Annotated in this window: 46 protein-coding genes (2 of these 46 running past the window's edge); 22 read left to right on the forward strand and 24 right to left on the reverse strand. The window is 71.9% G+C overall.

What is annotated here, in order from left to right:
• Nucleotides 1-1559, reverse strand: the 5' portion of a protein-coding gene (locus A3CQ_RS0113710; protein WP_020511511.1) for a GH116 family glycosyl hydrolase. Its footprint begins 793 nt before the window's first position; the window shows 1559 of its 2352 coding nt (coding positions 1-1559); the start codon lies at nt 1557-1559; the stop codon falls past the left edge of the window.
• Between the two features lie 83 nt (nt 1560-1642).
• Here A3CQ_RS0113710 and A3CQ_RS0113715 point away from each other — a divergent pair, with 83 nt between their 5' ends.
• The 10 genes from A3CQ_RS0113715 to A3CQ_RS63630 all read left to right on the forward strand — a co-directional run bounded on the left by A3CQ_RS0113715 (nt 1643) and on the right by A3CQ_RS63630 (nt 14186).
• On the forward strand, nt 1643-2605 hold the full coding sequence (locus A3CQ_RS0113715) for a LacI family DNA-binding transcriptional regulator (protein WP_020511512.1): 963 nt from the start codon (nt 1643-1645) through the stop codon (nt 2603-2605).
• A gap of 159 nt (nt 2606-2764) precedes the next feature.
• Nucleotides 2765-4084 (forward strand): ABC transporter substrate-binding protein, encoded by a 1320-nt coding sequence (locus tag A3CQ_RS0113720; protein WP_020511513.1) that lies wholly within the window; start codon nt 2765-2767, stop codon nt 4082-4084.
• A 13-nt stretch (nt 4085-4097) separates the two neighbouring features.
• Nucleotides 4098-5021 carry a carbohydrate ABC transporter permease gene (locus tag A3CQ_RS0113725; RefSeq protein ID WP_026205674.1) on the forward strand — a complete coding sequence of 308 codons (924 nt, stop codon included), beginning with the start codon at nt 4098-4100 and terminating at the stop codon, nt 5019-5021.
• Nucleotides 5018-5845, forward strand: coding sequence for a carbohydrate ABC transporter permease (locus tag A3CQ_RS0113730; RefSeq protein ID WP_020511515.1), 828 nt, complete (start codon nt 5018-5020; stop codon nt 5843-5845). Before A3CQ_RS0113725 ends, A3CQ_RS0113730 begins: the two co-directional genes overlap by 4 nt.
• A gap of 8 nt (nt 5846-5853) precedes the next feature.
• Nucleotides 5854-6603 carry a hypothetical protein gene (locus A3CQ_RS0113735; RefSeq protein ID WP_020511516.1) on the forward strand — a complete coding sequence of 250 codons (750 nt, stop codon included), beginning with the start codon at nt 5854-5856 and terminating at the stop codon, nt 6601-6603.
• Nucleotides 6600-7469 (forward strand): alpha/beta hydrolase fold domain-containing protein, encoded by an 870-nt coding sequence (locus tag A3CQ_RS0113740; RefSeq protein WP_020511517.1) that lies wholly within the window; start codon nt 6600-6602, stop codon nt 7467-7469. The genes A3CQ_RS0113735 and A3CQ_RS0113740 overlap by 4 nt, the downstream gene beginning before the upstream one ends.
• Nucleotides 7463-8434 (forward strand): LacI family DNA-binding transcriptional regulator, encoded by a 972-nt coding sequence (locus tag A3CQ_RS0113745; RefSeq protein ID WP_020511518.1) that lies wholly within the window; start codon nt 7463-7465, stop codon nt 8432-8434. Before A3CQ_RS0113740 ends, A3CQ_RS0113745 begins: the two co-directional genes overlap by 7 nt.
• Complete coding sequence (locus tag A3CQ_RS0113750; protein WP_020511519.1) at nt 8431-9882, forward strand: FGGY-family carbohydrate kinase; 1452 nt, start codon at nt 8431-8433, stop codon at nt 9880-9882. Before A3CQ_RS0113745 ends, A3CQ_RS0113750 begins: the two co-directional genes overlap by 4 nt.
• Complete coding sequence (locus A3CQ_RS0113755) at nt 9879-11516, forward strand: fucose isomerase (protein ID WP_020511520.1); 1638 nt, start codon at nt 9879-9881, stop codon at nt 11514-11516. Before A3CQ_RS0113750 ends, A3CQ_RS0113755 begins: the two co-directional genes overlap by 4 nt.
• Nucleotides 11517-11663: 147 nt before the next feature.
• Nucleotides 11664-14186, forward strand: a complete 2523-nt coding sequence (locus A3CQ_RS63630) for a caspase family protein (RefSeq protein ID WP_020511521.1) — start codon at nt 11664-11666, stop codon at nt 14184-14186.
• Here A3CQ_RS63630 and A3CQ_RS0113770 read toward each other — a convergent pair.
• Nucleotides 14183-14989 (reverse strand): Fpg/Nei family DNA glycosylase, encoded by an 807-nt coding sequence (locus A3CQ_RS0113770; protein ID WP_026205676.1) that lies wholly within the window; start codon nt 14987-14989, stop codon nt 14183-14185. The two genes, A3CQ_RS63630 and A3CQ_RS0113770, sit on opposite strands and share 4 nt — an antisense overlap.
• A 117-nt stretch (nt 14990-15106) precedes the next feature.
• Here A3CQ_RS0113770 and A3CQ_RS52715 point away from each other — a divergent pair, with 117 nt between their 5' ends.
• Together A3CQ_RS52715 and A3CQ_RS0113780 are read left to right on the forward strand one after the other, a co-directional pair.
• Complete coding sequence (locus A3CQ_RS52715; protein ID WP_157295822.1) at nt 15107-16861, forward strand: tannase/feruloyl esterase family alpha/beta hydrolase; 1755 nt, start codon at nt 15107-15109, stop codon at nt 16859-16861.
• A 104-nt stretch (nt 16862-16965) separates the two neighbouring features.
• Nucleotides 16966-18282, forward strand: a complete 1317-nt coding sequence (locus tag A3CQ_RS0113780) for an aminomethyltransferase family protein (RefSeq protein WP_020511525.1) — start codon at nt 16966-16968, stop codon at nt 18280-18282.
• 23 nt (nt 18283-18305) lie between these two features.
• Here A3CQ_RS0113780 and A3CQ_RS62070 read toward each other — a convergent pair whose 3' ends face one another.
• From A3CQ_RS62070 to A3CQ_RS0113815, 7 genes are read right to left on the reverse strand one after another with little or no spacing between them, the layout of a single operon-like run.
• Nucleotides 18306-18971: a DUF2510 domain-containing protein gene (locus tag A3CQ_RS62070; RefSeq protein ID WP_211216574.1), complete on the reverse strand. Its 666-nt coding sequence runs from the start codon at nt 18969-18971 to the stop codon at nt 18306-18308.
• 15 nt (nt 18972-18986) lie between these two features.
• The gene (locus A3CQ_RS0113790; protein ID WP_026205678.1) at nt 18987-19754 is read right to left on the reverse strand and encodes a hypothetical protein; all 768 of its coding nucleotides are present in this window, start codon (nt 19752-19754) and stop codon (nt 18987-18989) included.
• A 3-nt stretch (nt 19755-19757) separates the two neighbouring features.
• Complete coding sequence (locus A3CQ_RS0113795; protein ID WP_020511526.1) at nt 19758-21326, reverse strand: AAA family ATPase; 1569 nt, start codon at nt 21324-21326, stop codon at nt 19758-19760.
• A gap of 12 nt (nt 21327-21338) precedes the next feature.
• Nucleotides 21339-21884, reverse strand: coding sequence for a hypothetical protein (locus A3CQ_RS0113800; RefSeq protein ID WP_020511527.1), 546 nt, complete (start codon nt 21882-21884; stop codon nt 21339-21341).
• A 3-nt stretch (nt 21885-21887) separates the two neighbouring features.
• Entirely contained in the window at nt 21888-22151 is a 264-nt protein-coding gene (locus tag A3CQ_RS0113805) for a hypothetical protein (protein WP_020511528.1), read from the reverse strand.
• Between the two features lies 1 nt (nt 22152).
• Nucleotides 22153-23925, reverse strand: a complete 1773-nt coding sequence (locus A3CQ_RS0113810) for a hypothetical protein (RefSeq protein ID WP_020511529.1) — start codon at nt 23923-23925, stop codon at nt 22153-22155.
• A gap of 15 nt (nt 23926-23940) precedes the next feature.
• Complete coding sequence (locus tag A3CQ_RS0113815) at nt 23941-24345, reverse strand: hypothetical protein (protein WP_020511530.1); 405 nt, start codon at nt 24343-24345, stop codon at nt 23941-23943.
• Nucleotides 24346-24682: 337 nt separating this feature from the next.
• Between A3CQ_RS0113815 and A3CQ_RS52720 the strand changes: the two genes are divergently transcribed.
• On the forward strand, nt 24683-26560 hold the full coding sequence (locus A3CQ_RS52720; RefSeq protein WP_020511531.1) for a caspase family protein: 1878 nt from the start codon (nt 24683-24685) through the stop codon (nt 26558-26560).
• Nucleotides 26557-29733 carry a CHAT domain-containing protein gene (locus A3CQ_RS57335; protein ID WP_020511532.1) on the forward strand — a complete coding sequence of 1059 codons (3177 nt, stop codon included), beginning with the start codon at nt 26557-26559 and terminating at the stop codon, nt 29731-29733. The genes A3CQ_RS52720 and A3CQ_RS57335 overlap by 4 nt, the downstream gene beginning before the upstream one ends.
• A gap of 2 nt (nt 29734-29735) precedes the next feature.
• On the opposite strand, the gene A3CQ_RS57340 is transcribed toward A3CQ_RS57335, so the two are convergent.
• From A3CQ_RS57340 to A3CQ_RS57350, 3 genes are read right to left on the reverse strand one after another with little or no spacing between them, the layout of a single operon-like run.
• Nucleotides 29736-32387 (reverse strand): CHAT domain-containing protein, encoded by a 2652-nt coding sequence (locus A3CQ_RS57340; RefSeq protein ID WP_020511533.1) that lies wholly within the window; start codon nt 32385-32387, stop codon nt 29736-29738.
• Complete coding sequence (locus tag A3CQ_RS62075) at nt 32381-33487, reverse strand: hypothetical protein (protein WP_026205679.1); 1107 nt, start codon at nt 33485-33487, stop codon at nt 32381-32383. Before A3CQ_RS62075 ends, A3CQ_RS57340 begins: the two co-directional genes overlap by 7 nt.
• A gap of 7 nt (nt 33488-33494) precedes the next feature.
• Complete coding sequence (locus tag A3CQ_RS57350) at nt 33495-34346, reverse strand: hypothetical protein (RefSeq protein ID WP_020511534.1); 852 nt, start codon at nt 34344-34346, stop codon at nt 33495-33497.
• 213 nt (nt 34347-34559) lie between these two features.
• Here A3CQ_RS57350 and A3CQ_RS0113845 point away from each other — a divergent pair, with 213 nt between their 5' ends.
• Nucleotides 34560-36080, forward strand: a complete 1521-nt coding sequence (locus tag A3CQ_RS0113845; protein WP_020511535.1) for a SpoIIE family protein phosphatase — start codon at nt 34560-34562, stop codon at nt 36078-36080.
• 2 nt (nt 36081-36082) lie between these two features.
• Here A3CQ_RS0113845 and A3CQ_RS0113850 read toward each other — a convergent pair whose 3' ends face one another.
• From A3CQ_RS0113850 to A3CQ_RS0113875, 6 genes are all read right to left on the reverse strand, one after another.
• Nucleotides 36083-36466: a response regulator gene (locus A3CQ_RS0113850; protein WP_020511536.1), complete on the reverse strand. Its 384-nt coding sequence runs from the start codon at nt 36464-36466 to the stop codon at nt 36083-36085.
• Complete coding sequence (locus A3CQ_RS0113855; protein ID WP_020511537.1) at nt 36463-38364, reverse strand: ATP-binding protein; 1902 nt, start codon at nt 38362-38364, stop codon at nt 36463-36465. Before A3CQ_RS0113855 ends, A3CQ_RS0113850 begins: the two co-directional genes overlap by 4 nt.
• Before the next feature lie 11 nt (nt 38365-38375).
• On the reverse strand, nt 38376-38939 hold the full coding sequence (locus A3CQ_RS62080; RefSeq protein ID WP_211216575.1) for a PAS domain S-box protein: 564 nt from the start codon (nt 38937-38939) through the stop codon (nt 38376-38378).
• Between the two features lie 140 nt (nt 38940-39079).
• On the reverse strand, nt 39080-40168 hold the full coding sequence (locus tag A3CQ_RS57355) for an alpha/beta hydrolase family protein (protein WP_020511539.1): 1089 nt from the start codon (nt 40166-40168) through the stop codon (nt 39080-39082).
• 11 nt (nt 40169-40179) lie between these two features.
• Complete coding sequence (locus A3CQ_RS0113870) at nt 40180-41463, reverse strand: dihydrolipoamide acetyltransferase family protein (protein ID WP_026205680.1); 1284 nt, start codon at nt 41461-41463, stop codon at nt 40180-40182.
• A 1-nt stretch (nt 41464) separates the two neighbouring features.
• The gene (locus A3CQ_RS0113875; protein WP_020511541.1) at nt 41465-43633 is read right to left on the reverse strand and encodes an alpha-ketoacid dehydrogenase subunit alpha/beta; all 2169 of its coding nucleotides are present in this window, start codon (nt 43631-43633) and stop codon (nt 41465-41467) included.
• 122 nt (nt 43634-43755) lie between these two features.
• Between A3CQ_RS0113875 and A3CQ_RS0113880 the strand changes: the two genes are divergently transcribed.
• From A3CQ_RS0113880 to A3CQ_RS0113895, 4 genes are read left to right on the forward strand one after another with little or no spacing between them, the layout of a single operon-like run.
• Complete coding sequence (locus tag A3CQ_RS0113880; protein WP_020511542.1) at nt 43756-44250, forward strand: VOC family protein; 495 nt, start codon at nt 43756-43758, stop codon at nt 44248-44250.
• Entirely contained in the window at nt 44247-44891 is a 645-nt protein-coding gene (locus tag A3CQ_RS0113885) for a GntR family transcriptional regulator (RefSeq protein ID WP_020511543.1), read from the forward strand. The genes A3CQ_RS0113880 and A3CQ_RS0113885 overlap by 4 nt, the downstream gene beginning before the upstream one ends.
• Entirely contained in the window at nt 44891-45337 is a 447-nt protein-coding gene (locus A3CQ_RS0113890) for a (2Fe-2S)-binding protein (protein ID WP_020511544.1), read from the forward strand. Before A3CQ_RS0113885 ends, A3CQ_RS0113890 begins: the two co-directional genes overlap by 1 nt.
• Nucleotides 45330-47423, forward strand: coding sequence for a xanthine dehydrogenase family protein molybdopterin-binding subunit (locus tag A3CQ_RS0113895; RefSeq protein ID WP_020511545.1), 2094 nt, complete (start codon nt 45330-45332; stop codon nt 47421-47423). Before A3CQ_RS0113890 ends, A3CQ_RS0113895 begins: the two co-directional genes overlap by 8 nt.
• A 111-nt stretch (nt 47424-47534) precedes the next feature.
• On the opposite strand, the gene A3CQ_RS0113900 is transcribed toward A3CQ_RS0113895, so the two are convergent.
• Genes A3CQ_RS0113900 through A3CQ_RS0113925 form a run of 6 tightly spaced genes read right to left on the reverse strand, consistent with a single transcriptional unit; the run spans nt 47535 to nt 54311 of the window.
• Nucleotides 47535-48776 (reverse strand): M24 family metallopeptidase, encoded by a 1242-nt coding sequence (locus A3CQ_RS0113900; protein WP_020511546.1) that lies wholly within the window; start codon nt 48774-48776, stop codon nt 47535-47537.
• The gene (locus A3CQ_RS0113905; RefSeq protein ID WP_211216576.1) at nt 48773-49696 is read right to left on the reverse strand and encodes an NAD(P)-dependent oxidoreductase; all 924 of its coding nucleotides are present in this window, start codon (nt 49694-49696) and stop codon (nt 48773-48775) included. The genes A3CQ_RS0113900 and A3CQ_RS0113905 overlap by 4 nt, the downstream gene beginning before the upstream one ends.
• The gene (locus A3CQ_RS0113910) at nt 49689-50423 is read right to left on the reverse strand and encodes an ABC transporter ATP-binding protein (RefSeq protein WP_020511548.1); all 735 of its coding nucleotides are present in this window, start codon (nt 50421-50423) and stop codon (nt 49689-49691) included. The genes A3CQ_RS0113905 and A3CQ_RS0113910 overlap by 8 nt, the downstream gene beginning before the upstream one ends.
• Entirely contained in the window at nt 50410-52194 is a 1785-nt protein-coding gene (locus A3CQ_RS0113915; RefSeq protein ID WP_157295826.1) for a branched-chain amino acid ABC transporter ATP-binding protein/permease, read from the reverse strand. The genes A3CQ_RS0113910 and A3CQ_RS0113915 overlap by 14 nt, the downstream gene beginning before the upstream one ends.
• Complete coding sequence (locus A3CQ_RS0113920; RefSeq protein WP_020511550.1) at nt 52191-53069, reverse strand: branched-chain amino acid ABC transporter permease; 879 nt, start codon at nt 53067-53069, stop codon at nt 52191-52193. The genes A3CQ_RS0113915 and A3CQ_RS0113920 overlap by 4 nt, the downstream gene beginning before the upstream one ends.
• 6 nt (nt 53070-53075) lie before the next feature.
• Nucleotides 53076-54311, reverse strand: coding sequence for an amino acid ABC transporter substrate-binding protein (locus tag A3CQ_RS0113925; protein ID WP_020511551.1), 1236 nt, complete (start codon nt 54309-54311; stop codon nt 53076-53078).
• Between the two features lie 109 nt (nt 54312-54420).
• Here A3CQ_RS0113925 and A3CQ_RS0113930 point away from each other — a divergent pair, with 109 nt between their 5' ends.
• The 3 genes in view from A3CQ_RS0113930 to A3CQ_RS0113940 are tightly spaced (at most 10 nt apart) and all read left to right on the forward strand, a layout consistent with a single transcriptional unit that may run on beyond the window.
• A complete protein-coding gene (locus A3CQ_RS0113930) occupies nt 54421-55188 on the forward strand; it encodes a substrate-binding domain-containing protein (protein WP_020511552.1) in 768 nt (255 codons plus the stop codon).
• Nucleotides 55185-56351, forward strand: coding sequence for an MFS transporter (locus A3CQ_RS0113935; RefSeq protein ID WP_020511553.1), 1167 nt, complete (start codon nt 55185-55187; stop codon nt 56349-56351). The genes A3CQ_RS0113930 and A3CQ_RS0113935 overlap by 4 nt, the downstream gene beginning before the upstream one ends.
• A gap of 10 nt (nt 56352-56361) precedes the next feature.
• On the forward strand, nt 56362-57301 hold the 5' portion of the coding sequence (locus tag A3CQ_RS0113940; RefSeq protein WP_020511554.1) for a LacI family DNA-binding transcriptional regulator. It continues 80 nt past the right edge of the window; the window shows 940 of its 1020 coding nt (coding positions 1-940); its start codon is at nt 56362-56364; its stop codon lies beyond the right edge, outside the window.

A 57301-nucleotide genomic window follows, 5' to 3' on the forward strand; every position in this document is an offset into this window, starting at 1 on the left:
CATTGCACGCGTAGCCAGTCGAGCCCGGCGTCGCCGAGAACCGAGCGGTACGTCTTCAGTACCGCCCCGAGCATCCCGTCGAGGGCCGGCCGCTCCGGACCGCCGATCGGCACGCCGTTCAGCTGCGGCAGGTAAAGCGGCAGGACCACCCGGTGCGGAATCGAGCCGTCCGCGGCCTGGATGCGGAACTCGGTCTCGCGCATGTCCCGGCCGATCGACGGGAAGAGCCGCGACAGCGCCTGCTCGTAGTTGAGCACATGGTTGCAGTTGAGCGGGCAGGAGCCGCCGGCGTCGCCGTTCCAGTTGCGGGTCGAGGCGCCGAGCGAGCCCTCGAAGGCGAAGGTGTGCCCGTCCGCGGTCCGAAAAACACTTGGCGACCGTACGAGGGCGGGCTGCGCCGCGATCGTGTCGCGGATCGGTTCCGGCAGGTCGCCGGCGGACACCGCCTCGGCCCACGCCCGGGACTCGCGGTCGAGCCGGTCCCGGTCGCCGAGATAGGCGTCGAGCACGTCCAGGGCGCCGCCGAACCGCGTCGCGTAGTGGTTGCCGACCCAGAAGCGGGTCGGGCCGTAGTGGTGCTGAGGGCCGAAGCGGTCGAAGTCGGCGTACCGGTTCGGGAACCACCACGCGTGCACGATGTCGATGGTGGTCGACTCCCCCGGCGCCAGCGCGAAGGCGGCGGCGACGGCGGCGTCCCAGGTGTGCCCGGCCGGGCTCGGCCCGCTCGGCGCCCGCATCGGCGAGGCGCTCTCGCGGAGCACGGCGCGCAGGGCGGCCTCGGAGAAGTCGCCGAGCTGGGTCGGGGCCGCCAGCCGGAGGGTCTCGGCGAAGCGCAGCACGGCGTCGGCGTCGTGGGCCCGGGGCAGCACCGCGGCCGGCGCGTCGGTCCAGAGCAGCATCTCGCCGGCGGCCGGGTCGTCCTCGGCCAGGCCGGGGTGGTCCATCAGCACGCCGCTCTGGCCCGGCCGGCGCAGGAGCCGGTTCACGTTGCCGCCGTACCCGGCGCCGCGGGTGCCGTGGATCGGCGTCACGCCGTCCCAGCCGGCCGCGTTCTGCAGCGAGCCGAGCAGGAAGCCGAAGCGGAACAGGTCGCCGTCGTTGCGGATGGTGAACCGGTAGCGGACCAGCGGCAGCGCGCTCGCGTCCGCGTCGAGCGGCACGAACGGCGTGTGCGCCTCAAGCTCGACCGCGACCGGCAGCGCGGCGTCGTGGTAGCCGACCCGGGCGAACGGGTACGCCGCCTCGAAGGTCGTGTCGTCGACGAACGGCCACCGCCATCGGTCGTCGCGGTCGGGCACGTCGGCGTCGGAGACGTTCGCGGCCGGCCGCGGGTGCGGCGGCAGCGGCGCGGCCCGCAGCAGCCGTACGACGTCGTCCGGCGGCTCGAGCGAGGTGGCCCGCAGCGCGAAGAAGCTGTCCGGCAGCAGCCCGCCGTGGTTGGGCGTCCCGAGCAGTTGCCACTGCCGCAGCGCACCGTCGCCGCACAGCGCCACGTGCCCGGTGCCGAGCCCGCCGAGCGGGAACGCCACCGCGCGCCGCGCGTCTCCGGTGAACCGCATATTTTCCGCCTCCATGTGAAATCGATTTCACGGAACGTAGATCGAGACCCAGCAACTGTCAAGTAGCCCTAGAGTGTGGCGTCATGGCCACGATCTACGAGGTAGCGGCGCTCGCCGGCGTCTCTCCCGCGACCGTCTCGCGCGTCTTCAACGGCAACACGGTGTCGCCGGAGAAGGCGCGGGCCGTGCGCGAGGCCGCCGCCCGGCTGGCCTTCACGCCCAACAAGACGGCCCGCCGGCTGCGCAAGCAGAGCTCCGAGGTCGTCGCCCTGCTCATCCCGGACATCGAGAACCCGTTCTTCACGGCCCTGGCCCGCGGGGTCGAGGACAAGGCCCAGGAGAAGGGCTTCTCGGTCGTGCTCTGCAACACCGACGACGACCCGGGCAAGGAGCTGCGCTACCTGGAGATCGCGGCGTCGGAGCAGATGGCGGGGGTGATCCTGGCGCCCGCCTCGGACGAGGCCGACCTGGGCGCGATCGCCTCGCTGGGCCGCCCGGTCGTGGCCGTGGACCGCACCACGCCGTACCCGGTCGACGCGGTCAAGGTGGACAACCGGGCCGCCGGCATCGCGGCCACCACCGCGCTCTTCGACGCCGGGCACCGCAAGATCGCCTGCATCGCGGGGCCGGTCGGCATCGAGGCGACCGAGGACCGGTTCCTGGGCTGGCGGCAGGTGATGACCGCCCGGCGGGCGGCCGGACCGGAGAACTACCTGCAGCACGCGAACTTCCGCGCGGACGGCGGGCACGCGGCGATGCGGCGGCTGCTGGCCCTGCCCGAGCCGCCGGACGCGGTGGTGACCACGAACAACCTGATGGGCGTGGGCGCCCTGCAGGCGATCGTCGAGGCCGGCGTGGACCCGGCCAAGTTCGGCCTGGCCGTGGTGGGCGAGCTGCCGTTCATGTTCCTGACCCCGCCGGCCGTGGTGCAGGTGCGGCTGCCGGCCCGCCACCTGGGCACGACCGCCGCGACGATGCTGCTGGAGCGCATCGGCGGCGACGCCCAGCCGCCCCGCACGATCGTCCTGCGCGCCGAGTTGGCGTAACCGGTCCCGGCTGCTGCAATCGATACCGACTGAAAGTTTCCTGATCAGGCCTAGCCTGATCGATCTCTTAACGAGTTCTTGACGAAATCGATTTCTTGGACTTCACTGTGCGCACCGCACCGCCTCCCCACCGTTCTCAGTCGAGAGGGACGCAGGCTCATGAACTTCCCGATACGAAAAATCGCGCTGGCGTGCGCGGCCGCCGTGCTCACGGTGGTGCCCACGGCCGCCTGCTCGGACAACAAATCGGACGCTTCCTCGTCGGGCGACAAGTCGCTCGAGATCGCCTACTGGAACTACGGGCCGGCCGCCGAGACCGGCAACAAGGCCACGGCCGACGCCTTCATGGCCGCCAACCCCGGCACCAAGGTGACGCTGACCCCCGTCACCGGCGAGAACTGGGGCACGTACTACGCCAACGTCGCCACCCTGATCGCCTCGGGCAAGCACCCCGACCTGATGCTGATCTCCGGCGAGGGCGCCCAGTTCGTGCACGCCAACAACCTGGTGCTCCCGGTCAACAAGTACCTGGACAAGGACGCCGACGCGAAGGCGCTCACCGGTGACATCGCCAAGGGCCTGATCGACGGCTTCACGGTCAAGGGCGACGTGGTGACGCTGACCAACGCCTGGAACGACATGGTCGTGTACTACAACACCGCGCTGTTCAAGAAGGCCGGCATCGACCCGCCCAAGGCCGACTGGACCTGGGCCGACTTCGAGGCCACCGCCAAGAAGCTCACCAAGGACACCAACGGCGACGGCAAGAACGACCAGTACGGCTTCACCTGGGCCAGCAACGAGATCTTCCCCGGCATCATGCCCTGGGTGGCCAATGCCGGCGGCAACCTGACCAGCGACGACGTCTGCTCGGCCACCGCCGACACCCCGCAGGTCAACAAGGCCGTCTCGTTCCTGGAGAACCTCATCAAGGAGGGCGTCTCCCCGGCCCCGATGCCGATGAGCGACGTGTTCACCCGGTTCCAGAACGGCCAGATCGCGATGTTCGGCGCCGGGCGCTGGCCGATCGCGACGCTCCTGCCCAAGTTCAAGGACTTCGACATCCAGCTGTACCCGAAGGGCGACACGTACAAGACCGTCTTCGGCGGTTCCGGGTACCCGATCCTGAAGTCGTCGAAGAACCCGGACCTGGCCTGGGAGTACCAGAAGTTCACGGTCAGCGAGGAGATCGAGAAGCAGTACGTCGGCACGCCCGACAAGCCCGGCGACTCGATCCCGTCGCGGCGCTCGATCTCGCAGACCATCTCCAAGGTCGGCGTGCCGCCGGCGAACTCCGACCTCTTCTACAACAGCATCGACAACTACCCGACGCTCGTGCCGTACCCGGCGCCGGCCAAGTACAGCGCCTTCGAGTCGACCGTCCTGCGCCACCTGCAGCTGATCTTTGCCGGTGAGAAGAGTGTCTCCGACGGTCTCAAGGATATGCAGGCTGAACTGAGCACCATCGTCACCTGCTGAAATGACTACTCTCATGACCGAAGAAGTGGTCCCCCCGGCCGTGCGCCGGGGGGCACCCCCCAAGAAGCGCAAGGACGGGCTCGCCGCGCTGGGGTTCCTCTCCCCCGCGATCGTCACGTTCCTCGTCTTCGTGCTCGCTCCCACGCTGGGCGTGCTGTACCTGAGCTTCTACGACTGGAACCTGCTCAGCGACGGCACCTTCGTGGGGCTGGACAACTTCGACCGGCTCGTCCATGACGACCGACTGCTTCACGTGTACGGCTCCACGGCGTACATGGCATTGGTGATCTTGGCAGTCAATGTTGTTGCCGGCCTGTTGCTCGCGGTGCTTCTGGAAACGCGAATGTCCCGCTGGCTGCGCGGCTTCTTCCGCCTGTCGTTCCTGTTCCCGTTCGTGGTCTCGGCCTCGGCGGTCGCGCTGATCTGGCGCTTCCTGCTCAACAAGGACCTCGGCCTGGTCAACTACGTGCTCGGCCTGGCCGGGCTCGACCGGATCGACTGGCTCGGCTCCTCGGCCTGGGCGCCGGTCTCGGTGATCGTCGTGAACTCGTGGAAGACCATCGGGTTCTCGATCCTCGTCTACATCGCGGGGCTGCAGGCCATTCCGGCGGTGCTCAAGGAGGCCGCGATCGTCGACGGGGCCAACGCCTGGACCCGGTTCTGGCGCATCACGTTCCCGATGCTGTCGCCGACCATCTTCTTCCTGGTCGTCATCAACACCATCAACTCGTTCCAGATCTTCGCCGAGCCGCGGGTGCTCACCCAGGGCGGACCGGGCGACGCCAGCCGCACGATCGTGGAATACCTCTACGACCGGGCCTTCGGCGATTTCGACCTCGGGTACGCCTCGGCGATCGGCATCACGTTCATGCTGGTGCTGATCGTGCTCACCGCGATCCAGTTCCGGCTCTCCCGCAGATGGACGTTCTACGAATGAGCCGCATACTCGCCCGGATCGCCACGTTCGCGATCCTCGTGGTGGCCGCCCTCGCCATCGCCGCGCCGTTCCTGTGGATCTTCCGAGGGGCGTTCAGTGCCTCGGACGCGGAGTTGTACAAGCTGCCGCCGACCTTCAGCCCCGGCAACCTGACCGCCGGCAACTTCGGCAAGGTCACCGACCAGGTGCCGTACTTCCGGTTCTTCGTCAACTCGCTGATCGTCTCGACCACCATCACGGCGGCCCAGATCATCACCTGCGCCACCGCGGCGTACGCCTTCGCCCGGTTGAAGTTCCGCGGCAAGAACGTGCTGTTCGCGGTGGTCATCGGCTCTCTGATGATCCCGATCCAGGTGACGATCGTGCCGCTGTTCCTGGTCATGTCCAAACTGGAGCTGACCAACACGCTGTGGGCGCTGATCCTGCCCGGCATCTTCAGCGGGTTCGGCATCTTCCTGCTGCGGCAGCACTTCCTGGCGCTGCCGGCCGAGCTGGAGGAGGCGGCGCGGATCGACGGCGCGGGGCACCTGCGCACGTTCGTCCGGGTCATCCTGCCGCTCTCCGGCCCGTCGATCGCGACGCTCGGCATCCTGTGCTTCACCTACTGGTGGAACGACCTGCTGCTGCCGCTGGTCATGATCAGCGACACCGACCGGCAGACCCTCCCGGTGGGCCTCGTGCTGCTGGCCGGCCGGTTCTCCACCGGCTCGCTCGGCACCATCGCGGCCGGCATCGCGATGGCGATCGTCCCGGTCCTCATCGTCTTCATCGCGGCCCAGCGCTACATCGTGCAATCGATCGCCTCAAGCGGTCTGAAGCTTTAGGGAAAGCCATGGAAAACACCACCGACGCGTCTGCGTGGCGCGGGGCGGCACTGCCCGCGCTCACCTGGTCCGGCGTCGCCGCGTTCTGGCACGACCTCCCGCGCACGCTCGCCGCGGGCGGGGTCACCCTCCTGGCGGCGACGCCCCTGACCGCGGCGCTGGTCGCCGGGGCGCCGCGCGGGCTGGCGGCGGCCGCGGTCCTGCCGGTGCTGCTGGCGCTGACCGGCGTGGCGTCGCTCGCCGCGCAGGTCGCCCGCGGCGACGGGCCGTCCCTCGCGGCGCTGCGGCGGGTGGATCCGGCGCTCGCCCTGCTGTTGTCGGTCGCCGGCCTGGCGCTGCTCGCCCCCTGGGGCGTCGTGCCGGCCGCGGCCGTCCTGATCGTCGGGCCGTATGCGCTGGCTTACGGTGCGGTGCGGGGCAAGCGCGGCCCGGCGGCGTTGCGCGGCGGGGTCATCCTCGCCGCGTACCGCCCCGCCTGGGCGCTCACCCTGACCGGGCTCACCGTCATCGCGGCCTTCGCGGCGGCGGCCTCGGCCGGGGTGCTCGCGCTGGTGGCGGCGCCGCTGCTGCTGACCATCGCCTGCCGCCAGACCGCGGCCCTGCTGGGCGAGATCGACGCGCTCCAGGCCAGCGGGCTGCAGGCCGGCGCGCCGCGGGCCGGCGTGCCGCAGGCCGGCATGGCGCGGGCCGACGTGCCGCAGGCCGGCGCGCGGATTTCTGCCGGGCGGACCACGGCGCTGCCGGGCGGTGCCCGGTGACCGTCGAACCGCTGACCGCGCATTTGCCCGCCGGGCCGCTCGACGTGGCGACCGTGCGCGCCGTCGACGACCGGCTGCGGGCGCTCAACCCGCCCCCGGCCCCGTCGATGCCGCCCGCGGTCGCTCACACCGGCGACGGCGTCGAGCTGCGGATCCATGGCACCGGTGACGCGTGCGTCCTCTGGATCCACGGTGGCGGCATGCACCTGGGCGCGGCCCGATACGACGATGCATTCTGCAGTGACCTGGCCGCGGCGCTGGACGCCGCCGTGGTCGCCGTGGACTACCGCCTCGCGCCCGAACACCCGCATCCCACCCCGCTGCACGACTGCCGCGCCGGCCTCGCCTGGTGCGCCGAGCGCCACGACCGGGTCGTCGTGGCCGGCGCGAGCGCGGGCGGCGGCCTGGCCGCGGCCCTCTGCCTGCTGACCCGGGACGAACAAGGCCCTTCCCCCCAGGCGGCGCACCTCTACTACCCGATGCTCGACGACCGCCGGGAGACCGTCAGCTCCCGCGAGAACGCCGACGCACCGATGTGGAACGGGCGTCTCGCCGACGTGGCGTGGGCGGCATACCTCGGTGGTCGTCCCGCCGACGCGTATGCCGCCCCCGCCCGCGCCGCCGACCTCACCGGCCTGCCACCCACCTACGTGGACACCGGCGAGCGCGACATGTTCCGCGACGAGGACGCCGACTACGCCCGGCGGCTGGCCGAGGCCGGAGTCCCCACGCTGTTCACGCTCGTCCCCGGCGCCGTGCACGCGTTCGAGCTGCTCGACCCGGACGCCGGGATCAGCCGGGCCACCCGCGCCCGGCGGCTCGGCGCGCTCCGCCGGTCCCTGCGCGAGGACTTTCGCGCGTGGTGACCATCTACGACGTGGCCGCCCGGGCCGGTGTCTCCGCCACCACCGTGAGCCGCGTCCTCAACGGCGCCAAGGTCTCCCCCGAGTCGGAACGGCTCGTCCGGGCGGCCGCCGCCGAGCTCGCCTTCACCCCGAACCGCACCGCGCGCCGGCTGCGCGGCCAGCACTCGGCGGTGATCGGCCTGATCATCCCGGACATCGAGAACCCGTTCTTCACCGCGCTCGCCCGCGGGGTGGAGAACCGGGCGCGGGCGGCCGGCTACTCGGTCGTGCTGTGCAACACCGACGAGGATCCCGAGCGGGAGGCGACGTACATCGACATCGCGCTGGCCGAGCACATGGCCGGCGTGATCCTGGCGCCAGCCGACGACGCGAGCGACGTGAGCCGGCTCGTGGCGCAGCGGCGACCGGTCGTGGCCGTGGACCGCAGCCTCGCGCACGCCGAGGTCGACGCGGTGACCGTGGACAACCGGGCCGGTGGGCACTCCGCGGCCGAGTCGCTGTTCGCGGCCGGTTTCACCCGGGTCGCCTGCATCACCGGGCCCAGCTCTGTCGAGACCGCGCAGCTGCGGATGGCCGGCTGGCGGCAGGCCGCGGCCCGGCACACCGGCGACGGCCATCTGGAGGATCTGCTGCGGTACGCCGACTACCGGGTCGACGGCGGCCGGCAGGCGATGGCCGAGCTGCTCGCGCTGCCCGAGCCGCCGGACGCCGCGGTGGTGGCCAACAACCTGATGGCGGCCGGTGCGCTCGACGCGCTGCACGACGCCGGGCTCGCGCCGCCCGGGTTCGGCCTGGCGGTCTTCGGCGACCTGCCGTTCGCCTCGTTCGGGCGGCGCGGGATCCGGGTCGTCGACGTGCCGGCGCGGGAGCTGGGCGAGGCCGCGGCGACGCTGCTGCTCGAGCGGATCGGCGGCGACGCGGGCCCGGCGAAGACCGTCGTGCTGCGGACGAGGGAGCAGCGGTGAGCCTCTTCCTCGGTGTCGACATCGGCACCTCCAGCAGCAAGGGCGTCGTCGTCGACGCGTACGGGAAAGTGATTGGTTCTGCCGTCCGGGAACACGGCGTCGACCGGCCGCGTCCCGGGCACGCCGAGATGGACGGCGAGATCTGGTGGGACGAGTTCGTCTCGCTCGCCACCGAGCTCACCGAGGGGATCACGGTCGACGCGGTCGGGGTGAGCGGCATGGGGCCGTGCGTGCTGCTGACCGATGCCTTCGGCACCCCACTTCGCAAGGCCATCCTGTACGGGGTGGACACGCGCGCGACCGCACAGATCGCCGCTCTGACCGCCGAGCTGGGCGGCGCAGACGCGATCCGCGAACGCTGCGGATCGGCCCTGTCCTCGCAGGCGGTCGGGCCGAAGCTGGCCTGGGTCACGGAACACGAGCCGGCGGTGGCCGCCCGGGCCCGGCGGCTGTTCATGCCGGCGTCATGGCTGGCCTACCGGCTGACCGGCGCCTACGTCCTCGACTACCACTCGGCCAGCCAGTGCACGCCGCTCTTCGACACGCACGCGCTGGACTGGTATTCGCCGTGGGCGTCGCGCATCGCGCCGGACCTGGAGCTGCCGCCGCTCGCCTGGCCGGGCGACGTGGCCGGAACCACGACCCGGGCCCTCGCCGGCATCCCGGCCGGCACCCCGGTCATCACCGGCACCATCGACGCCTGGACCGAAGCGGTCAGTGTCGGGGCGCAGAACCCCGGCGACCTCATGCTGATGTACGGCACCACGATGTTCCTCGTCGCGACCGTCGACCGGCCGGTCACCAGCCCGTCGATGTGGGGCACGGTCGGCGCCTTCCCGGGCACGCGCAACCTGGCCGGCGGGATGGCCACCTCGGGCGCGGTGACAGGATGGCTGCGCGACCTGACCGACGGCTCCTTTGTGGACCTCCTGGCCGAGGCCGAGGCATCCGGACCCGGCGCACGAGGGCTGCTCATGCTGCCGTACTTCGCCGGGGAGCGCACGCCGGTCATGGATCCCGACGCCCGCGGTGTCGTGGCCGGGCTGACGCTCTCCCACACGCGAGGCGACCTGTACCGGGCCGCGCTGGAGGCGACCGCGCTCGGGGTCCGGCACAACCTGGAATTCCTGCCGGACGTCCGCCGGGTGGTCGCCGTCGGCGGTGGCACCCGCGGCGGGCTGTGGACCCGCATCGTCTCCGACGTCACCGGCCGGGCGCAGGAGGTGCCGCGGGTGACGATCGGCGCGGCCTTCGGCGCCGCGTACCTCGCCGCGCTCACCCGCGGGCCGGCGGACATCGCCGCCTGGAACCCGATCGCCGAGACCGTCGAGCCGGATCCGTCCACGAAGGACGGATACGACGAGCTCTACGCGCTTTACCGAGACCTCTACCCGGCCACGCGCGCCATCGCGCACTCGCTCGCCAACCGCCAACGGAGGACCCCATGAGCACCTACACCCTCCCCTTGACCCCGTCTCGTCCGGCCGCCGAGCCGAAGACGGCGTACCTCATCGCCAGCGGCGACCTGCGGCCCGCCGCGAACCGCGCCGGCTGGCCCACCCAGGTGGCGATGGAGGCCGCCGTGACCGCGGCGTTCGCCGAGCTCGGATGGACCGTGCGGCGTGCGCACGAGTTCGACGCCGAGGCCGGGCACGGGTTCATCTCCAGCCAGCGGATGGGACTCGAGGTCTTCAAGTCGATCCCGCCGGACGCGCCGCTCATCGTGGCCGAGGCGGTGTGGCAGTACAGCCACCACGTGCTCGCCGGACTGCGTACACACCGAGGCCCGATCCTCACCGTGGCCAACTTCGCCGGGGACTGGCCCGGGCTCGTCGGCCTGCTCGGTGTGAACGCGGGGATGGCGAAGATGGGCGTCGGCTACTCGACGATCTGGTCGGTCGACTTCACGGACGACTGGTTCCGGGACGGCCTGCGCAGCTGGGTCTCCACCGGCACCATCGCCCACGACGCCTCCCACGTCTCGGATCTGGGAATTCTCGGGGAAAGTGCCGAAACCGAGCTCGGCCGGGCCCTGGCCGCCGAGCTGCTCGCCGACAAGGCGATCATCGGCGTCTTCGACGAGGGCTGCATGGGCATGTACAACGCCATCATCGACGACGAGCTGCTCAACCCGATCGGCATCTACAAGGAGCGGCTGTCGCAGAGCGCGCTGTGGGCGGAGATGCAGCGCGTCAGCGACGCCGAGGCCGACGCGGTCGGGGCCTGGCTGCTCGCGAAGGGCATGACGTTCCGGCTCGGCACCGACGAGGCGACCGAGCTGACCTCGTCGCAGCTGCGGTGGCAGTACAAGATGTACGTGGCCGCCCTGCGGATCAGCGACGACTTCGGCCTCGACGCCGTCGGCATCCAGTACCAGCAGGGGCTCAAGGACATCTGCCCCGCCTCCGACCTGGCCGAGGGCCTGCTCAACAACGCCGACCGCCCGCCGGTCACTTCCCGCGACGGCGCCCGCGTGCTGTGGGAGGGCCGGCCGCTGCCGCACTTCAACGAGGCCGACGAGGGTGTCGCCGTCGACGCCCTGCTCACCAACCGCCTCTGGACGGCGATGGGCCTCGACCCGGCGACCACCCTGCACGATGTGCGCTGGGGCGAGGAGTACGACGGCCAGTTCGTCTGGGTGTGGGAGATCTCCGGCTCGGTGCCCGCCTCACACTTCGCGACCGGTTACGCCGAGGCCGAGGGCTGGCGGCAGGATCCGGTCTACTTCCCGCTCGGCGGCTCGACGATCAAGGGCATCTGCAAGCCGGGCGAGGTGGTCTGGAGCCGCGTCTTCGTCCAGGGTGGCGCGCTGCACGCCGACCTGGGCCGGGCGAGCGCCGTCTCGCTGCCGGCGGAGGAGTCGGAACGCCGCTCGAAGGCCACCACTCCCGCCTGGCCGATCATGCACGCCGTCCTGCACGGCGTCACGCGGGATCAATTCATGGCCCGCCACAAGGCCAACCACCTCAATGTCGCGTACGCCCCGGACGCCGCCACCGCCGACAAGGCGATGTTGGCCAAGGCGGCGCTGCTCTCCGCGCTGGGCGTCCGGGTCCACCTCTGCGGCGAGGTGAAGATCTAAGGCGTGGGCGTGGCGCCGGGCGCGGGCGGACAGCGGAAACTGTCGGAATTCAGCAGCGGCCGTACAACGGTCACGGGCCGACCATACGCTCGGTCGGGCGCCGCTCCGCGTTGCCTTCGCGCCCGACCGTCTCCAGGCGAGGTCCGCATGACTGCCTCCCGCGTTTCCGAGTTCTCGATGGTCGTGTCCACCGAGGACGGTGCGGGCCCGGACGGCGTCGACGAGCTGGCCGGGATGCTCCGGCTCGCGCTGGCCGACGCGGGCGCGACTCGGATCGACGTGGCGGCGACCGGCACCGCGCCCGACGGCGCGCGCGGGGTCGAGCTGCTCGGCGTGCTCGCGTTCATCGTCACCGTCGTGCAGACCGCGGAGGCCCTCACGAAGGTGGTGGAGGCGATCCGCGGCTGCCTCGCCCGCCTCGCCGGCCGCCGCCACCGGGTGCGGCTGACCGTGGCCGGGGTCGACGTGGAGGTCGCCGCCGACACCGATGTCGCGCCGATCGTGGCCGCGCTCCTGGCCCAGCCCGGCCGGCCGATGACCGCGCTGCGGCGGGCACTCGTGGTCGCGAACGCCCGGTACGACGACCCTGCGCTCGCCGCCCTGCGCGCTCCGACCCGCGACGCGGACGCGCTCGCCCGGGTGCTCGGCGACCCGGCGATCGGCGGCTTCGACGTCGAGCTGCTGATGGACGCCGACGAGCGCACGGTCCGGCGGCGCGTCGCGGGCTTCTTCGCCGACCGCGACCGCGACGACCTACTGCTGCTGCACTTCTCCTGTCACGGTGTGAAGGACCCGCACGGCCGGCTCTACCTGGCCGCGCGCGACACCGACCTGAAGTCGCTGAGCGCCACCGGGATCGCCGCCACGTTCGTCAACGATCAGCTGGCGCAGAGCCAGTCCAAGCGCGTGATCCTGGTGCTGGACTGCTGCTACAGCGGCGCCTTCACCCGGGGCGTGGCGGCCCGCGCCGACCGGACGGTGCACATCGGCGAGGAGTTCAACACCGGTACCGGCCGGATCGTGCTCACCGCGTCCAGCGCGACCGAGTACGCGTTCGAGGGCAGCGATCTGACCCGCGCCGAGGCCGGAACGTCGGTTTTCACCACGGCGCTGGTCAACGGGCTCGCCACCGGCGAGGCGGACCTCGGCGGCGACGGCGAGATCTCGGTCGACGAGCTCTACGACTACACCTACCGGCAGGTCCGTGAGCGGACCCCGGGTCAGACGCCGATGAAGTGGACGTTCGGCGTCGAGGGCAGCCTGATCGTCGCCCGCAGCGTCCGGCCCGCGGCCCTGCCCGCGGCGGTGCTGGAGGACCTGGCCAGCGAACGGGTGGTCCTGCGCCTGGAGGCGGTCACCGCGCTGCGCGGGCTCCGCGGCGGATCCAACCCGAGCCTCGCGGAGCGCGCCTCGACCGAGCTGCGCCGGCTGCATGACGAGGACGACAGCGCGAGGGTGCGGGCGGCCGCGGCGAGCGCTCTGGACGGCACGGCCACGCCGGCCGCGCCGCCCGCGCCGCCCGCGCCGCCCGCGCCGCCCGCATCGACGTCTGCCCCCGCCCCCGCCCCCGCCCCGACGCCGCCACCTGACCCGCCACCGAGTCAAGAACAGGTTCGGGCGGGCACCTCGGCACCTGCGGCCACCCCAGCGCCGACGCCGACACCCGCGAAAGTGCCCGCGCCGAAGCCGGCGACAGCCGCGTCGCAAGAGGCAGGCCGGCCCGACGTACGCGATGAGCGGCCGGCGAAGGCGGCGCCGGCGGCGGCTTGGCGGCGGCCGGCGACGATGGCGCATCCGACGTTGTTCGCCGTTCTCGTGGCCGTCGGACTGATAGCGATCATTCAAGCGGTCGACATGGTGATCGTCGGCCGGGACGCTCGCGGCTTCGCGGGCATCAACGTGCTCGCTGTCGTCCCGGTCGTCGCGGTGATCGCCCTGGTCACGGCGGTGCGGGCACGGGAGTGGCGCTGGGCGGCCGGAATGGCAGCGGTTCTGGCGATCACACTGGGCCAGGCACTTCTCACGCTGTTCAGCGACGCCGTCTACGACCACGGTGTGGTGCGCAGCGGCGTCGTGTGGTTCGACGGCACCGCCCCTACCGAAGGTCCCGGCGGATTCCTGCTCCGGCTGGCGGTCACCGTGCCGCCGATGCTCTGGTTCGCGGTGTCCGGCCCGGTGCGGCCGGCCCGGCGGCGGGCGTGGCGATGGCTGCGCCATCCCGGTCTGCTGGTGACCGTCGTCGTCGCCCTCGCCGTATCGCTGACCGGGGCAGCAATACTCGACCCCATCTCCGACGGCAGCGCAAGCGTGTTCGGCCTCCTCCGAGCCCAGCAGATCGACTACGGGACCGCGGTCGTCGGCCTGGGCAACGTCGCATCGAGGTACGCCCACGCCGGCCACAACTGGGCGACCGCATTGTGGTGCGTCGGTTGGCTGGCGCTCCTGGTCACAGCGACCATCGCGCTCGTGGCGCTGATCCGCGGGCGGCGGACCGGCTGGGCGGTCGTCGTCGGCGGCGCGGTCCTCGCCTCGGTCGCCGTCGGGTTCGTCGCGGGCGGCTACTACGGACCCCCGGCTCAGTACGTGCTCGCCCGATACCTGGCGGTCATGACCGTCTGCGCGGGCGCCGGTGTGCTCGCGTACGCGCTGTTCGGCGCCCGGCGGGACTAGATCCCAGGCTGGTCCTGCGGGCACCACCAGGTCGTCCGGCCGCCGATCGTGCCGTGGGCGAGCGGGGTCCCGTCGCGGGGGCAGCGGCCGTCCGGCCGCCGGTGGGCGATGAACGGGAGGGTGTGCACGCCGCCGTCGCGCAGCGCGTCGCGGACGGCGTCCTGAGTGGCGGCGAAGAGCCGCTTCAGCTCGGGCCGGGTGACCTCGTCGCCCGGCCGGGCGGGGTGGACCATCGCCTGCCAGAGGATCTCGTCGGCCAGCAGGTTGCCGATCCCGGCGATCCGGTGCTGTTCCAGCAGGTGCGCCTTGACCGGCGCGGTCCCGGCCGTGACGGCCCGGGCGAAGGCCTCCTCGGTGACGGCGGTCGCGTCCGGGCCGAGCTCGCCGACCGGCGGGTTCAGCCGCACCCGGCCCAGCCGCCGCGGGTCGACCAGCATCAGCCGGCCGCCGTCGGCGAAGGTGAGGGTGAACCGCGCCCACCGGTAGTCGCCCGGGACCCGGCGGCCCTCCCAGTAGTCGCCGCCGTCGATCTCGTGACCGTCCGGGTCGGCGATGACGATCTTCCCGGACATGCCGAGGTGGATGCCGAGCTCCGGCCCGTCGGCGCCGGTGTCGCACCACATGGACTTGCCCCGGCGGTGCACGGCGGTGAGGCTGCGTCCCACCAGGACGGCGCGGAGGTCGCCCGGCCGGTGCGGCCGGCACACGTACGCGTCGGTGTCGTCGACATCGGCGACGAGCCGGTCCAGGCCGGCGCGCTCGATGACCGACCGCGCGAACTCGACTTCCGGCAACTCAGGCATGGTTCGCAATCTTAGATTTCGCGGTTGTTACCGCTGGGCACTATCGTGACGGCAATCACTGTGAACAGGATTGGCTTCCGGATTGTTAACAGTCAGGCCCCGAGGAGGCGGCTGTTGATGTATAGATACCTTCGCTCCCGAAAGTCCCTGCTGAGCGGCGCCATCGTCGTCGCGATGGTCGCCTCGCTCGCCACGGCGAGCGGTGTGGCGTCGGCCCACCCCGACCACCGTCCGCCCGTCACCGCCGCCGGCCTGCTCGACCTGCCGGCACTCGCCCCGGCCCTGGACTGCTCGGCCGTGACCGGGCTCGACCTGCGCGGGGTGACCGACGCGCCGGTCACGATCGCGAGCGCGACGCTGGTCAGCGCGAACACCGCGGCGCCGTACTGCGAGGTGCGCGGCACGATCGCCCCGGCGAACACGATCGTGCTGCGGCTGCCGGTCGACGGCTGGACCCAGCGGTACGTGCAGACCGGTTGCGGCGGTGAGTGCGGCAGCTCGAACATCAACTTCGGGCAGGCGTCGAACTGCCCGCCGGTCGTCGCCGGGCAGGTCGCCGTGGCCACCACCGACATGGGCCACCAGGGGCAGAACGACGGCTCGTGGGCGGCGGACAACCCGCAGGCGCAGATCGACTTCTCGTACCGCGGCGTGCACGTCACGGCCCAGGTCGCCAAGGCGATCATCACGAAGTTCTACGGTCATCGGCCGGCGTTCTCTTACTTCACCGGGTGCTCGGACGGTGGACGCGAGGCGCTGATGGAGGCGCAGCGGTACCCGGGCGACTTCGACGGGATCGCGGCCGGCGCCCCGGCCAACGACATGGTCGTGCAGAACACCTACCACCACGCGTGGAATGTTCTGACCAATCTCGATGACAATGGGAAATACATTCTGCTGTCCGCCAAGCTTCCGCTGATTCACCGCGCGGTGCTGGCCGCGTGCGACAAGCTCGACGGGCTGGTGGACGGGCTGCTCGACGATCCCCGTCGATGCGACTTCGACCCGTACACCCTGGTCTGCAAGAAAGCGCAGGACGCCTCGACCTGCCTGACCCCGGCCGAGGCCGGCGTGGTCCGGCGTTTGCACGACGGCGCGGTGACCGCCAAGGGCGACCGGCTGGAGCCGGCGATCTCCCACGAGTGGGGCTCCGAGCTGGACTGGACGCTGTTCATCCCAGCCGCCCAGGGTCAGACCGTCGGCAGCCAGATGTTCGTCGAGTCGTTCGCGCGGTACCTCGGCTTCACCAACTACGTGAATCCGAACTGGACGCTGCAGGACCTGAAGCTGACCGTGCAGGGGTTCTGGGAGACGGTGCAGTCGTCGAGCTATCTGTCCGCCATGGACCCGGATCTCACCGGATTCAAGGAGTCGGGCGGGAAACTGCTGCTCTGGCACGGGTGGGAGGACCAGCACATCTCGCCGCAGGGCACGCTCGAGTACTGGGACGCCCTGCGCTCTTCCGTGGGCGGCTCCGCGGTGGACAGCTTCGCCAAGCTGTTCCTGTTCCCCGGCGTCGCGCACTGCGGCGGCGGCGAGGGGCCGAACACGTTCGACGTGCTCACCCCCGTGATGGCCTGGACCGAGAGCGGCCGGGTCCCGTCGAAGATCGTCGCCACGCGGACCGACAACGGGACGGTCACCCGCACCCGGCCCGTCTTCCCCTATCCGGCGGTCGCCCGCTACGACGGCAGCGGCAGCATCGACGACGCGTCCAACTTCGTGTCTGTCACGCCGCGGCAGCCCGTGCGCGACGACTTCCGCTGGCTGGGGTCCCGGCTGTTCTCGAGTGACTACCAGGTTGTCGCCAAAGCGGTCGGCACTCGGCTCGTCCTCAGGCCCGCACAGACCTGGCTGACCCGCCGCGGCTGAGTTGTCCGGGGGGCGCGGTGCGCCGTGGTGCGCCGCGCCCCTTGCTCCGCCCCGAAACATGTGGGTAACCTCCGCCACTAGCTCGGTTTAGTGGGGAGACCTTGATGACTCAGCGCGAGACGTACGAGGCCGTGGTCCGGCACCGCGACGGGCAGTTCATCCGCGAGCGGCCGGCCCTGTTCAGCCCCGCGGCCGCGGCCCAGGACCCGGCCAACGGCAAGGGCGCCTACGCGCCGTTCGCCCAGATCCTGTTGCCGCAGGAGTACACCGGGTGGGCCGACGAGAGCACGGCCCACGTCCGCGGCTGCTACCTCGGCGACTGGACCTCGCTCAACAAGATCGAGGTGAGCGGGCCGGAGGCGCTCGCCTTCCTGGCCCGGGTCGGCATGAACGACCTGACCAGCTTCGCGCTCGGGCAGATCAAGCATCACGTGCAGCTCGACGACGAGGGCCGGGTCGCCTCCGAGGGGGTGCTGTGCCGGCTCGCCGAGGACCGGTTCCTCTACACGGCCGGCAGCGGGGACTGGCTGCGCTGGCAGTTCACCCAGGGCCCGTGGGACGCGTCGGTCACGGACGTCAGCCCCGACCTGTTCATCTTCGGCGTGCAGGGGCCGCGGTCGCTCGCCGTGCTGGAAGAGGCGTTCGGCGCGAGCCTGCGCGACATCGGGTTCAACCGCAGCCGGGAAGCCCGTCTCGGTGAGGTCGAGGTGCGGGTGCTGCGGACCGGCATCTCCGGCGAGCTGGGCTACGAGGTGCACGGCCCCTCGGCGTTTGCGAACGAGGTCTGGGCGGCGATCGCCGCGGTGGGGCCCCGTCTGCTGGGTCTGCGCTCGCAGTCGGTGCAGCACATCGAGGCGGGCATCGCGACGAACGGCCTCGACTACCTGCCGGCGGCGATCCTCTCCCCCGGTGCGCCGACTCAGTTCCGTCGCGGTGGCGGGCCCGGTGGCAGCTTCGTGCCCCGCGGCGTCTCCGACTATTTCCGTACGCCCGGGGAACTGGGCTGGCTTCGCGGGCGCCTCGCGGAGCACGACTTCATCGGGCGCGACGCCCTGGTGGCGGCGGGCCCGTCCCGCCGGATCCTCGCCGGGCTGCGGTGGGACGGCCAGGACGTGGCCGCGGTCGCCGCCGGTGTCTTCGACGGGGTGGAGCAGATGGAGCTGCCCCGATTCAATGGTCCGACCTTCGACCAGGTGCTGATCGGCGGCTCACCGGTGGGCGTCTCGACCGGGCGGGCGCTCAGTCTCACCGTCGGCGCCACCATCTCGCTCGGCGTTCTCGACCGCGAGCACACCGCGCCGGGCACCGAGGTGACCGTGCTGTGGGGACGGCCCGGGACGGCCCAGCGCGAGATCCGGGCGACCGTCACCGCCCTGCCGTTCAAGCCCGACCGCCGCCGCACCGATGTCGGTTCGCTCTGAAGACCTTCACAGGGGTCATTCCTTTACAGCGGGTCAATGGTCTGGACACCGCCGTTGGCGACGCGGTCGGTCCAGCGGACGCCGTCCCACCAGCGGTGCGGGTAGCGGCCGGTCGGGTCCGCCTGCCAGGAGGCCGGGGGCGGGCCGGCCGCGACCGGCGGATGCGCGGCGACGTACGGGGTGCCGCCGCGAGGCTGCGGCGCCGCGCCGTACGGGCCGGCGCCGTGAGGCTGCGGCGGTGCGCCATATGGGCCGGCTCCGTGAGGTTGCGGCGCGGCGACATACGGTCCGGCGCCGTAAGGCTGCGGCGCGGCGCCGTACTGCGGCTGCGGGGCGTTGCTGAATGTCGGGAGTTGGTTGGACTGACGGTTGTTCCACACCTTGAAGATGAGGATCCAGGTGCCGAGCAGGATGTAGAAGCCGATCCAGGAGGTCAGCTTCATCATCATCAGGAACATCCACAGTGGCAGCGGAAGCCGGAACGACCAGATGCCGCCGTTGTCCTCGGGCGGGTTCAGGAAGGCCGGCGCGCTCAGCAGCAGGCCACCGCCCAGACCGAACAGCCACACGAAGACGACGCTGAAAAATCCCCCGGCGCCGCTCGCCGTGCCGATCAGCAGGGAGAAGGTGACGATGATCGTCACCATTCCGACCCACATCGTGCCCATCCAGAGCAACAACTTACGCATGGAATCTCTCCTTTCTCAGAACGCGCCCCAGAGGACGGCGGTGGTCAGAGCGAGCAGGGCGACGGCGACGGCCAGGCCCGCCCATTGCAGCGGGGCGAGCAGGCCGCGGCCCTCGAGCCGGCGGAGGACCGGACCGTCCATGCCCGCCAGCACCTCGACCGCCCGGGCCTTGCCCTTGGCGCCGGGCACGATGCGTACGAGATCGCCGGTGTGCAGAACGCCGGTCTGCGGGGCGCCGTGCAGCGACCAGGCGGTGGACCGGCCGGTCTCGGCGCGCAGCACGAACCGGCACTCCGAGCCCATCCCACCCCGGATCGCCAGGCGGTTCGCGACGGCCACGGCACCGGCGCACACCACGATCACCACCGTGCCGACCACGAGCAGGCCGGTGCCGGCGCGTCCGGCGAGCGCGGTGGCGACGAGAGCAGCGGCCGCGATCACGGCGCTCATCGCGACCGCCACCACGCCGATGCCGGGCCGGTGGTCCTGGGTGACCCGGGTGTAGCTGACCGGGCCGGTGATCAGGCCGATCAGCGGGTCGCGGCGGACCGGCGGCGGCTCGGCGGCGGCTCGCCCATCGCGAGGATCAGCCTCGGGTCCCCGGCCGTCGGCACGTCCTCGACCGGCGGCCGGGATCGGCGGCGGCTTCGGTCCAGGCGGTGGGCCGGCCGCCGCACCCGGTGGGCGGCGCGTTTCCGGCACCTCCTGGTTCAGGCGCCGGGACGCGAAGAGCCGCCCGGAGTCCTCGCGGGGCCGGGCCCAGGGTGGCGGCTCCTCGGTCATCGGTCAGTCCCCGAAGACGACGACCCGGCGGCTGCGCGCCGCCCCCGGGCCCAGGTCGGTGGCGCTGACCGGCGACCGGCCGGCCGGAACTGCCCGGTCCCGGCCCCAGGCCCGGATCTCCTCGATCTGCTCCGGGTTGGTGCGGCTGAGCGGGAACGTGTTGGTGAAGGTGTCGATGACGAACTCGGGCCGCAGCGACTGCGGGCCGTTCAGGAAGATCTGCTCGCCGACCTCGTGGAGCGCCGACTCGATGTCGGAGCCGGCGAAGCCTTCGGACAGCCCGACGAGCTTGTCGACCAGCTCCGGCGCCGGATCCTGGCGTACGTAGCGCCGGTAGTACATCTCGATGATCTCGTGACGGTCGCCGGTGTCCGGCAGGTCGACGAAGAACAGTTCGTCGAAGCGGCCCTTGCGGAGCAGCTCGGGCGGCAGCGAGCGGACGTCGTTGCTGGTGGCGACCACGAAAACCCGGTGGCGGGACTCCTGCAGCCAGAACAGGAACTGGCCGACCAAGCGGCGGCTGACGCCGGTGCTGTCGTTCATCCCGGCCAGCCCCTTCTCGATCTCGTCGATCCAGAGCACGCAGGGCGCCACCCGGTCGGCGGTGTCCAGCGCCTCGCGCAGCCGGCCCTCGGACTGCCCGACGTACTGGCCGAGGATCGCGCCGAGGTCGAGCCGGTAGAGCGGGAGCCGCCACTCGGCCGAGATCGCCTTGGCCGACAGGGATTTGCCGCAGCCGGGCACGCCGACCAGGAGCACGCCGCGCGGCGGGCGCAGATCGGTGCCGCGCAGGTCGGCCGAGATGATCCGCTGTTTGCGGCGCAGCCAGGCGCGGAGGCTGGTGAGCCCGCCGACCTCGGTGTCGGCCGGCTTGAGCTTCACCCGTTCCAGGCCGGAGAGCGAGCCGAAGTGCTTGTCCTTGAACTCGGCCAGCCGCTGGACGTCGTCCTTGTCGACCGAGCCCTTCGCGACCAGGGTGGCCATCACGTTGATCGCGGTGCCCTCGGGCACCCCGACGAGGAACTCGGCGGCGGTCCGCGCGTCCTGCTCGGACCAGGCGATCGGGACGACGCCGTGGTGGTCGCGCAGGAACTCGACGATCACCTCGTACATCTCGCCGGAGTCGGGCAGGTCGAGGTTGACGCTCATGCCGAGCCGCTCGAGGCCGCTCCACAGTGGGGAGTCGGTGACGATGACGACGCTGCCCGAGTTGGCGTCGGCGAGGCGGGCCAGCTCGGCGACGTGCCGGCTGGCGGTGTTGTCGTCGCTGAGGTCCTCGGGATCGACGAAGACGACCGTCGCCTGGGCCCGGTTGGTGAACTGCTGCGCGGCGAAGTCCATCGCGCCGGTCAGCGAGCGGTCCTCCTGTGCGGGCGCGTTGGTGCGCAGGTCGCGCAGGCCGGTGGCCCGGGTGTAGACCCAGAACGGGAGGCTGGCCCGGCGCGGGTTCACGGCCATCTGCTTGACCAGGCGCAGCGCCCGGGTCTGCTCGATGCTGCGCACGCCGATGAGCGGCACCCGGGCGGAGATGTAGCTGTCCAGATCCTTGGCGGACTCGGCGTAGTTCGACATTCTGCGCTCCGGTCAGTGCGGGCTCACGCGCCTGCGCGGCGTCACGGTCGGGTCGGCGTCCCAGCCGCCGCGGGTGGCGTGCGACTGGCTCAGAACGGCGGTCAGCGGGTTCTCGCGTACGGTGCGCAGCCGGGCCTCGACCGCGGTCGACGACACTCCGCGGTGCCGCATCCGCCGTACTTGCTCGTCAATCTGGTCCTGGGTCGAGCGGATCTGGTTGTCGACGAGCTCGGTCAGCCGGGTGCTGACCGCCTCGGGCAGGCCGGGCGCCGCGGCGAGCGCCCGGATCGGCGGCAGGCCCCACCGGGCGTGGTCGAGCGCGCGGGCCGCGGCGAACTCGTCGGGCGCGTTGCTCAGCTCCCGCGACAGCGTGTCCGACCACGTGGTCAGGCGCCGGTCGAGGGCCGCGGTGATCTGGTTCATCAGCCGTTCCCAGGTGTCGCCGGCGAGATCCGCGGGCTCGAGGCGGGGCAGGGTCGCCGGGTCGGCCGGGGAACCGTCGCCCCACTGCTGAAGGAAGGCGGACCAGGCCTGGTAGTGGCCACCGGTGATCCACATTGGTCACTCCGCCCGGTGGCGGCGCTGGACGAGGATCTCGCCGGGTGGCAGCGGATCCCAGCCCGGCAGGTTGCGCAGATGCCGGCGGCTGCGGCCGGTGAGCGGCTTGTGGCTGGTGCCCTGCCGCGCCCAGGGCACGTCCTCGTCGGCCGCCTCCGGAAACAGGGGCGCGTCCGGGACGTACGGTGGCGGCGGGGTTTGGGGTGGGGTTTGCGGCGGCGGGATGAACTGTTGCGGGATCTGCGGGTAACCGGCGGGCTGGGTCATCTCAGGCTCCTGTCCGCACGCCGTTGTCCGCGACGCGCCGCTCATAGGGGCTGGCCGCGTTCCCGGCCAGGGCGAGGTCGGCGATCAGCGCCCGCACCTCGGGCTCGCGGCCGTCGGCGCGCTTGAAGGCGTTCGACCAGTCGACGACCTCCGCGCCGGCCCCGCGCAGCTGCTGCAACGAGTTCTGCTTGGCGTTGTGGAGCATGTTGCGCACGTCCTGCTGGCGTTTCTCGGCGGCCTGCGCCTGGGTCCACAGGTAGAGCCCCCAGCCGCCGCCCACCAGCAGGGCGATGAGCATGATCGCCGGGTGAACGGCCACACCGCAGACGAGCAGCACCACGGTGACCGCGATCGGCGCGACGAGGTTCGTGCCCCACTTGTAGGCGAGCTTGTCGATGAACGGCTGAACGTGCCGGTCCCAGTGCGAGGCGAGGGAGCGCTCCAGCTCCTCCATCGGCCGGTTGAAGGAGCCGGACCAGCGGGGCAGCTGGAAGACCACGCCCTCGCGGGTGTGCTGGCCCTCGAAGACCGCCTCGACGTCGGCCGGGATCGCGGCCCGGTAGTCGCGGCTGTAGGCGGCGTGTGCCTGGGCGAACCAATCGTGGCACGAGGAGACCGCCATCCGCTGCGTCGCCCGGGAGACGCCCAGCTTGTCGGGAGCGAGCGCCGATTCGGACTGGATGGTCAGGTAGTCGAGCTTCTTGTCCAGGGCGAGCAGGTCGGTGTCCAGCGAGCGCCGGGCCGCGACCTTGTCACCCTCATGGCGTACGACGGCATGGTGTTCGGCGTGCTCGCGGCGCAGCGGCAGTTCCTCGTCGTCGTACCCGGTGACGAGCAGGTCGAGGATGTCGTCCACCTGGTCCTCGAGCCGTTCGGCCGGGGTCGGCTCCTCCGCGGCCATGGCCGAGTACTTGCGGATCAGGTTCTCGTGGGCGCCCGCCCGGCTCAGCGCGGCGTCGAGCTCCCGGAACTGCGGCGAGACCTGGACCAGCCGCGGGTAGCTGTCGGAGGCGGACGGCGCGACGTGCTGATCGATCTCGGCACGCCACCGATTGACCTGGGCGGTGTACCGCGACTCGTCGCTGAGCAACCGCTCACGCCATTCGTCGAGGCGCTGCTGGATGAGCGTCACGCCGGCCGGGCCGAACGCGCCCTGCGACACCGACTCGAGAATCATCGCGAACTCGCGGCCGAGCTCGCTCGGGTCGAGCGCGGCCAGGTAGTGCCGCAGCCAGCGCAGCGAGCCCTCCTCGCGACCCTGCCGGCGCAGGGTCAGCGCCATGAACAGCGAGGTCTTGGACGCGGAACGCTCGTATGCCGTCCGCACCGCGCGGTCGCACCGCTCCGGGTCGTCGGCGAGCCAGGCGCCCATGGCCACCAGCACCGGCGCCAGCCAGTACCGCGGCGTCTCCATCATCAGCTGCTCGCCGGTCTGCCGCACGGTCGCGTCCGAGACGAGGCCGACGTCGAAGCTCTGCAGCATGCCGGTCGCGACGTTGCGGACCACCTTGTAGTGGCCGAACTGGTGCTCCAGCTGCGCCTCGACGCCGACGATCTGGGTCTGGGCGAGCTGCAGGTTGACGGCCTTCTGCGCGTCCAGCACGTACTTCTGGAAGTCGCGGGTCAGCTGCTGGAGCTCGCTGCGGGTCTCCTGCGCCTGCTGGCCGACGGTCGCCACCTGCATGCTGACCTGGCCGACGCCCTGTTCGAGGCGCACCACGAGTCCCTGCACCTCGTTCACCCGGTTCAGGATGGTGCTGTCAAGATCTGGCATTAATCCGCATCCCTTTCAGGTGACGACCGAGCCGTCGTTGAGGACCGGGCGGAGCTCTCCGCTCGCGTAGACCTCGACGAATTCGTAGGCGCCGGAGCGGACCAGCATCCGGGCCTGGGCGAAGGGCGCCGGCACGACGTCGGCCGGGGCGTAGTGCTCGAGGATGGACTGCCACAGGTCGAGCCGGTGGTCGATGTACGGCGGCCCGAGGTGGCACAGCGAGAACAGGCCGAGCGGCACGTCGCCGAACTCCCGCTCGTACTCGGCCCGGATCCACCCGGACAACTGGGCCCGGCTCGCCGCGTCCAGCCCGGCGTCGCAGCGGTGCGCCGCCTCGAGGATGCCGGCGTGGCGGGCCTTGCGGCGCTGCCGATGATCCGGCTGGAACAGTTGCCGGTCCTGCCCGGCGGTCGACCGCATGTCTGGGCGCGCCTCAACGCGCCGCCGTCGCGCGAAATCCATTTCTCTCCGGTCGCTTCTCGCGTTTTCCAGCGGGCCTTTCCGATGATCCCGGACACTAACAGCGCAATTGCGGCGACCGCCAGAGCCGTCAATGCCAAACCCGACTGACCGAAGGTACGAGCCATACCGGGTAATACCATATCCGCAGCTCAGGACGGATACGGAAGCGCGCCGACCGCGCTGAGCAGGACCATTCCACGAAATTGCCGAATTCCGTGGAATGGGTGATCCACATCGGTGGCAATGGCGCTGTACTGTTGCGGCATATCGCCGGCGCGAGGACGAGGAATGGCGCATGGGCTCGGTTTACGCGCTCCTGATCGGAATCGACGACTACCGCGCGGCGCCGCCGTTGCGCGGCGCCGTCAACGACACGGCCGCCGCGCTGGCCTACCTGCGCTCGAGGGTGGAGCCCGGCGAGCTGAGCGCGGTGGAGCTGCACGACGGCAAGGCGACCCGGCAGGCGGTCGTCGAGGCCCTGCGGGACCATCTGGGCCAGGCGGGGGACGGTGACACCGCGCTGCTGTGGTACTCCGGGCACGGCTCGGCCGGGCCGCTGCCCCGGGAGCTGTGGCACCTCGAACCGGACGGCCGGCTGCAGACCCTGGTCTGCGCCGACTCCCGCGACGGCGACGTGCCCGACCTCTACGACAAGGAGCTCTCCGTCCTGCTCGACCGGCCCGCGGCGGGCGGCGCGCACGTCGCCGCCGTCCTGGACTGTTGTCACTCGGAGGGGGCGCTGCGCGCGCTGTCCGAGGAGGCCGGCCGGGTCCGCTCCGCGCGGTCGGCGCTCGCCGCCCCCGACCCGGCGCTCCTCATCCCCGAGCTGCGGGACGGCTGGTCGGCGCTGCCCGAGCGCAGCTGGCTCGTCGGCCTCACCGCCTGCCGCAAGGACGAGGTGGCCGCCGAGCTCCGGGTCCGGTCCGAGGGGATGCACGGCGTGTTCAGCTGGGCCCTGCTGTCCGCACTCAACCAGCTCGGCCCGGGCGCGACCTATCGCGAGCTGCTGGCCGCGGCGCGGTGCACGGTGGAGAACCGGCTGCCGGCCCAGGTGCCGCAGCTGACCGGGGACGGTCCCGCCGACCGGCCGTTCCTGGGCGGCCGGCTGCGCGCGCCCGCCTCCGGGATCACGATGCGGCATCGGGGCAACCGGTGGGAGATCGACGCGGGGGCGTGCCACGACGTGCCGCCGGTGGCCGCCGGCCTCGCGCGGGTCGCGGTCGCCGGCTCGCCGGACCGGACCGGCCGGGTGGTCTCGGTGCTGACCGAGCGGTCCATCGTGGAGCCGGACGGCTGGACGCCGGATCCCGCCCGTCAGTACCAGGTCGTCTTCACCCAGCTGCCGCAGCCGGCCCTGACTCTCGCCGTCGACGGCGACGCGGAGACCTGGCGCCGGGCGGCGGCGGGGTCGCCCTGGGTGCGCGTCGCCGATCCGGCCGAACGGGACGCGCCGGACCTGCTGGTGTCGGAGCCCCGGCCCGGCCGGGCGCGGATCCGCGGGACCGACGGAACGGTCCTGGCGCCCGACATCGCCGACGACGACCCGGTCCGCCGGGTGCACCGGACGGTTCAGGCCGGCGAGCACATCGCCCGGTGGCGGCGGGTGCGTGCCTTCACCAACCCCGCCTCGAGCCTGGCCGGCGGCGTACGGCTGGAAATTGTTCCTGCTCTTCCCGGTGAGCGCCGGGTGCCGCTCGACCGGCCGCCCCTACGGCCCGGGGACGACGGCCTGGTGCGGCTGCGATACCGCTGGGAAAACGGCGGGTGGGTCGCGCCGACCGTCTTCGTCCGGCTGCACAACACGACCGGACGGACGCTCTACTGCGTGCTGCTCGATCTCACCGCACGCCATCGAATCCACAGTGGATTGTTCCCGGGCGCGCTCATCGGGCCGCGGCTGCACGGCGCGGCGCTCGACGGCCGCCCGGTGCAATTCAGCCTGCCGACCGGGGAGAGCGTGGCGGCCGGGGCGCGGACGTGCGACTGGCTCAAGCTGATCGTCGCCGAGGAGCAGTTCAGCGCCCGGCCGTTCGAGCAGGGTTCCCTCGACGAGGCGTCGAGCCGGGGCGTGCCGGGCGGTTTCGCCATGACCCGTGACGCCGGTCCCGGCCCGGACGACCCGTACGACTGGGCGGCCTCGACTCTCGGTGTGCTGACGGAGGTGCCGAAGTGAGCGAGATCGAGGAGCTGACCGCCGCGCTGGAACGGATGGCTCCCGGCCCCGAGCGCGATGAGGCGTGCGGCGACCTGTGCCGCGCCTATCTCGAGCGAGCGGACCAGGACGACTCCCCCGCCGACCTGGACCTCGCGATCGAAGCCGCGGAACGAGCCGACGACCCCGAGGACACGTACGTGCGGTACGCGCTCGCGTGGGCGTACGGGTGCCGATGGGATTGTGGCGAGGACCCGGCCGACCGGGACCGGGCGATCGACCACTGGCACGCCGTGCTGGCCGTCGTGGAGGACCTCGCCGGCCTGGCCGAATGCGCCCGGCTGCTCGGCGAACGCGCCGAGGCCGAGGAGGACGTGGCGGACGTGAGCGCCTCGATCGAACTCTTCGAGCGCGCCGCCGCCGCCGGCGAGCGGCCCTGGTGGCTGCTGGGCATGGTCTACCGGATGAGGTGGCACCTCGGCGACGATCTGGCCGACCTGCGACGCGTGGCCCAGAACTTCGACGCCGGCCTGGCCGAGCCGTCGTCCCCCGAGTGGCTGGTCGCCGCCTACCTCGATCGACTCGAGGTGGCCCGGGCGCTGGTGAGAGCCGAATCCGCCGTGGACAGCCACGGGATTCCGGCCGGCGTGTCCGACCTTCGACGGGTGATCGGCGAGGCCCGCCGGGTTTTCGAGTCCGGCGCCGGCGAGCACGACGACCGCGCCCGGCTGGCGGTCGGGATGGCCGTCGCGACGAGCCTGACCGGTGCGGGACAGCACCCCGAGGCGGTGGACGTCGCCTGGCTCCGCGAGATGACCGCCGTCGGCCGCACTTTGACCGACCCGCCGCCGGGCTGGGAGCTGCAGCTGAACACCCTGGACGCGATGGTCGCCTTCACCGAGCGGGCGCGCAGTGGTGGCGGGCTCCCGGACGAGGCGCTCGAGACGCTCGTGGCGCCGCTGCGGGACGGGGACGTCGACCCGGGGGTCGGAAAGGAACTGCAGAAGGTCGCCACGATGTTCATGGCCGCGCGGGCGATCCAGAGCGGCGATCGGCGGTCGCTGCGGGCGGCGATCGACCGGTTCCACGCCTCCGAGGATCCCGAGGAGCGCCTCTTCGGTGACGCCTACGAGCTGGCCGACCGGGCGCAGTTCGGCGACCCGTCCGTCCGCGCCGACCTGCAGGTGCTGCTCGCCCGGGTGCGCACGGAACCCCTCTCGTTCGAGACCCGGCAGGGACTCGTTCCCCTGCTCACCATGATCGAGTCGGGGCTGTCCGGCGGCGACGGCGCCTACCGGCCGGTCGATCGCACGCCGATCCCCGCCGGCGACATCCCCGCCGCCGATGCCGCCCTGCAGGCCCTGATCGGTCCGATGCAGGCGGCCCGGACCCGGCACGATGTCGTGGCGCTACGCGAGTGCGCCGAGCGCTTCGACGAGTTGCTGGCCGTCCTGCCGCCCGGCCACCTGCTGCGGCTGGTCGCGCTGGGCCTGGCGGTCGCCGCGGCGGAATCGCTGCTCGTGGACGAGCCCGGTGACCCGGAGGCGGCCCACCGGCTGCTGCGCTGGACCGAGGACGGCCTCGGCATGGCCGCGGGACCGCACCATCCACGATGGACCGCCTTCGCGCTCTCCCGCGGCGAGGCGCTGCGGCAGCTCGGCGAGGGCGACCGGGCCGAGTCGCGCCGGTGGGGACTGGACGGTCTGCGCGGTCTCGCCTGGCGGGTGCTGCTTCAGTCCGGCACCGACGACGCGGTGACCGTCGCCGCCGAGGCGGGGGCGGTGGCCCGGCGGGTGGCCGGGTGGTGTCAGGCCGACGGCGCGCTCGACGACATGGTGGCGGCGCTGGACGCGGGCCGCGGGCTGGTCCTGTACGCGGCCACCGCGTCGCGGACCATCGCCGAGCGGCTGAGCGAGGCCGGGCACCCGGATCTGGCCGACGAGTGGCGGGCGTCGGCCGGGTACGGGCGGGACGCGATAACCGGCGATCCGCTGGGCGCGGGGCGGGGGCTCGAGGTGCCGGACGACCTGCGGGCCCGGGTGCTGCGGGCGCTCGATCTCAGCACCCCGGTGCCGGCCTCCACGGCCGACATCCGGGACGGTCTCGCCGCGGCCGGCGCCGACGCGCTCGTCTACCTGGTGCCGTCGAGCTGGGAACAGCCGGGGGCGGCCGTGATCGTGCCGGTCGGCGGGGAACCGTCGCTGCTCGTCCTGCCGGGGCTGATCATCGGCCCGGGGTCGCGGCTGGCCACCACCGGCGGGCGGCTGCGGGACGCGGGGCCGGCGGAGGAGCCGGGTGGCCAGGCGGGCGCCGGGCCGGACGAGCTCTGCGGCTGGGCGTGGTCGGCGGCGATGGAGCCGGTGCTGCGGCGCTCGGGACTACGGCGCTCGGACGGGCCGTTGCGGCTCGTGCTGGTGCCGACCGGGCCGCTGTCGTCGGTTCCGTGGCACGCCGCGTTCCGCACCGAGGGGGATCGGCGGCGCTATGCGGTGGAGGAGGCGGTCATCTCGTACGCCGTTTCCGGGCGCGCCTTTGTGGAGAGTGCGCGCGAGCCGGCGCGTACGGTGAAATCGGTTTTGATTGTCGGAGACCCCACCGGAGACCTGCCGTTCGCGGGGTTGGAGGCCCGGGCGATCGGGGCTGCGTTCTACCCGGAGGCTGCGTTCGCCCGTGCGCCTCGGGAGGTCCTCGACTGGGTGGTGGCAGCCGCGCCGGGACCGTCACTGCTGCACCTGGCTTGTCACGGGCGGGCCGATCCGGCACATCCGGCGGAAGCGTGCCTGCGGCTGGCCGGGGGTGAGCTGACCGCGCGACGGCTGCTCGACGCCTCCCGGACGGCCTCGCTGGAGATCGAGCAGGTCTTCCTGGCGGCGTGCACGACCGGGCTCACGGGGATCGACCACGACGAGGCGTTCAGCCTGACCACGGCGTTCCTCGCGGCGGGGGCGCGGACCGCCTTCGGTTCACTGTGGCCGGTGCCGGACGAGGAGACGTCGGTGCTGATGTACCTCGTGCACCACCATCTCGCCGAGGGGTGCACGCCGGTCGACGCGCTCCACCGGGCGCAGCTGTGGATGCTCGACCCGGAACGGAAGCCACCCGCGGGCATGCCGGCCGAACTGGTGCGGCATTGCGACGGTCCGCGGCCGGCGGAACCGCGATGCTGGGCCGCTTTCACACATCAGGGGCGCTGAGGTCACCACCCCTGATGGGTGAAGCCCGCCCAGGCCGTCACGTCGCCGGTCAGGCTCGGCACCAGGGCCCGCAGCCGCGGCGGCATGGTCGGCGGGGTCTCGCGATCGGGGTTCAGCATCCAGCGCTGGGCGTGGTTGAGGGCGTCCATCGGGCGCTTGTGCTCGGCCCACAGGTAGTGGTGTGCCATGAACATCAGCAGCGAGGTGGCCTCGCTCGGCACCGGCCACAGCGAGCCGAAGACGCTGCGGGCGCCCGCGGTGAGAAAGGCGGTGGCCAGGCTGAACGCCTCGTCGTAGGCGCCGCTTGGTACGCCGGTCGTGCACGCGGCCAGCGCGACCAGGCCGATCGCGGTCGTCCGGCGGGTGCGCAGGATCTCGTGGGCGGTGAGCCGGCGGGAGTCCGCGAGCCGCAGGTACGAGCCGTCCACGCCGGGGCGGACGGCGCCGTGGCAGGCGAGGTGCAACACGGCGCCGCCGCCGGCCAGCAGCCAGTCGCGGACCGTCTCGGGCGTGGCCTCGGCGCCGTGCCGGAGGGCGGCCGAGCTCAGGAACGCGGCGCGGATCGCGTCCGCCTCGGCGCGAGCGTCGGGGAGGTTGCCCTCGGGGTCGGCGATCATCAGGGCGGGCGCGGCCGGATCCACGGGCGGGCGCTCGGAATTCTGGCAGAGGAGCCTGGCCGAGGGCGCGTACGAGAAGGTGGCGATCTCGACGGCCCTCGTGCCGTCGCGGTCGCGGGCGGCGTGCCAGGGGACCGCGGCCAGGTCACCCATCGGGACCAGGACCAAGCGCGGGGCGCGGCCGATCGGCCAGCGGTCCAGGGTGTCCAGGAGCGGGCCGACCACGGCGGGCCAGGCCCAGTCGCAGACCTCGTCGATGGGTGATCCCGGTTTGCGGTCGGCCTCGCCCGCGTCCCGGGTGCCGAGCGCCTCGACGTGCCGCGTGACAGGCTCGGTGGTGGCGAGCCTCGGGAGCGGGAGGAAGGCGGGCCGCACCCCGCTGAGGGCGTCCGACGGCACCAGGAGCGCACCGCCCGGGCCCTCGTCGTCCTTGGGGATCAGGTAGACCAGCACGTCGGCGCGGACCGCGGTGAGCGCCCGCCCGATCTCGTCCGCGCCGGGCGGGTCGAGGATCTCGGGCACGGCGGCCTCGGACACGTCGGCGCCGGTGAGCACGGTCAGGACCTCGTACCGCAGATCGGGGTCGTTCGGGTTGTTCCGCCATCGGGCCAGCAGGTCGTCGCGGCCGAGGCCGGTCAGCCGGGCCGGCACGTCCATGGTGACCGTCGTGGCGTAGAGCATCAGGCAGCGGCCCGCGTCGAGCACGGCCGCGGCACCCGCCGGCTCGCCGTCGGCGAGGAACCAGCGGGCGACCTGCCGGGCGTCGTTCGCGGCGCTCCGGGCGGCGGCTACGGCGTCGGCCGTGCCCGCCTGCAGCAGCACCGACCAGGCGTGGCCGCGCATCGAGCGCCGGCCGCACTCCCGGCCGCGGGCCGCGCGGCCGTCGGCCCGGTAGGCCAGGCCCAGAACCTGTGCGCTCGTCGCCCACATCGGATGGCCGGGATGGCGGGCCTCCTCCTGCGCCGCGGTGAGCCGGCGCAGCGCCTCGTCCAGGGCCGGCCGCCCGCCGCCCCACTGGCAGGACGCGACCAGCGCGCTGCCCAGCACCGTGAGGAGCAGAACGCGGTGCTCGTAGCCGTCGGGAGCGGCCCGCTCGGCGCGGCGCAGCAGCGCCATCCCGCGGGACAGCTCGGCCGTGTCCTGCTTCTTCAGCGCGGCCTGCACGACGTTGTGCCCGGCCGTCATGAGCCGCCACGCCCGCTCGGCCGGGGACAGCCCAGGATCTTCGGCGTCCGTCGCGTCGGTGCGGTGCAGGGCGGCCAGTTGCGTGCGTGCGGCCAGGGCGGCCGGGTGGCCCGCCGGTAGTCCGTCCACCATGTCGGTGAGGGTGTCGACCGAGCTCATGGCGCTGTCCAGCTCGCCGTGCTGGGCCGCGGCCATGCCTTCGGCGCCGGTGAGCAGCGTCTTGGCCAGGGTTCTCTCCTCGTCGGAGAGGTCTTCCCTGGTCAGCATCTCCCGGGCCAGCTCCACCGCGTCGGCGGAGGCCGCGTAGCTGCCGATCATCGTGCCCTGCCGGATCGCCAGCGCCACCCGCGCGTTCGCCGCGATGCGGGCGAGCGGACTCTCCGGTGGCACCGACGACGACGCCTCGTCGAGCCGTCGCAGGGCCTCCTCCCGGTCGAATCCGAGGTCGTCCCCGAGCGCCGCGAGCATGTCAGTCATGATCGTGAGCACCGCGGCCGAGCCGGGCATGGCGGGGTCGTCGCCGGCATCCTCGATCAGCGCCCGGGCCCGGTTCTCGTCGATCTGCCGCCCGGCCATCGCCGACATGACATACCGCAGCGCGAGGTCCCGTCCGACAATCCCTCTGACTCGGCCGCGATAGGAACATTTCTCGTACGTCCGGAGCGCCGCGTCCAGGGTCTCGGGGTCGTTGTCGTGGGCGTACCGAGCTCCGAGCGCACTGGCCCGGGCCAGGTCGTGTGCCGGGGTCGGGCGGAGCTCGGGCCGCCGCAGGCCGTCGATCAGCGCGTCGAGGTCGGCCGCCGACATGGCCGACATCGCGAGCAGCAGGGCGAACGGGTCGGCGATCAGCATCGGGTCAGCTCCTCGACCAGGCGCCGCGCCTCGGCGACGTAGTGGCTCTCGGGCGGGAAGAACGCCTCGCGCTGGTCGAGGGCCTCGCGGGCGGTTTGCTTGGCCTGCGCCCCGGTCTCGGTGCGGGCGACAACCAGCAGGGGCCGGGCCGGGTCGAAGGCGCCCGGGTGCAGCGCGTAGGCCAGGCGCGCCACCCGTCCGGCGTCGGCGGTGCGGCCGGCGAGCTGCAATGCCTCGGCCAGCAGGACGCGCGGGCCGGGCAGCCCTTGGTCGGTCTGGTCGTCGGCGTCGTCCTCGGCCAGCTCGCCGGTGAGGCGCAGGGCTGTCTCCGCGGCGGTTGGGTCGGTGCGGCCGAGCGCGAGCAGCACCTCGGCCTGGATCAGCCGGGCGGCGGTGACCGCGACGTGATCGGGGTGGCGGCGGCGCACCTCGTCCTCGGTGATGGCGAGCGCCTCGCCGAGATCGGACGCCGCGTCGCCGCCGCCCACCCGGCCGGGGCCGCCACCCACATCGCGGTGCCCACCGCCCACGTCGCCGCCGGCCGGGCCAGGGCCGCCGCCCGCCTGGTCGGGGCCGCCACCTGTCTGTCCGGGGCCGCCGCCCGCCTGGCCGGGGCCGCCACCTGTCTGGCCGGGGCCGCCACCCGCCTCGGCGGGCCTGCGTCCTGCGTCGGCGAGTCCGTGGAGGCCGGGGGCGAAGCGGGCGCGGTCGCGCAAGGCCCAGGCCAGGTCGACGCGCGCGTCCGGGTCGGTTTCGCGGCGGCACAGGCCGATCAGTGCGTCCAGGTCGGCGGGGCGGCCGCAGGCGCGTAGCTGTCGCCGGTGCCGGGCGCGGATGGCGCGGGCGGTGGCCGAGCCGGGTGGCAGCGAGCTCGCCGCCCGCTCGCCCAGGTTCACCCAGATCGGCAGGGACTCGGCCGGCGTACGACCGGAATCGCGGCGCAGTTCGAGTGCGTGCTCGATGGCCAGGGTGACGTCGTGTGCCGGGCCGAATCGGCCGGTTGCCTCGTCGCGGAGGCCCGCGAGACCGGTCACGCCGCCGCCGGCGCCGATCAGCGTCTGCAGGCGCGCGCTGAGCCTGCGCTCCTCGTCGGCCGGCACGGCGCGGTCACTCCGGCTCCGACTCGAGCACCGCGATGGCGTCGCGCATCATGGCGATCGCCTGGCGGCGCTGGTCTGACGGCGTACGGGAATTGCGTGTTAGTTGGTCTATCGCTCTGGCCAATGGACGATTGCCGGAAGCCTGTGACGGCGCCGGGCTGAACTCGCGGCACAGCAGATGCACGACGCCGTCGGTGCTGCAGCCGCCGGCCAGCCGCAGCCGGATCGCCTCCCGCAACAGCCGCGCGGCCTCGGCGGCCGGTGTGCGGCCCGCCCGGATCACCACGAGGTCCTCGATGGCGCAGGCCGGCGGCGCGTGGTCGAGCGCCGCCGCGAGGGCCGGCTCCCGGACCGCCCAGTCGAGCAGGACCCGGATCAGGCACTCGGCGGCGGCCACCCCATCGCCGCGGAACAGCTCGTCCATCCACCCGTCGCGGTGCGGCCAGTAGCTCCAGACCTTGGTCTCGTCGACCAGCATCTCGGGCGCGGCGGACCGGGACAGCAGACCCGCGATCTCCCGCACCGGTCCGGGTCCGAGCCGGTACGCGCCCACCAGCGGCTTCTTGGCGTGCGGCCCGGCCACCGCGAAGAACGTGCTGCGCGAGCCGCGCGGCCGGACGGCGGCCACGATGTCGGTCCAGCCGAGCTCCTCCGGATCGGCCCCGCCCGCGAGCAGCTCCTCGATCGCCCGGTAATAACTGACCTTTGTGCTCCAGTGGGTGTGGACCGCGGGCTCGCGGCCGGCCGGCTCGCGATCCTTTGCGCTCCGGTAGGCGCGGACTGCGGGCTCCCGGCCGGCCAGCTCGACACGCCACCGCACCGCCACGGTCTCGCGCAGCTCGTGAAGGACGAACGACAAGACGCACCTCGGTTGATCACGCTACGGAACCGCGCCGACACTTAGGCACGGTAGGGCACGGCCCTCGCCCACTGTGCCCACCGATCGAACGACCCGTTCCGGGTGCCGCCCTCCCCCACCCTTGCGGTGGTCAAACGGATGGGGCGTCTGGCCTTTCCGACGGCGCACGCCGTGTGCGATGTGTGGTTCGGGGGCGCACCTAGCGTCCTTGAGATGGCGACCGTGCTAGTTGTCGATGACGACGCTCCCAGCCGGGAGTTCATGCGCACGCTGTTGCGGTATCGCGGGCACCGGGTGGAGCAGGCGTCCGACGGCGACAGCGCGCTGGTGATGGCCGCCTCGCGACCCCCGGACGCGGTGATCACCGACGTCCTGATGCCCGGCCTGGACGGGTATGAGCTGGCCCGCGCGCTTCGCGGCGATCCCGCCACCCGGCATGTCCCGATCGTGTTCAGCACGGCGCATTACGGCCTTCAAGAGATACAACCATTGGCGTACGCCTGCGACGTGCACGATGTGATCCTTAAGCCGGCGCAGCCGTCCATCGTCCTGGCGACCATCGACTCCCTGCTCGATCCGGGCCGGGTCTCGGTGAGCACCGCCGATCAGGTGGCCGAGACGCAGCGGCTGGCCCGGGCCGGGACGTGGGAGTTCGACCTGGAGACCAGCACGGTCCTCATCTCACGGTCGCTCCGTGACGTTCTCGGCCTGCCCTCGACGCGGCTCGCCCCGCACGAGCTGCTGCAGGGCGTCCACCCGTCGGACGCGGCCGGAATCGCGTCCATGGTCGAGAAGGCCCGGCGCACCGGGCTGCCGGTGACCTCGGAGTTGCGGGTGGCGAGCCCGCACGGCATGGTCCGCGAGCTGATCATCTCGTGCCGGGCGGTGACCGAGCCCGTGCCCCGGCTGTGGGGTGCCGCCCAGGACGTGACCGCGATCCGGGCCGAGGCGCGGGCCGATCTTCAGGTGCAGGTGGATTGGCACGCTGTCCGTCGGACCATTGACGCGTTCCACGGTGCGGTGCTGCCCGCGACGCTGCCGGCCGTGGCGGGGACGGACGTCGCGACGGTGTACCTCCCGGCCCCGGAACGGCTCGACATCGGGGCGACCTGGTACGACGCGCAGGCGGTCTCCGGCGGCCGGCTGATGCTCTCGGTCGGCAAGGTCGCCGGGCACGACCGGCATCCCGCCGCGGTCATGGGGCAGGCACTCGCGGCTCTGCGGGCGTACGCCCACGAGGATCCGGAACCGGCGGCGGTGCTGGGCCGGCTCAACCGGTTCCTCGCCGGCACCTGCCAGGACGACTCGTTCGTGACCGCGGTGGTGGCGCTGTACGACCCGGAGACCGGGCATCTGCGGGTCGCCAACGGTGGGCACCCGGCACCGGTGGTGGTTGCCCGGGACCGCGACGGCGGGGTTGTCGCGCGGCTGCTGACCGCGTCGGGGCCGCTCATGGGTGCGTTGTCGACCGCGGTGTTCCCGCAGCATGATCTGCATCTGCCGGCGGGGTCCGCGTTCTGCGCGTACACGGACGGCCTCACCGATCGGATTCACGACCCGGCCTCGACCGACGCGCGTCAGGTGCGGCGGGTCGCGGCCGAGGCGTTCGAGCGGCTCGATCGGGACTCCGCGATGGCGGCGGAGGCCTTCGCCGAGGACGTCGTCCGCGACATGCTCGGCGGCGCGGCGCCGGACGACGACGTGTGCCTGGCGGTGCTGCTCACCCGCGCCTGACCCTACGTACCGCCGCCGCCCAGCGAACAGTCGACGGCTTTGAGCAGGTCGGTAATGTCGTACGGTTTGACCAGGAAACCTTTTGCCCCGCCCGCGAGGACCCGGCGGTGCAGGTCGGGGTCGAGGTCGCCGCTGATGACGATCACGGGGATGTCCCGGGTGTCCGGCGTGGCCCGCAGCGCGGCCAGCACCTGTTCGCCGTCGATGTCCGGCAGGTCGAGGTCGAGCAGGACGAGATCGGGCCGCAGCCGGTCGACGCTCTCCAGGCCGGTGCGCCCGTCCGGGGCGGAGCCGAACGTCACGGTCGGTCGCGCCCGCAGGATCCGCTCGACGAGCATCGTGTTGATCGGGTTGTCCTCGATGTAGAGCACGGTGCGGCCCGTCATGCGGGAGACGCCGCCGCTTCGGCGTGGTTGTCCAGCACCGACCGGACCTTCGCGGTGAGGGCGGCCGCGGTGAAGGGCTTGTCGAGGAACGCCACGGTCCGGTCGTCCCCGGTGTCGGTGAGCACGCCGCGGGTGTACGCCGAGGTGAAGATGACCGGCAGTCCCGGCCGGAGATCGGTGAGCCGGTCGGCGAGCTGCTGGCCGTTCATCCCCGGCATGACGACGTCGGTGACCAGCAGGTCGATGTCGGCGTGCGCCCCGGCCACCGCCAGGGCGTCCTCGCCGTCGACACCGACCAGAACCCGATATCCGGCAGTACGCAGGATGCGCTCGCTGAGCTGGCGAACGGCCGGATCGTCCTCGACGAGCAGGATCGTCCCGTCGCCGGCGATGAGTCGCTGCGGTTCGTCGGCCTCCCCGGCCGCGTCGGCGGGGGTGGTGGCGGCGGGCAGGTAGACCTCGAACGTGGTGCCCAGGCCCGGCCGGGACTCGAGCCGCACCTGACCGCCGGCCCGGGTCACGATGCCGTACACCGTGGACAGTCCCAGCCCCGTACCCTCGCCGGGGTTTTTGGTGGTGAAGAACGGCTCGAACGCCCGGGCGGCGACCTCCGGCGTCATGCCGAGGCCCGTGTCCGTGACCGAGACCAGCACGAAGTCGCTCTGCTCGACATCGACCCGATCGGTGCCGATGGTGAGGGTTCCGCCGGTCGGCATCGCGTCGCGGGCGTTGATCGCGAGGTTGACCAGCACCTGCTCGAGCTGGCCCGGGTCGACGCGCACCGGCGTGGCCGCGGCGGTCGGCGTCACGACCAGGTCGATGTCCTCGCGGATGAGTCGCCGCATCAGGACCTCGAGGCCGGCGACGAGACCGGCGACCTCGACGACCTGCGGCCGGGCGGTCTGGGCCCGGGAGAACGTCAGCAGCTGGCGGGTCAGCGCGCTGGCCCGGGACGACGCGTCGCGGATCATGACGAGATCCTTGGTGGTCGTCTCGTCCGCCTCGGCGATCAGCAGCGCGGCGTACCCGTCGATGACGGTCAGCAGGTTGTTGAAGTCGTGGGCGAGCCCGCCGGCGAGCTGTCCCACGGCGTCGAGCTTCTGCGCCTGGTGCAGCTGGGCCTCGATGCTCTTCTGCTCGGTGACGTCGGCGACCATGGCGAGCGCCCCGATCGGCGTGCCGGCGTCGTCGACCCGGGTGGTCAGGGCGATCCGCGCCCACACGACCCGGCCGCCCGACGCGTGCATGCCGACCTCGAAATGGGTGGCTCCGCTGTCGTGGACCGCGCTCAGCGCCTGCTCGGCGACGGCCTGATCGGCGCCGGTGACAAGATCGAGCATGGCCGAGCCGGGCAGATCATCCGGCGTACGCCCCACCATCTCGGCGAAGCGGTCGTTGGTGTAGCCGATCCGCCCGTCCGCGTCGAGGACGACGACGCCCTCGCTGGTGGTCTCGACGATCTCGCGGAAGCGCTCCTCGCTGGCGCGCAGTGTCGCCTCCGCCGCCTGCCGCAACCGAAGGTCCTCGAACAGCGCGGCGCCCCGGACCAGCGCCGGGAAACGCCCACGCAAGGTCCAATACCAGACGGCCAGTACGGCGGTGACGGTGTCCCAGCCGGCCGCCTGGAAGTCCATGCCGAACGCCATCCGCATCGCCAGCCCGCCGTGGACGTCCATGTTGAAGTACGGAAGCAGGAGGTGCACGGTGTGCGAGCCGTGGTGGACGGCGCAGCTGAAGAAGATCGAGGCGGTGGCGAGGCCGAGCGGATTGTTCCGCCACTGCCGCGCCCGCAGGAGTCCCCGGGCTATCGCGAAGGAGATCGCGAGGTACGCGGCCAGGATCACGGCGTTGGCCATCGCCGTCAGCTGCCACCAAAGGTCGGTCCACCCGCTGTCCACCGGCGCCTGCCTCAGCTGTTGTCGGGACTTTTTTGCTCGGGACTCTTCTGGTCGGGACTCTTCTGGTCGGGACGTGACAGTTGGTTGATGAGCGAGAGAAGCTGTTCCGCACTGTCCCGCACCAGCTCGAGCTGATGCTCCTGCTCGTCGTTGATCGGCCCAGGTAGGCGCATCAGCAGCATGCCGGTGAACCCGACAATGGCGTTGAGCGGCGTACGGAGCTGATGCGCCACCCGGCTGACGAGTTCGCCCCCGGCCCACGAGGTGCTGGTGACGCCGATCGTGGCGCCGCCCGCGTCGACGAGCGGGGCGACACGGACGCACACCCGCACCCGGGTACCGTCCCGGCGAACCCGCTCGCTGATGAACTCGCCGACCCGCTGCCCCTCGGCGACCCGCAGCAGCGTGGCCGCGTCACCGTCCCGGCGCCCGTCCGGGTACAGGATCTCGGCCCGCCGCCCCAGCATCTCCGCCGCGGCATAGCCATACAGCTCCTCGGCCGCCCGGTTCCAGAACAGAACCGTGCCGTCGAGCGTCTCGCCCACGATCGCGTCCCGGGCAGAGCCCACAATCATGGCCTCGACCGACCCCACGGCCGCCGGGCTCCCGCTGCCGGACACGTACATCCCGCACCTCGCTCCGCACGAACACGCCCGCGACGGACACTAGCGACCCGCGAGAGGGATGTATGTCCCCGGAAAGAGTGGCTCCCGCGTCAGGCCGCCGCGCGCCGATCGGCGGCCGAGCCGGCGCCGAGCTGGTCGGCCATCCAGTCGGCGATCATCGGGCGTGCCTTCGACGGCAGGTTCGAGACGCCGTGGTTGCCGTCGGGGAAGCACACGAAGGTGCCGGCGGGCGTCTCGGCGGCCTGTCGTTGCGTCTGCTGCCACGGAATCAGCCGGTCCAGGCGTCCGGTCACGTACAGGGCCGGCACGGCGATCCGCTCGCACTGCCCGGTGAGGTCCAGCGCGAGGGCGAGGCGACGCCCCTCCTCGTCGTCCCGGGCACCCGATTTCACCACGAACGTCTGGCGAGTCATCGGCGGCAGATCGTCCCACATGTCCCCGAAGCGGAACGGCCCGCTGATGCCCACCACCGCGTCCACCCGGTGTTCGTGAGCGGCAACCCGTGGCGCGTAGTAACCCCCGAGGCTCACGCCGGCCACGCCCACCCGCTCGTGGTCGAGGTCGGACCGTCCCGTGAGCAGGTCGAGCAGCGCGCTGACCGCCACCTCGTAGTCCGGCCGGATCGGCAGCACGAGCCCGGTCTCACCCTGCCCCGGCCCGTCCAGCGAGACGGTCGCGAGCCCGCGATCCAGGAACGACTGCTCGAAGAAGAAGAACTCCTCCTTCGTCGAGTCGAGCCCCGGGATCAGCACCACGTAGGGCGGCCGATCGACTCCGGGCGGCCGGCGCAGGTTGGCGTAGACGGTGCCGTCCGCGAACGGCACCTCGAGCCGCTCCCCGGTCGGATCGAGCCGGGCCAGCGCGGCCAGCGTCTCCTGCACGGACACGCGGGTGGCCTCGGCGGCCAGGTCGGTGTCGAGCATCCAGACGAACTTGCCGAAGTGCCGGTTCACCGACGCGCGCCGCCAGGCCTGCCCTGCGGTCAGGGCATGCCCCGCCGCATCCGCCTCCCGCGCGAACGCCGCCTGCTCGTCGGCCGTCCGGTTCCACTGCGGCAGCCAGTCCGCCCAGGTCGCGGTGCGCGCGACGGTCGAGGTCATGTCGTTGTAGTCCACCCCGTTCTGAATCAGCCGGGGCGCCCAGTGGGCCAGCGCGGTCTCGATAGCGGCGTCGGGCATGGATACCTCCGTCAGGCCAGAATGCGAAGTGGAGCCTCGAGCAACCCGAGGAAGTGCGCCATCCACCGGGCGGCGAGAGCACCGTCGACCGGCCGATGATCGACCGAGAGCGTCACCCGCAGCACGGTGGCCACCCCGATCTCCCCATCGACGACCACGGCTTCCGGCCGCGCCGCACCGACAGCGAGGATCGCCGCCTGCGGCGGATTGATCACGGCAGTGAACTCTTCGACGCCGTACGAGCCGAGGTTCGTCACGGTGAGAGCGCCGCCCTCCAACTCGTCCTGCCGCAGCTTGCCGTCCCGCGCCCGCTCCACCAGACCGGCGCCGACCCGGGCCAGCGCCGAGATCGTCAGCTCGGACGCTCGCCGCACCACCGGTGTGACCAGCCCGGCGTCGGTGGCCACCGCGATAGAGACGTCAACATCGTGGAACCGGTGCACCGCGTCCTCGGTCCACCGGACGTTCATGTCGGGCACCGCCACCTGAGCCCGGGCGGCCGCGGCGACCACGAGGTCGTTCACCGAGATCTTGACCCCGCCCGCCGCGTTGAGCTCCTTCCGAACCGCGAGCAACTCATCGACACGAGCACTACCCCGAATCGTGAACACGGGCGTCTCGCGCGCGCTCGCCGCCAGGCGAGACGCAATCGCCCGCCGCATCCGCGAGTGCGGAACCACGTCGAACCCCACCCCACTGACCGCCGTCACGGCCGGCGTCGAGGCCGACGCGGGCGCGAGCCCGGTCGCGGGCGCAGACGCCGGCGCGGCCGCGGGCGCGAGCCCGGACGCGGGCGCAGACGTCGGCGCGGGCGCGGGCTCGGCCGCGGGCGCGGTGCGGTCGGCGATCGCTCGGTGGACGTCGTCGCGGACCACTCGGCCGCCCGGGCCTGTGCCGGTGATGTCGTTGACGTGCAGGCCGTTCTCTCGCGCCAGGCGTCGCGCCAGCGGGCTGGCGAACACCCGGACCACGCCGTTGGTCGTGGGCGACGGCGGGGATGCCGGTTGGTCGCCGAGCAGTTGGGCCACCAGGGCTTCGATGTCGCCGATGACCTCGTGGGGAGCGGCCAGCACCGCCATCGGGGTGCCCACCGGGACCGCGCGGCCGGGCTCGACGAGGGTGCGGATCAGGACCCCGTCGGCCTCGGCGGGGACGTCCACCACGGCCTTGTCGGTCTCCACGGTGGCTATGGGATCGCCCGCGGAGAAGGCTGTGTTTTCGGTCAGGGGCCAGTCGTTGAGGACGGCTTCGGTCACGTTCGCGGAGATCGCCGGCATTCTCAGGAGGGTGGCCATCTCAGGCCTCCCCGATCTGGCGCAGGGCCGTGGCGATCTCGTCGTGACGGGCGATCGCCGCCCTCTCCAGCACCTTGCTGATGCTCGGCGAGGCCTCGCCGCCGGTGACCCGCTGGATGGGGGCGTCCAGCCAGTCGAAGAGCCGGCGCTGGATCTCGTCGGCCAGCCAGCCGCCGTAGGACGTGCCGGAGGCGCCCTGCTCGACGATGAGGACACGGTTGGTCTTGCGGATGCTCGAGCCCAGCGTCTCCCAGTCGACGCTGGCCCGGTCGAGCCAGCGCAGGTCGATCACCTCGGCGTCCACACCGGTCTCCTCGGTCGCGGCCAGCGACTCGGCGACCATCGACAGGTAGGCCACCACGGTGACGGCCGACCCGGACCGCCGGACGGCCGCCCGGCCGACCGGGAGGCAGTAGTCGTAGTCGTCGACCGGGCCCGGGCCCGTGCTCTGGTAGAGATCGACGTGCTCCAGGACGACCACCGGGTCCTCGCAGCGCAGAGCGGCGTTCATGAGGCCCACGTAGTCGAACGGCGTGGACGGCGCGACGATCCGCCAGCCGGGTGCGGTGGCGTACACGCCGGCGGGGTCCATCGAGTGCTGCGAGCCGTAGCCGGTGCCGGTCGCGACCTTGCTCCGCAGGACCAGCGGGACCGGTCCGTCGCCGCCGAACATGTGCCGCGCCTTGCCGATCTGGTTGAACAGCTGGTCGGCGGCGACCCACATGAAGTCGGCGTACATGAACTCGACGACGGGACGGAACCGCCCGTCGAGGGCGATGCCGCCGGCCAGGCCGGTGAACGCGTTCTCGCTGATGGGTGTGCCGAGAACGCGGTCGGGGAACGCGTCCTTCAGGTCTTTCGTTGCGCCGTTCGTGCCGCCGTTGAGGCGGTGCACGTCCTCGCCCAGCACGACTATCCGGTCGTCGGCGGTCATGCGCCTGCGCATCACCTCGGCCACGGCGTCGATGAACTTGGTGTCCTGCACGGCGATGTCATCGGCGGCCAGGCGGGCGCCGGCGAACTCGCCGAGATCGCCGCGGACTCCCACGTTCACAAAGGCGGGATCGGGCCACTCCCCCGGCTTGATTCGCCGTTCGCCGGGTTTGCCGCCGGGCATGGGCTCGAACAGCACACGACCGGCGGCGGCCATCGCCTCCTTGGCGCCGGCGTCGGCGGCCTCGCGCGCCTCCGGTGTGAGCAGGCCGCGCCGGATCAGGTGGCCGGCCACCCGGTCGACCGGGTCGCGCTTGCGCCACTCGTCTTCCTCCGAACGGGTGCGGTAGCGGAAGGCGCTGCCGGGGAAGGGACCGTTCTGGTGGAAGTAGCGGTAGGTGTCGGCCTCGATGAGCGCGGGGCCGTCGCCGTCGCGCATGTGTGCGGTCGCCTCGCGCATCGCCAGGTGGACCGCGAGTGGATCCATTCCGTCGACGCGCCAGCTGGCGATGCCGAACCCGGGCCCGCGGGCGGAGAGGCGCGGCTCCCCGGTCGCCTCGCGGACGGAGGTGGACACGGCGTACTGATTGTTTTCCAGGAAGAAGCAGACGGGGAGCCGCCAGGCGGCGGCGAGATTGAAGGTCTCGAGGGTGGAGCCGATGTTGGCGGCGCCGTCGCCGAAGTAGGTCACCGCGACGGCATCGGTGCCGGCCTGCCGGCTCGCCCACGCGTAGCCGGCCGCGAGCGGGACACCGCCGCCGACGATGGCGTTGGTACCCATCGCGCCGGCCTCCATCCATTGCAGGTGCATCGAGCCGCCCCGACCGTGGCTGAAGCCGCGGGCGAGGCCGCAGATCTCCGCGAGCGTGCGCAGCAGGAGGGTGCGGACCTCCTCGGGCAGCTCGGCGGTCAGGTCGAAGCCCTTGGGCGCGACGTGCTGCAGCGCCTTGGCGAGGAACTGGTGGTGGCCACGGTGCGAGCCGTTGATCTGGTCGCCGGGGGCGAGCGCGAGCACCGAGCCGACGGCGCCGCCCTCCTGCCCGATGCTGGAGTGGGCGGGACCGTGCACGAGGCCCGCGCCGGCGAGCTCGAGCACGAACTCCTCGAAGGCCCGGATCAGCGTGAGCTGGTGGAACATTGTGGCGAGCAGCCCGGGATCGGCCGCATCCCAGTCGGCGTCGGTGACGACCAGCTCCGTCCAAGCGGCGCCGGGGTGCAATGCACGGTGCTCGGCCATCGGGACCTCCTTCGTCCCGGACAGCTTCCCATTGATTGGATCCATTTTCCACCCCGGATCCGGACTTCCCTCACCGACTGCGGACGCGATAGGGTCGATTGGATCCAAAAGGAGGTGGAGCGATGGGACTACCGGGACTGCAGCGGCTCGACCACATCGGGTTCACCGTGCCCGACCTCGACCAGGCGCAGGCGTTCCTCGTCGACGTGCTCGGCTGTGAGTACCTCTACTCCCTGGGTCCGTTCGCCGATGACGGCACGTGGATGGCCGACCATCTCAATGTGCATCCGCGCGCCACCGTGCCGGAAAACCGGTTCTTCCGCCTCGGCGGCCAGGCGATCCTCGAGGTGTTCTCCTACACGGCGCCCGACCAGCGCACCGAGCAGCCGCGCAACTGCGACGTCGGCGGCCACCACATCGCCCTCTACGTCGACGACCTCGACGCGGCGGTCGACCACCTGCGACGCCACGGCGTCACCGTGCTTGGCGAACCGACGGCGAGTCGCGGCCCGCATGAGGGTCAGCGCTGGGTCTACTTCCTGGCACCATGGGGCATGCAGTTCGAACTGGTCTCCTACCCGAACGGCCGGGCGTTCTTCCGGGGCGAGACGTCATGACCGTGGCCACCCACCGCGTCGCCGAGCACCTGCGCACCGCCATTCTCGGCGGCCGGATAGCGCCCGGCGAGCGGGTCCGCCAGGAGGACATCGCCCAGCAGCTCGGCGCCAGCCGGCTGCCCGTCCGCGAGGCGCTGCAGATGCTCGCGGCCGAGGGCCTGATCGAGCTCGAGCCCAACAAGGGCGCGCGGGTGCCGTGGCTGTCCATGCACGAGGTCGACGTGATGTACAAGATGCGCGAGCAGCTCGAGCCCCTGGCGCTCGCCGAGAGCCTGCCGTTCCTGACCCCGGGCGACTTCCTGCGGCTCGAGGAGATCCAGGACGAGATCGAGGCCGGCGTCGACGTCGCCGGGTTCCTCGCGCTCGACCGCGAGTTCCACCTGCGTACCTACAGCGCCTGCGGCATCGACCACCTGACCGAGACGGTCACCCGCCTGTGGAACTCGACGCAGTACTACCGCCGCATCTTCATGCAGATCATCGGCCCGAGCCGGCGCTGGGTGGTGAACGCCGAGCATCGCCTGCTGATGGACGCCATCGAGCGCCGGGACGAGGTCGACTCCGGGCGCTTCCTGGCCGGGCACATCCGGCGCACGCGCATCGAGCTCGGCCGGCACCCCGAAGTTTTCGGAGAAGACTGATGATCACGCTGCTGGTGAACGGCGAGCACCGCCAGGTCGACGCGGAGCCCGAGACGCCGCTGCTCTACGTCCTGCGCAACGATCTCGGCCTGATGGGTGCGCGCTTCGGCTGCGGGCTCGGGCTGTGTGGCGCCTGTTTCGTGCACGTCGACGGTGTCGCGGTGCCGGCCTGCGACACCCCGATCTGGTCGCTCGAGGGCAAGGCCGTCACGACCGTCGAGGGCATCTCGCCCCACCCGGTCCAGAGGGTGTTCCTCGACGAGCAGGCGGCTCAGTGCGGCTACTGCGTCACGGGGATCATCATGTCGGCCGTCGCGCTCCTGGGGCGTTCACCGCATCCCGGGGAGCCCGAGGTGGCCGCGGCGCTCGACCGCCACCTGTGCCGGTGCGGGGCACAGCAGCGGATGGTCCGGGCGATCGTGAAAGCGGGCGAGGACGATGACTGACCTGCCGAAAAACCTCGCGGCCAACCCGATCCTCGCGCGGTGGATCGCCGTGCGCGCCGACGGCACGATCGACGTGCGAGCCGGCAAGGTCGAGCTCGGTCAGGGCATTCTTACCGCGCTGGCCCAGATAGCCTCCGACGAGCTCGGTGTCGACCTCGCCGTGATCCGCATGCTGCCGGCCGCGACCACCGGGCCGGACGAGGGCGTCACCGCGGGCAGCCTGTCCATCATGGACTCGGGTGCGGCGCTGCGGGTGGCGGCGGCCAACGTCCGGGCCCGCTTCGCCGAGGCGGCCGGTGGCGACGACTTCTCCTACGCGGAGCTTGCGACCCTCGTCGACCTGGAGGTCCGAGCCGACCCCGACGTCCCGCTGCGCTCGGACTTCACGCTGGTCGGCCGCAGCGTCGACCGGCTCGACCTGCCGGACAAGGTGTTCGGGCGGCCGCGCTACATCCAGGACATGCGCCTGCCCGGTCAGCTGTTCGGCCGGGTCGTGCGGCCTCCGTCCCGAGGGGCGCGCCTGATCGAGGTGAGCGGCGAGGTTCGCGCCGAACTGGCCGGCGGGGTGACTCTCGTGCGGGACGGCTCGTTCGTCGGGGTGGTCGGCGTCGACGAGGCGGCGGTGGGGCGGGCAGCAGAGCTCGTCCGGCGGAATGCACGCTGGGCCGAGCACGACTCGTTGCCCGACGAGGACGAGCTCGACAAGTTTCTGCGTTCGGGGCCGCACGAGACGATCACGGTGGTCGACGATTCCGCCGCGGCGCCGACCGGCCGGACTGCGGGAGCGGCCGACGGCATCGCCTCCAGGGCGCCGGCCGGGGATCGAGTACTGCGAGCCACCTACAGCCGTCCGTTCCTGGCCCACGCCTCGATGGCGCCCAGCTGCGGGGTCGCGGTCTGGCATCCCGACGGCCGGGTGGACGTGTGGTCACACAGCCAAGGGGTTCATCCGCTCGGGCGGGCGATCGCCGGCGCGCTCGGGCTCGAGTCGAGCGCCGTGCGGGTGGAGCACGTCGAGAGCGCGGGGTGCTACGGGCACAACGCGGCCGACGACGCTGCCTACGATGCCGTGTTGCTGGCGCGGGCCGTGCCGGGTCGGCCGGTGCAGGTGTTGTGGAGCCGGCAGGACGAGTTGTCGTGGGCGCCGTTCGGGTCGGCGATGACGGCCGATGTCGTCGCGACGTTGTCGGCCGAGGGGGCCATCTCGTCGTGGAGCTACGACGTGTTCAGCCAGGGGCACATGGCACGGCCGGGGTATGCGGGGGTGCCCGGGCTGCTGTCGGCCACGTTCCTCGAGGACGCGGCCGAGTATCCGGCGGCGGTGGATCCGCCGGCCGCCAACGGGTACGGGAGCATGCGCAACGCTCTGCCGGGCTACGACCTGCCGCGCCGGCGAGTTGTGGGGCACCGCCTGCTGCGGTCGCCCATCCGCAGTTCGTCGATGCGGGCGCTGGGGGCCTTTCTGAACGTCTTCGCCATCGAGTCGGCCATGGACGAGCTGGCCGAGGTGGCCGGGCGTGATCCGCTCGAGTTCCGGCTCAGCCACCTCGGCGATCCGCGGGGGCGGCGGGTGCTCGCGGCGGCGGCGGAAGAGGCCGGCTGGGGGCGTCCGCCGGCGGAGGGCATCGGGCTGGGGCTGGGGTATGCGAAGTACAAGGGCACCGGTGCCTACTGCGCGGTCGTCGCGGAGGTGGAGGCCGAGACGGACGTGCGGGTGCGGCGGTTGACCGTGGCCGTTGACGTCGGGCGGGTGGTCAACCCGGACGGTGTGCGCAATCAGATCGAGGGTGGGGCCGTGCAGTCGGCCAGTTGGACGCTGACCGAGCGGGTTCGGTTCGACCGGCGGCGGGTCACCAGCGACACCTGGGAGACCTATCCGATCCTGCGGTTCTCTCAGGTACCGCGGGTCGACGTCACCCTGGTCGGCGGTGACGCGGCCGAGAAGTCGGTGGGCGCCGGCGAGGCCGCCCAGGGGCCGACCGCCGCCGCGATCGGGAACGCGCTGGCGGCCGCGGTCGGGGTTCGCGTGCGCGACCTCCCGCTGACCAGGGAGGCGGTGGTGGCCGCGATCGAAAACGCGAGCTGACGCCAGACCGGCGAGACGAGCCCGCCGGGAGTCGGGCCGCGCGGGGCAAGGGCCGCGCGGGGCAAGGGCCGCGCGGGGCAAGGGCCGCGGGGGCGAGGGGCCGGCGACCGGTCAGTAGGGGTTGGCGACCACGAGGTCCTCGGCGGGGAAGAGCGTGAGGATCCGCGGGCCCTCGTCGGTGACCACGACCTCCTCCTCGATGCGGGCGGCCGAGAAGCCGTCGCTCGCGGGACAGTAGGTCTCGAGTGCGAAGACCATGCCCGTCTGGAGTTCGACCGGGGCGGTCATGCTGTTCAGACGGGAGATGATCGGGCGCTCGTGGAGGCCGAGGCCCAGGCCGTGGCCGAACTGGAGGCCGAACGCGGCCATCTCGTTCTCGAAGCCGAACTCCGTCGCCTGCGGCCAGACGGCGGCGATCTCGTCGGTGCCGACTCCGGGGCGGACCGTGGCGATCGCGGCGTCCATCCACTCGCGGGCCTTGCGGTAGGCGTCGCGTTGGGGTGCGGTGGCCCGGCCTACGCCCAGCGTGCGGTAGTAGCAGGTCCGGTAGCCGTTGAAGGAGTGGATGATGTCGAAGAACGCCTGGTCGCCGGGGCGGATGATGCGGTCGGAGAAGTTGTGGGGATGGGGGTTGCAGCGCTCGCCGGAGACCGCGTTGATCGCCTCCACCTGGTCCGAGCCCATCTCGTAGAGGCGCTTGTTGGCCATCGCGACGATCTCGTTCTCGCGGATGCCGGGCTTCAGGGCCTCGACTATGTCCTGGTAGACGCCGTCGACCATGGCGGCGGCCTGGTTGAGCAGCATGATCTCGTCCGCCGACTTGATCAGGCGGGCGTCGAGCATGAGCTGCTGGCAGTCGACCACCTCCAGCCCTTGCCTCTGCATCTCGAAGAGGAACGCGGGTTCGACAATGTCCACGCCGATCGGGGCGGAACGCAGGCCCGCGTCGGTCAGCATCTCCTTGATCTCGCGTACGGCCGATTCCATGAGCCCGGCCGAAGGGGCTATCGCCCCGCGCATCCCGAGCATGCCGGCCCGGCAGTCGGCGGGGTCGAGCCATGGCGCGTACAACTTGTGATGTCTTGCGGCGGAGCCGAAATCCCACAGTGTCGGGCCCGACCCGTCGCGGGTGAGCAGCGCGTAGCGGGTCATCTTGTCGCCGAGCGCGCCGCCGATCCAGGTCTGCGTCGTGTACCGGATGTTGTAGAAGTCGAAGAGCAGGAACGCCCCGCACTCCGAGCCGGCCAGCGCCTTCCGCGCCCGGTCGATGCGGTACGAACGCAGCCGCTGGAAGTCGACCCGCTCCTCGTAGTCGACCCCCATGTGCCCGGGCGCGCCCAGCGGCCGGCTCATGACGAGAGCCCGTCGTCGACCGGGGTGTCCTCCGGCTTCAGCGAGATGCCCGAGGCCGCGGCCTGCTGATCGAGGAGGATCGCGAAGTCCTCGCCCACCCGCCCGCTCGACACCGCCTGTTGCACCAGTGCCGCCGTCAGCGAGGCCAGCGGCATCGGCACGTTCAGGTCGTGACCCGCCGCGAGCCCCAGGTCGAAGTCCTTGCGCAGCAGCAGCGGGGTGAACGTCGCCGTGTAGTCGAGGTGGACGAACGCGGGGCTCTTGTACCGGGTGAACATCGACCCCATCACGCTGTCGTTGAGGAACGCGAGGAACGCCGCCCGGGACACCCCGCCCCGCTCGGCCAGCACCGTTATCTCGGCCATGCACTGGGTGACCACGCCCAGCATCAGGTTGTGGCAGATCTTCACGAGCCGTGAGACGTCACCCTCCCCGACGTACGTGACCGAGCGCGCGATATGTCCGAGCAAAGACTCCACGTGTTGAAATGCGGAAAACGGCCCCGACACCGCGATGCTCAACTTGCCGGCCTCGACCACCTTGCCGTTCCCGCTTACCGGCGCGGCCAGGAAGTCGACCCCGCGCGCGAGGCATTCCGCCCGCACCAGCGCCGACGACTCCTCCGAGATGGTCGAGCAGTCCACGAGCGTGCCGGGCACCCGCTCCGGGTCGGCCAGCAGCCCGCCCTCACCGAGCAGCACCTCCTCGAGGTCGGCCGACGTGGACACCATGGTGAAGACGACGTCGCATCCGCGTAGCTCGGCGACCGTGTCCGCGACGGGGCAGCCGATCGCCTCGGCCTTGGACCGGGTGCGGTTCCACGCGAGGGGCGCGATGTCCGCCGCCACCAGCCGGGCTGCCATGGCGGCACCCATCCGGCCCGCGCCGATCCACCCGATCTTCCCCACAACATCAGCCACGTTGAGTCTCCTTCGCAGAGGTGCCGCCCAGATACAGCGCGGCCATCTCGGGGTTGTCCCGTACCGCGGCGGCCGTGCCGGTGAGCCGGACCCGGCCGCCCTCCATCACCACCCCGTGGGTGGCCAGGCCGAGGCCGAGCCGGACGTTCTGCTCGACCAGCAGCATGGTCGTGCCGCCCTCGTTCAGCGAGCGGATCAGCCCCGCGACCCCGGCGAGGCTCTGCGGGTCGAGCCCGAGCGACGGCTCGTCGAGCAGCAGCAGCTTGGGCTCGAGCATGAGGCAACGGGCGATCTCCACCATCCGCCGCTGCCCGCCGGACAGGTTCCCCGCGTGGTCGCCGGCCCGCGACGCGACCAGCGGGATCCGCTCGCACACGGCCGCGTACCGGGCCGCCAGCAGCTTCCGGTCGCGGCGGATCAGGTAGCCGCCGAGCTGGACGTTCTCCCGTACGGTCATGCCCGGGAAGAGCGCCTGCGACTGCGGCACCTGGGTGATCCCCAGCGCCAGCACGCGCGACGGGTCGAGCCCGTCCAGCCGCGTCTCCCCCAGCGACACCGACCCGGTCCGGCATCGCAGCAGCCCGCTGATCACCTTGAGCACGGTGGACTTCCCGGCGCCGTTGGGCCCGACGATGCAGGTCACCGTGCCCGGCGCGCAGGTCAGATCGACCCCCTGCAGTACGTCGCCGCCGCCGTACCCGGCCGTGACGTTCTCAAGCGTGAGCATCGGCCCTCCAGTCGTCGCCGAGGTAGGCGTCCAGCACGAGCGGGTCCTCCCGGATCCGCGCGGGCGGGCCGGACGAGATGCATTTGCCGCGGGCGAAGACGTTGACCGGATCGCACAGCGAAAGGACTAATGGAATGTTGTGCTCGACGACCAGGAACGTGACGCCGTCCCGGTTGAGCTCGCGGATCACCTCGGTGAGCCGGCCGAGCAGGCTCGGGTTGACGCCGCCGGCCGGCTCGTCGAGCAGCACGAGCTCGGGCGCCAGCATCAGCACCTGGGCCAGCTCGACCAACTTCTGCTGGCCGTACGAGAGCGAACCGGCCTTCTGCTGGGCGAGCGCGCCGAGCCCGACCACGTCGAGCAGGTCCCGGGCGCGGGCGGCCTCCGCACCCGAGACGGCGTCGGCCAGCATCGTGCGCAGCTTCCCGTCGGGCTGCGGCGCGACCACGTTCTGCAGCACGGTCATGTCCTTGAACAGCCGCGTCACCTGGAACGTGCGCCCGAGTCCGAGATGCCCGCGGGTCCACGGCGGCAGCTTCTCGATCCGCTTGCCGTTGAAGGTGATCGTGCCGGAGTCGAGCGGCATGGCCCCGGTGATCAGATTGAACAGCGTGGTCTTGCCGGATCCGTTCGGCCCGATGAGCGCCGTGATGGATCCCCGTTCCACCACCAGGTCGGCGCCGTCGACAGCGACCAGACCACCGAACCGTTTGCTCACCCCGCGCACCTCGAGCAGGGGTCCGGGCCGGTCGGAGGAGACCGGGAGCCGGGAGCGCACCACGGCCGTGTTGTGCGACAGCGCCCCGACCTGATCGGTGAACGACACCTCCACCGGGTGCCGCCGGCGCCAGGCGGCGGAGAGCGACGGCAGCAGTCCCGCCGGGAGGAAAAGGACTACCAAAACCAATATCAGACCCATGATGAGTACGCGGGTCTGACTGTTACCGCCATAGACCGTTGCCCCCTCATTGACGAGCGAGACGATGAACGCGCCGATGACGGGCCCGTACAGAGTGCCGCGCCCGCCGACCAGTGCCGCGAGGACGATCAGCACACTGCCGAGAATCGCGAACGATCCGACCGGGTTGAGGAAGGTTTGGTAATACGCATAGACCCCGCCGGCCACGCCGATGAAGAAACTGCTGGCCGCGTACGCAAGGATCTTGAGGACCGTGGTGTTGACCCCGATCGCGGCGGCCTTGCCCTCGTCCTCGCGGATCGCGACCAGGCCCGTGCCGAACTTGGTGCGGGCGATCCACGCGCTGAACAGCACGGTCAGCACCAGGAGCAGCAGGAACGCGTAGTAGAACGGGATGTTCTGGAAGTCGGCGCTCCAGAACGGCAGCTCGAGCGTGATCCCGTCCGAGCCGTTGGTCAGCGAGTCCCAGTTGGTCGCCACGATCTGCGCGGACAGCAGCAACGCGATTGTGATGATGACGAAGGCATGACCACGGGTCCGCAGCACGACCGCCCCGGCGAGGACCGCCACGATCACCGCGGTGACCCCGCCGAGCGGCGCCACCCAGAGCGGGTTCACGCCGGTGTGCAACGCGATGATCGCGGCGGTGTAGGAGCCGAGGCCGAGGAACATGCTGTGGCCGAGCGAGATGTAACCCGCGTACCCGGAAATTATGTTCCAGCTGGTGGCCTGGATGGCGAGCAGGAACATCATCAGCATGACGCCCTGGGGGTAGGGCTGCCACGGGTTGATCACCGGGTAGATCAGGAGCGCGACCAGGCAGAGCAGGGCGACCACGTGAGAACGCCTCATGCGACGTCCTCCCGCAGCCGGGCGCCGAACAGACCCTGCGGACGGACCAGCAGGACCGCCATGATCACGAGGTAGAAGACCAGCGTCGACCACTGCAGCGAGCCGTAGGTCGCGGTGAGTGTCTCGGCCAGTCCGAGGACGAGGGCGCCGACGAGCGCCCCCGGAAGCGACCCCATGCCGCCCAGCACCACGATGCCGAGCAGCCGGGAGATCCAGTCGTAGTGCGACGCCGGGAAGAATGGATAGAGCACCGAAAGGATTGACCCTCCGACACCGGCGCTCGCGCTGCCCAGCGCGAACGCCAGCGCGGCCGTGGCCGTCGCCCCGATGCCGACCAGCGCCGCGGCCGACGGGTTCTGCGAGGTGGCCCGGATGGCCCGGCCCGCCCAGGTGCGAGTGAGCAGCAGGTACAGCCCGCCCAGCACCACGACCGCCGCGAGGAAGCCGTAGACCTGGGCCTTGGGCAGCAGGATGTCACCCACCCGGAAGCTCTGCTCGAAGTACGCCGGGGTGGCCGAGCGGAACTTGTTGCCGGCCACGACGTTCAGGAAGCCCTCGATGACCAGCGCGATGCCGAAGGTCAGCAGCACCGACATCGAGGCCGCCTGCCCGCTGATGCGCCGGACCACGAACCGGTAGAGCACCCAGCCGAGGCCGAACATCAGCGGTGCGGTGATGACCGCGGACAGGATCGGGTCGATCCCGGTCGTCCGCCACAGCCACCAGGTGAACGTCGCGACCAGGATGAGGAACGCACCCTGCGCGATGTTCACGATCCGCAGCACCCCGAAGATCAGCGTAAGGCCGGAGGCCATCAGCGCGTAGATGCCGCCGATCAGCACGCCGAGCACGACCGCCTGGACGAACTGGGCCATGAGCCATCACTTCCAGTCGGGCTTGGGGTTCACGACCGTCTGCGAGGTGGCGGCATCGGCCGGGGCCACGACCTGCGCCTTGCCGGACTGCCACTGCCCGAGCAGGAACTTGCCGATCGGCTCGCCGGTCGCGGTCCAGCTCAGCGGGCCGAGGATGGTGGTGACCTGGTTGGCGTGCAGCCAGTCGCGCAGCTTGGCCTGGTCGGTGGAGCCGACCGCGGTGACCGCCGCCTGGAGCACCTCGGCCGCCGCGTACGCGTCCGCCGCGTCCTCGGCCGGGTCGGCGTTCTGGAACTTCGCCTTGTAGTCCGCGACGAACTCGGCGTTGCGCGGCGTCTTCGCGTCCTGATGCCAGCTGACCGTGTAGAAGATGCCCTCGGTGTTCTCCACGCCGATGCCGGACGAGTACTGGCCGGCGTTGCTGGGGGCCGAGGTCTGGAACATGATCTTCGGTGAGTACTGCAGCTGCTTGAGCGAGCGGACCAGTCCGACGCCGTCCTCGAAGACCGCGCCCTGGGCGATCAGGTCGGGCTTCTTGGCGGCGAGCTGGCTGGCGATCGACTGGAAGTTCGTGGTGTCGGCCGGGTACGTCGCGCTGTACACGGTCTTGACCCCGAGCGCCTCCAGCTGCTTCTGCATGCTCTCGATGACCGGCGCCGCGAACGGGTCGTCCTGCGTCGGATAGGCCGCCGTCTTGGGCTGCTGGTCGGCGGGGAGCGACTTGATCCAGTCGACGAAGACGTCGGCCTGGTGCGGCGCGGTGGCCGGCTGGGCGAAGAAGAGGTACTTGAAGCCGCGGTCGAACATCTTCGGCGCGCCGCCGGCCGGCTCGACGTAGACCATGCTGTTCTTCTCCGCGACCGCCGAGGCCGGGTAGTTGAGCAGCGACGAGAACGTGCCGAGGATCAGGTCGACCTTGTCCTGCGTGATCAGTTTGGTGTAGTCGCTGACCACCGTGTCCTGGTTGCTGGCGTCGTCGACGATCTTGAGGTTGACCTGGCGCCCGAGCAGGCCGCCGGACTTGTTGATCTGGTCGGCCCAGACCTCGTAGCCCCGGCGCGCCTCGGTGCCGGGCTGGGAGAAATCGCCGGTGAGCGGCAGTGAGATGCCGATCGTCATGGGTTTGCTGGTGTCGGCCGCCGCCTTCTTCTCGGACGGACGGGAGCCGCACGCGGCCACGCCGAGGACGAGCGTGGCGGTGAGGGAAGCGGCAAGAAGCCGGGGGACGGATATTTCGATCATCAGGGTCCTCCTGAAGAGAGGCCGCAATCGTTTGCGTAGCAGAATGTGTCGCACGTTACTGCGATGTCAAGACCTGTCAATGCAAACGAGTGCGGTCTAAGCTGCCGACGTGGCCACCACCGTCCGACTCGGCTCGTTCACGCCGTCGGTGCTGCTGCGCGTCGCTCGCGACCTCGATCCGGCGCTCGACGTGAGCGAGACGCTCGTGCCCTCGTCGCCGGCCCAGTTCCGCGCGCTCTACGACGGGGCGTACGACGCCGTGCTCACCAGCCCCGACAACGTCCTCGGGCAGCCGCGCCGGGTGGAGATGCTGGCCGCGATCGATCGCGGTATGGGGCTGGCCCTCTACGGCCGCGGCGAGCTGCGCGGTGCGCGAGTCGGTGTCGACGTGCCCACCTCGGGCTTCGCCTTTGCCCTGTACGCCCTGGCCGAGTCGCTCGGCGTCACCCGCGACGAGTACGAGATCGTGACGCTCGGGTCGACGCCCAAGCGGCTCGCGGCGCTGCTCGCCGGCGTGTGCGACTACACGATGCTCAACGCCGGGAACGAACTGCACGCCGAGGCGGCCGGCTTCACGGCCGTCGCCCGGGTGAGCGAGGTCTGCGGCCCCTACCTCGGGACGGTGCTGGCGGCGCTCGACCCCGGCCCCGTCGGCCACCTCGCCACGCGCCTGGTCGCGACCGCCGCCGCCATTGTGGACGGCAAGCATGACGAACTGGTCATCTCGTCGACCACGGCCGCCCTCGGTCTGGAGCGGCCGCTCGCCGAGCGCTATCTGCGCCGGCTGAAGGACCCCGATGAGGGCCTCGTGCCGGACGGCGCCATCCACGCCTCGGCCCTCGCGACGGTGGCCGGGCTGCGGCGGCGCTTCACGTGACCAGGCCGCTGCGGCTGTTGCAGGCCACCACGTTCGTCAGCACCATGGACCGGTTCGCGATGCCGCCGATGCTGATCGTGACGGCCCGCTCCCTCGGCGTCCCGCTGTCGGCGGTGGTCCAGACGGCGAGCGTCTACTTCCTCGCGTACGGGCTGATGCAACCCGTCTGGGGCATCGTCTCCGACCGCCTCGGGCGGGTCCGCACGCTCCGGATCACGCTGGCCGCGGCCGGGCTGGCCGCGGCGGGATCGGCCGCCGTCACCACGGTCACCCAGCTCGGCGTGGCCCGCGCGCTGGCCGGCGCCGCGTTCAGCGCCGCGATCCCGGCCAGCCTCATCTACGTGGGCGACACCGTCTCGCGGGAGCGCCGGCAGACCGAGGTCACCAACCTCATGGTCGGCGTCGCGCTGGGCACCGCGCTCGCCTCGGCCGGTGCGGGGCTGCTCGCGGTCGCGGTGAGCTGGCGGGCCGCGTTCGTGGTCTCGGCCGTCTGCGCGCTGACGCTCTCGTTCCTGCTGCGCCGCCTGCCCACGCCGCCCGTCGACCGGCCCGCCGGCAATCCGTTCGGCCATCTGGTGCGGTCGCCGGCCGCGCTGCTGGTGCTGCTGCTCGCCTTCGTCGAGGGCGGGGTCCTGCTCGGCGCCCTCACCCTGCTGCCGCCGGCCGTCGAGTCCACCGGCGTGAGCGCGGCGCTGGCCGGTGCCGTTACCGCCGTCTACGGGCTCGCGGTGCTGGTCTTCGCCCCGCTCGCCGGCGCGCTCTCCCGGCGCTGGCCGGCCTGGCGGCTGATCGGCTGCGGTGCGGCCGCCGCGGTCGCGGGCTGCGGGCTGGCCGCGTTCTCCCAGCGGGCCGCGGTGGCGGCCGGGGTGGCCACGCTGATCGGGCTGGCCTGGGCGGCCATGCACTCGTCGCTGCAGACCTGGGCCACCGAGGTGCTGCCGAGCGCCCGGGCCGCGGTGGTGTCGGGCTTCGCGGGCTGTCTCTTCGCCGGCAGCGCGCTCTCGTCGTGGCTGCTGGCCGGGCCGGCGTCGGCGGGAGACTACGCGGGCGGCTTCGCGGCGCTCGCTATGGTGGCCGTGCCGCTGGGCGTGGCGGCCACGGTGTCGCGAGCCCGACTGCACACACCGGCGGTGCCGATCGGAGATGGCCGTGGCCGATCCTAGACTCGTACGCGTGACGACCCCGACGCTCCGCGATGTCGCGCAGCTCGCCGGGGTGCACCCCGCGACGGCGTCCCGCGCGCTCAACCCGCAGACCCGGCCGCTGGTCAACGCCGAGACCGCCCGCAAGGTGCTGCGCGCCGCCGAGTCGCTCGGCTACCAGCCCAACCCGATCGCGCGCAGCCTAAAGACCGCCCGCAGCAGCACGGTCGGCGTGGTCATCCCCGACCTGACGAACCCGCTGTTCCCACCGATCGTCCGCGGCATCGAGGACGTGCTGACCACCGCCGGTTACAACGCCTGGATCGTCAACACCGACAACGACGCCGGGCGTGAGGAGGCACTGGTCGAGTCGTTGCGCTCGCGGCAGGTCGAGGGCCTCATCGTCGCCACCGCCCGCCGGGAGCATCCCCTGCTGGTGCGACTGCACGATCAGGGCGTACGGATGGTGCTGGTGAATCGGAAGGTGGACGGCCTGGAGCTGCCGTCGGTGGCGGCCGACGACGATGCCGGTGTTGCTCTGTCGGTGGCGCACCTGGTGGCTCTCGGCCATTCGCGGATCGCGCACCTGGCCGGGCCGCAGGGGACGTCCACGGGGGTGAACCGCGCCCGCGCCTTCCGGCACGCGATGATCGACCACGGGCTGCCCGACGATCCGGCGCTGACCGTCGAGTGTGGATACTGGTCGGAGTCCGAGGGCGCTCTTGCCCTGCGGAAGCTGCTCGACACGGGCGCGGAGTTCACCGCGGTCGTGGCGGGGAACGACCTGATCGCGCTCGGCTGCTACGACGTCTTCGCGGAGCGGGGCATCGAGTGCCCCTTGCAGATCAGCGTGGTGGGGTTCAACGAGATGCCGTTCCTCGACAAGATGCGCCCGCCACTGACCACAGTGGCCATTCCGCACTACGAGATCGGTGGCGAGGCGGCGCGCCTGCTGCTCGACACGATCGAGG

Origin of the sequence: Paractinoplanes globisporus DSM 43857 (assembly GCF_000379645.1) — a bacterium.
Classification (GTDB): domain Bacteria; phylum Actinomycetota; class Actinomycetes; order Mycobacteriales; family Micromonosporaceae; genus Actinoplanes; species Actinoplanes globisporus.

Coding starts and splice junctions, on each gene's coding strand:
- A3CQ_RS0113715 (WP_020511512.1), top strand. CDS start 1,643: ATGGCCACGATCTACGAGGTAGCGGCGCTCGCCGGCGTCTCTCCCGCG.
- A3CQ_RS0113720 (WP_020511513.1), top strand. CDS start 2,765: ATGAACTTCCCGATACGAAAAATCGCGCTGGCGTGCGCGGCCGCCGTG.
- A3CQ_RS0113725 (WP_026205674.1), top strand. CDS start 4,098: ATGACCGAAGAAGTGGTCCCCCCGGCCGTGCGCCGGGGGGCACCCCCC.
- A3CQ_RS0113730 (WP_020511515.1), top strand. CDS start 5,018: ATGAGCCGCATACTCGCCCGGATCGCCACGTTCGCGATCCTCGTGGTG.
- A3CQ_RS0113735 (WP_020511516.1), top strand. CDS start 5,854: ATGGAAAACACCACCGACGCGTCTGCGTGGCGCGGGGCGGCACTGCCC.
- A3CQ_RS0113755 (WP_020511520.1), top strand. CDS start 9,879: ATGAGCACCTACACCCTCCCCTTGACCCCGTCTCGTCCGGCCGCCGAG.
- A3CQ_RS63630 (WP_020511521.1), top strand. CDS start 11,664: ATGACTGCCTCCCGCGTTTCCGAGTTCTCGATGGTCGTGTCCACCGAG.
- A3CQ_RS0113770 (WP_026205676.1), bottom strand. CDS start 14,989: ATGCCTGAGTTGCCGGAAGTCGAGTTCGCGCGGTCGGTCATCGAGCGC.
- A3CQ_RS52715 (WP_157295822.1), top strand. CDS start 15,107: ATGTATAGATACCTTCGCTCCCGAAAGTCCCTGCTGAGCGGCGCCATC.
- A3CQ_RS0113780 (WP_020511525.1), top strand. CDS start 16,966: ATGACTCAGCGCGAGACGTACGAGGCCGTGGTCCGGCACCGCGACGGG.
- A3CQ_RS62070 (WP_211216574.1), bottom strand. CDS start 18,971: ATGCGTAAGTTGTTGCTCTGGATGGGCACGATGTGGGTCGGAATGGTG.
- A3CQ_RS0113790 (WP_026205678.1), bottom strand. CDS start 19,754: ATGACCGAGGAGCCGCCACCCTGGGCCCGGCCCCGCGAGGACTCCGGG.
- A3CQ_RS0113795 (WP_020511526.1), bottom strand. CDS start 21,326: ATGTCGAACTACGCCGAGTCCGCCAAGGATCTGGACAGCTACATCTCC.
- A3CQ_RS0113800 (WP_020511527.1), bottom strand. CDS start 21,884: ATGTGGATCACCGGTGGCCACTACCAGGCCTGGTCCGCCTTCCTTCAG.
- A3CQ_RS0113805 (WP_020511528.1), bottom strand. CDS start 22,151: ATGACCCAGCCCGCCGGTTACCCGCAGATCCCGCAACAGTTCATCCCG.
- A3CQ_RS0113810 (WP_020511529.1), bottom strand. CDS start 23,925: ATGCCAGATCTTGACAGCACCATCCTGAACCGGGTGAACGAGGTGCAG.
- A3CQ_RS0113815 (WP_020511530.1), bottom strand. CDS start 24,345: ATGCGGTCGACCGCCGGGCAGGACCGGCAACTGTTCCAGCCGGATCAT.
- A3CQ_RS52720 (WP_020511531.1), top strand. CDS start 24,683: ATGGGCTCGGTTTACGCGCTCCTGATCGGAATCGACGACTACCGCGCG.
- A3CQ_RS57340 (WP_020511533.1), bottom strand. CDS start 32,387: ATGCTGATCGCCGACCCGTTCGCCCTGCTGCTCGCGATGTCGGCCATG.
- A3CQ_RS0113845 (WP_020511535.1), top strand. CDS start 34,560: ATGGCGACCGTGCTAGTTGTCGATGACGACGCTCCCAGCCGGGAGTTC.
- A3CQ_RS0113850 (WP_020511536.1), bottom strand. CDS start 36,466: ATGACGGGCCGCACCGTGCTCTACATCGAGGACAACCCGATCAACACG.
- A3CQ_RS62080 (WP_211216575.1), bottom strand. CDS start 38,939: ATGATTGTGGGCTCTGCCCGGGACGCGATCGTGGGCGAGACGCTCGAC.
- A3CQ_RS57355 (WP_020511539.1), bottom strand. CDS start 40,168: ATGCCCGACGCCGCTATCGAGACCGCGCTGGCCCACTGGGCGCCCCGG.
- A3CQ_RS0113870 (WP_026205680.1), bottom strand. CDS start 41,463: ATGGCCACCCTCCTGAGAATGCCGGCGATCTCCGCGAACGTGACCGAA.
- A3CQ_RS0113875 (WP_020511541.1), bottom strand. CDS start 43,633: ATGGCCGAGCACCGTGCATTGCACCCCGGCGCCGCTTGGACGGAGCTG.
- A3CQ_RS0113880 (WP_020511542.1), top strand. CDS start 43,756: ATGGGACTACCGGGACTGCAGCGGCTCGACCACATCGGGTTCACCGTG.
- A3CQ_RS0113885 (WP_020511543.1), top strand. CDS start 44,247: ATGACCGTGGCCACCCACCGCGTCGCCGAGCACCTGCGCACCGCCATT.
- A3CQ_RS0113890 (WP_020511544.1), top strand. CDS start 44,891: ATGATCACGCTGCTGGTGAACGGCGAGCACCGCCAGGTCGACGCGGAG.
- A3CQ_RS0113895 (WP_020511545.1), top strand. CDS start 45,330: ATGACTGACCTGCCGAAAAACCTCGCGGCCAACCCGATCCTCGCGCGG.
- A3CQ_RS0113900 (WP_020511546.1), bottom strand. CDS start 48,776: ATGAGCCGGCCGCTGGGCGCGCCCGGGCACATGGGGGTCGACTACGAG.
- A3CQ_RS0113910 (WP_020511548.1), bottom strand. CDS start 50,423: ATGCTCACGCTTGAGAACGTCACGGCCGGGTACGGCGGCGGCGACGTA.
- A3CQ_RS0113915 (WP_157295826.1), bottom strand. CDS start 52,194: ATGAGGCGTTCTCACGTGGTCGCCCTGCTCTGCCTGGTCGCGCTCCTG.
- A3CQ_RS0113920 (WP_020511550.1), bottom strand. CDS start 53,069: ATGGCCCAGTTCGTCCAGGCGGTCGTGCTCGGCGTGCTGATCGGCGGC.
- A3CQ_RS0113925 (WP_020511551.1), bottom strand. CDS start 54,311: ATGATCGAAATATCCGTCCCCCGGCTTCTTGCCGCTTCCCTCACCGCC.